This is a genomic window from Collimonas sp. OK242 (assembly GCF_900107095.1).
Lineage (GTDB): Bacteria > Pseudomonadota > Gammaproteobacteria > Burkholderiales > Burkholderiaceae_D > Collimonas.
Genome location: NZ_FNOR01000011.1, coordinates 57,329 through 114,999 on the forward strand (window position 1 = coordinate 57,329; position 57,671 = coordinate 114,999).

General features: G+C 57.8%; 44 protein-coding genes and 2 pseudogenes (2 of these 46 running past the window's edge). 6 read left to right on the plus strand and 40 right to left on the minus strand.

What is annotated here, in order from left to right; all coding sequences use genetic code 11:
• Positions 1–680: the 5' portion of a lipoprotein-releasing ABC transporter permease subunit gene (locus BLV81_RS13675; protein WP_092357144.1), read on the minus strand. 586 nt of this gene lie to the left of the window's left edge; the window shows 680 of its 1,266 coding nt (coding positions 1–680); the start codon lies at positions 678–680; the stop codon falls past the left edge of the window.
• Positions 681–925: 245 nt separating this feature from the next.
• Between BLV81_RS13675 and BLV81_RS13680 the strand changes: the two genes are divergently transcribed.
• A complete protein-coding gene (locus tag BLV81_RS13680; RefSeq protein ID WP_255365208.1) occupies positions 926–1,417 on the plus strand; it encodes a thioredoxin family protein in 492 nt (163 codons plus the stop codon).
• A gap of 49 nt (positions 1,418–1,466) precedes the next feature.
• Here the strand turns inward: BLV81_RS13680 and BLV81_RS13685 are convergent, their stop codons facing one another.
• Together BLV81_RS13685 and BLV81_RS13690 are read right to left on the minus strand one after the other, a co-directional pair.
• Positions 1,467–2,234 carry an SDR family NAD(P)-dependent oxidoreductase gene (locus BLV81_RS13685; protein WP_092357147.1) on the minus strand — a complete coding sequence of 256 codons (768 nt, stop codon included), beginning with the start codon at positions 2,232–2,234 and terminating at the stop codon, positions 1,467–1,469.
• Positions 2,235–2,247: 13 nt separating this feature from the next.
• Positions 2,248–3,939 (minus strand): AMP-binding protein, encoded by a 1,692-nt coding sequence (locus tag BLV81_RS13690; RefSeq protein ID WP_092357150.1) that lies wholly within the window; start codon positions 3,937–3,939, stop codon positions 2,248–2,250.
• A gap of 160 nt (positions 3,940–4,099) precedes the next feature.
• On the opposite strand from BLV81_RS13690, the gene BLV81_RS13695 reads away from it, so the two are divergent.
• On the plus strand, positions 4,100–5,113 hold the full coding sequence (locus tag BLV81_RS13695; protein ID WP_176992837.1) for an AraC family transcriptional regulator: 1,014 nt from the start codon (positions 4,100–4,102) through the stop codon (positions 5,111–5,113).
• Between the two features lie 100 nt (positions 5,114–5,213).
• Here the strand turns inward: BLV81_RS13695 and BLV81_RS13700 are convergent, their stop codons facing one another.
• From BLV81_RS13700 to BLV81_RS13745, 10 genes and pseudogenes are all read right to left on the minus strand, one after another.
• Entirely contained in the window at positions 5,214–8,390 is a 3,177-nt protein-coding gene (locus BLV81_RS13700; protein WP_092357156.1) for a hypothetical protein, read from the minus strand.
• A 14-nt stretch (positions 8,391–8,404) separates the two neighbouring features.
• On the minus strand, positions 8,405–9,220 hold the full coding sequence (locus tag BLV81_RS13705) for a glycosyltransferase family 2 protein (RefSeq protein WP_092357159.1): 816 nt from the start codon (positions 9,218–9,220) through the stop codon (positions 8,405–8,407).
• Positions 9,221–9,242: 22 nt separating this feature from the next.
• Positions 9,243–9,599 carry an EamA family transporter gene (locus tag BLV81_RS13710; protein WP_092357161.1) on the minus strand — a complete coding sequence of 119 codons (357 nt, stop codon included), beginning with the start codon at positions 9,597–9,599 and terminating at the stop codon, positions 9,243–9,245.
• Complete coding sequence (locus BLV81_RS13715; RefSeq protein WP_092357164.1) at positions 9,596–10,432, minus strand: sugar phosphate isomerase/epimerase family protein; 837 nt, start codon at positions 10,430–10,432, stop codon at positions 9,596–9,598. Before BLV81_RS13715 ends, BLV81_RS13710 begins: the two co-directional genes overlap by 4 nt.
• Positions 10,429–11,223, minus strand: a complete 795-nt coding sequence (locus BLV81_RS13720) for an NAD-dependent epimerase/dehydratase family protein (protein ID WP_092357167.1) — start codon at positions 11,221–11,223, stop codon at positions 10,429–10,431. The genes BLV81_RS13715 and BLV81_RS13720 overlap by 4 nt, the downstream gene beginning before the upstream one ends.
• A complete protein-coding gene (locus BLV81_RS13725; protein ID WP_092357170.1) occupies positions 11,216–12,388 on the minus strand; it encodes an FAD-dependent oxidoreductase in 1,173 nt (390 codons plus the stop codon). The genes BLV81_RS13720 and BLV81_RS13725 overlap by 8 nt, the downstream gene beginning before the upstream one ends.
• Positions 12,388–13,413, minus strand: a complete 1,026-nt coding sequence (locus tag BLV81_RS13730) for a glycosyltransferase (protein WP_092357173.1) — start codon at positions 13,411–13,413, stop codon at positions 12,388–12,390. The genes BLV81_RS13725 and BLV81_RS13730 overlap by 1 nt, the downstream gene beginning before the upstream one ends.
• A gap of 162 nt (positions 13,414–13,575) precedes the next feature.
• Positions 13,576–13,848 (minus strand): annotated as a pseudogene (locus BLV81_RS13735) (hypothetical protein); the annotation flags it as partial.
• 1 nt (position 13,849) lies between these two features.
• Positions 13,850–16,126: an ATP-dependent DNA helicase gene (locus BLV81_RS13740; protein ID WP_255365209.1), complete on the minus strand. Its 2,277-nt coding sequence runs from the start codon at positions 16,124–16,126 to the stop codon at positions 13,850–13,852.
• Positions 16,126–17,808 (minus strand): VRR-NUC domain-containing protein, encoded by a 1,683-nt coding sequence (locus BLV81_RS13745; protein WP_092357179.1) that lies wholly within the window; start codon positions 17,806–17,808, stop codon positions 16,126–16,128. Before BLV81_RS13745 ends, BLV81_RS13740 begins: the two co-directional genes overlap by 1 nt.
• A 167-nt stretch (positions 17,809–17,975) precedes the next feature.
• On the opposite strand from BLV81_RS13745, the gene BLV81_RS13750 reads away from it, so the two are divergent.
• Complete coding sequence (locus BLV81_RS13750; RefSeq protein ID WP_092357181.1) at positions 17,976–18,533, plus strand: YfbU family protein; 558 nt, start codon at positions 17,976–17,978, stop codon at positions 18,531–18,533.
• Positions 18,534–18,538: 5 nt separating this feature from the next.
• On the opposite strand, the gene BLV81_RS13755 is transcribed toward BLV81_RS13750, so the two are convergent.
• The 8 genes from BLV81_RS13755 to BLV81_RS13790 all read right to left on the minus strand — a co-directional run bounded on the left by BLV81_RS13755 (position 18,539) and on the right by BLV81_RS13790 (position 29,901).
• Positions 18,539–19,864 (minus strand): alpha-amylase family protein, encoded by a 1,326-nt coding sequence (locus BLV81_RS13755; RefSeq protein ID WP_092357183.1) that lies wholly within the window; start codon positions 19,862–19,864, stop codon positions 18,539–18,541.
• Between the two features lie 284 nt (positions 19,865–20,148).
• Positions 20,149–22,458, minus strand: coding sequence for an NADP-dependent malic enzyme (locus BLV81_RS13760; protein WP_092357185.1), 2,310 nt, complete (start codon positions 22,456–22,458; stop codon positions 20,149–20,151).
• 360 nt (positions 22,459–22,818) lie between these two features.
• Positions 22,819–23,259 carry a dihydroneopterin aldolase gene (locus BLV81_RS13765; RefSeq protein WP_255365210.1) on the minus strand — a complete coding sequence of 147 codons (441 nt, stop codon included), beginning with the start codon at positions 23,257–23,259 and terminating at the stop codon, positions 22,819–22,821.
• Complete coding sequence (locus BLV81_RS13770; protein ID WP_255365211.1) at positions 23,259–23,864, minus strand: sarcosine oxidase subunit gamma; 606 nt, start codon at positions 23,862–23,864, stop codon at positions 23,259–23,261. The genes BLV81_RS13765 and BLV81_RS13770 overlap by 1 nt, the downstream gene beginning before the upstream one ends.
• A complete protein-coding gene (locus BLV81_RS13775; protein ID WP_092357377.1) occupies positions 23,854–26,862 on the minus strand; it encodes a sarcosine oxidase subunit alpha family protein in 3,009 nt (1,002 codons plus the stop codon). The genes BLV81_RS13770 and BLV81_RS13775 overlap by 11 nt, the downstream gene beginning before the upstream one ends.
• A gap of 2 nt (positions 26,863–26,864) precedes the next feature.
• Positions 26,865–27,149: a sarcosine oxidase subunit delta gene (locus BLV81_RS13780; RefSeq protein WP_092357191.1), complete on the minus strand. Its 285-nt coding sequence runs from the start codon at positions 27,147–27,149 to the stop codon at positions 26,865–26,867.
• Positions 27,150–27,176: 27 nt separating this feature from the next.
• The gene (locus BLV81_RS13785) at positions 27,177–28,421 is read right to left on the minus strand and encodes a sarcosine oxidase subunit beta family protein (RefSeq protein WP_092357193.1); all 1,245 of its coding nucleotides are present in this window, start codon (positions 28,419–28,421) and stop codon (positions 27,177–27,179) included.
• 88 nt (positions 28,422–28,509) lie between these two features.
• Positions 28,510–29,901 carry an L-serine ammonia-lyase gene (locus tag BLV81_RS13790; protein WP_092357195.1) on the minus strand — a complete coding sequence of 464 codons (1,392 nt, stop codon included), beginning with the start codon at positions 29,899–29,901 and terminating at the stop codon, positions 28,510–28,512.
• 484 nt (positions 29,902–30,385) lie between these two features.
• On the opposite strand from BLV81_RS13790, the gene BLV81_RS13795 reads away from it, so the two are divergent.
• Positions 30,386–31,474 carry a threonine aldolase family protein gene (locus BLV81_RS13795; protein WP_092357379.1) on the plus strand — a complete coding sequence of 363 codons (1,089 nt, stop codon included), beginning with the start codon at positions 30,386–30,388 and terminating at the stop codon, positions 31,472–31,474.
• 56 nt (positions 31,475–31,530) lie between these two features.
• Here BLV81_RS13795 and fdhA read toward each other — a convergent pair whose 3' ends face one another.
• The 9 genes from fdhA to BLV81_RS13840 all read right to left on the minus strand — a co-directional run bounded on the left by fdhA (position 31,531) and on the right by BLV81_RS13840 (position 44,583).
• Positions 31,531–32,733, minus strand: coding sequence for a formaldehyde dehydrogenase, glutathione-independent (fdhA, locus tag BLV81_RS13800; protein WP_092357197.1), 1,203 nt, complete (start codon positions 32,731–32,733; stop codon positions 31,531–31,533).
• Positions 32,734–32,805: 72 nt separating this feature from the next.
• Entirely contained in the window at positions 32,806–33,753 is a 948-nt protein-coding gene (locus BLV81_RS13805; protein WP_092357199.1) for a choline ABC transporter substrate-binding protein, read from the minus strand.
• Positions 33,754–33,920: 167 nt separating this feature from the next.
• Positions 33,921–35,024, minus strand: coding sequence for a GlxA family transcriptional regulator (locus BLV81_RS13810; protein ID WP_092357201.1), 1,104 nt, complete (start codon positions 35,022–35,024; stop codon positions 33,921–33,923).
• 86 nt (positions 35,025–35,110) lie between these two features.
• Positions 35,111–36,007, minus strand: a complete 897-nt coding sequence (choW, locus tag BLV81_RS13815) for a choline ABC transporter permease subunit (protein ID WP_092357203.1) — start codon at positions 36,005–36,007, stop codon at positions 35,111–35,113.
• Positions 36,000–37,190 carry a quaternary amine ABC transporter ATP-binding protein gene (locus tag BLV81_RS13820; protein WP_092357205.1) on the minus strand — a complete coding sequence of 397 codons (1,191 nt, stop codon included), beginning with the start codon at positions 37,188–37,190 and terminating at the stop codon, positions 36,000–36,002. Before BLV81_RS13820 ends, choW begins: the two co-directional genes overlap by 8 nt.
• A gap of 631 nt (positions 37,191–37,821) precedes the next feature.
• A complete protein-coding gene (locus tag BLV81_RS13825; RefSeq protein ID WP_218134278.1) occupies positions 37,822–38,811 on the minus strand; it encodes a WD40/YVTN/BNR-like repeat-containing protein in 990 nt (329 codons plus the stop codon).
• Between the two features lie 10 nt (positions 38,812–38,821).
• On the minus strand, positions 38,822–41,182 hold the full coding sequence (locus BLV81_RS13830; protein WP_176992838.1) for an efflux RND transporter permease subunit: 2,361 nt from the start codon (positions 41,180–41,182) through the stop codon (positions 38,822–38,824).
• 95 nt (positions 41,183–41,277) lie between these two features.
• Positions 41,278–43,086 carry a DUF1302 domain-containing protein gene (locus BLV81_RS13835; RefSeq protein WP_255365212.1) on the minus strand — a complete coding sequence of 603 codons (1,809 nt, stop codon included), beginning with the start codon at positions 43,084–43,086 and terminating at the stop codon, positions 41,278–41,280.
• Positions 43,087–43,200: 114 nt separating this feature from the next.
• Complete coding sequence (locus BLV81_RS13840; protein WP_092357209.1) at positions 43,201–44,583, minus strand: DUF1329 domain-containing protein; 1,383 nt, start codon at positions 44,581–44,583, stop codon at positions 43,201–43,203.
• A gap of 706 nt (positions 44,584–45,289) precedes the next feature.
• On the opposite strand from BLV81_RS13840, the gene BLV81_RS13850 reads away from it, so the two are divergent.
• Positions 45,290–46,117 (plus strand): TorF family putative porin, encoded by an 828-nt coding sequence (locus tag BLV81_RS13850; protein ID WP_092357213.1) that lies wholly within the window; start codon positions 45,290–45,292, stop codon positions 46,115–46,117.
• Between the two features lie 95 nt (positions 46,118–46,212).
• On the opposite strand, the gene BLV81_RS13855 is transcribed toward BLV81_RS13850, so the two are convergent.
• The gene (locus BLV81_RS13855) at positions 46,213–46,458 is read right to left on the minus strand and encodes a hypothetical protein (protein WP_092357215.1); all 246 of its coding nucleotides are present in this window, start codon (positions 46,456–46,458) and stop codon (positions 46,213–46,215) included.
• 144 nt (positions 46,459–46,602) lie between these two features.
• Here BLV81_RS13855 and BLV81_RS13860 point away from each other — a divergent pair, with 144 nt between their 5' ends.
• Complete coding sequence (locus BLV81_RS13860) at positions 46,603–47,490, plus strand: transcriptional regulator GcvA (protein ID WP_092357217.1); 888 nt, start codon at positions 46,603–46,605, stop codon at positions 47,488–47,490.
• A 32-nt stretch (positions 47,491–47,522) separates the two neighbouring features.
• On the opposite strand, the gene BLV81_RS13865 is transcribed toward BLV81_RS13860, so the two are convergent.
• From BLV81_RS13865 to BLV81_RS13905, 9 genes and pseudogenes are all read right to left on the minus strand, one after another.
• Positions 47,523–48,380: a glycine betaine ABC transporter substrate-binding protein gene (locus tag BLV81_RS13865; protein WP_092357219.1), complete on the minus strand. Its 858-nt coding sequence runs from the start codon at positions 48,378–48,380 to the stop codon at positions 47,523–47,525.
• 110 nt (positions 48,381–48,490) lie between these two features.
• A pseudogene (locus BLV81_RS13870) lies at positions 48,491–49,540 on the minus strand (2Fe-2S iron-sulfur cluster-binding protein); the annotation flags it as partial.
• Positions 49,541–49,621: 81 nt separating this feature from the next.
• The gene (locus tag BLV81_RS13875; RefSeq protein ID WP_092357221.1) at positions 49,622–50,914 is read right to left on the minus strand and encodes an aromatic ring-hydroxylating oxygenase subunit alpha; all 1,293 of its coding nucleotides are present in this window, start codon (positions 50,912–50,914) and stop codon (positions 49,622–49,624) included.
• A 34-nt stretch (positions 50,915–50,948) separates the two neighbouring features.
• Positions 50,949–51,743, minus strand: a complete 795-nt coding sequence (locus BLV81_RS13880) for an adenine nucleotide alpha hydrolase family protein (protein WP_092357223.1) — start codon at positions 51,741–51,743, stop codon at positions 50,949–50,951.
• Positions 51,740–52,918, minus strand: coding sequence for an electron transfer flavoprotein subunit alpha/FixB family protein (locus BLV81_RS13885; protein ID WP_092357225.1), 1,179 nt, complete (start codon positions 52,916–52,918; stop codon positions 51,740–51,742). The genes BLV81_RS13880 and BLV81_RS13885 overlap by 4 nt, the downstream gene beginning before the upstream one ends.
• Positions 52,919–52,920: 2 nt before the next feature.
• Positions 52,921–54,825, minus strand: coding sequence for a (Fe-S)-binding protein (locus BLV81_RS13890; RefSeq protein WP_092357227.1), 1,905 nt, complete (start codon positions 54,823–54,825; stop codon positions 52,921–52,923).
• Between the two features lie 2 nt (positions 54,826–54,827).
• Positions 54,828–56,891 (minus strand): NADH:flavin oxidoreductase, encoded by a 2,064-nt coding sequence (locus BLV81_RS13895; RefSeq protein ID WP_092357229.1) that lies wholly within the window; start codon positions 56,889–56,891, stop codon positions 54,828–54,830.
• 15 nt (positions 56,892–56,906) lie between these two features.
• Entirely contained in the window at positions 56,907–57,431 is a 525-nt protein-coding gene (locus BLV81_RS13900) for a DUF5943 domain-containing protein (protein ID WP_092357231.1), read from the minus strand.
• Positions 57,432–57,472: 41 nt separating this feature from the next.
• A protein-coding gene (locus BLV81_RS13905) for a dipeptidase (RefSeq protein ID WP_092357233.1) crosses the window boundary here: on the minus strand, positions 57,473–57,671 show its 3' end. The gene runs 773 nt beyond the window's last position; only the last 199 of its 972 coding nucleotides appear in the window; its start codon lies beyond the right edge, outside the window — the gene reads right to left on this strand; the stop codon is at positions 57,473–57,475.

The window sequence follows — 57,671 nt, forward strand, 5'->3', positions numbered from 1 at the left end:
GCATCCTGGCGGAACATCTTTTCCGCGTCCTCAAGGTGGATGAAAGCCAGGGTCGAATCGTATTCAAAATGGCCAGCCTCGAAAATCCCGGCCACGGTGAATTGCCGCAGGCGAGGAATCACGCCTGCCGGCGTCACCTGCCCCTGCGCCGCCATCAACGTCACCTTGTCGCCGACGCCGACGCTCAAGGCATGCGCCAGCTCTATCCCCAGCACGATATTGAATTCGCCCGGCTTCAGGTCATTGAAGCTGCCTTGCCTGACCTTGCTGGCCACATCCGACACCTTCGGTTCCTCGGCCGGCAATACGCCGCGTATCGCCACGCCGCGCAGCACGCCTTCACGCACCAGCATGGCCTGTGCATCGACATAGGGCGCGGCGCCTATCACTTCCTGGTTCCTGAACGCCTGCTTTGCGACGTCTTCCCAGTTGGTCATGGAACCGGAAGCGTCGAACACCTCGATATGCGCCAGCACCGATAACATGCGGTCGCGCACGTCTTTTTGGAAGCCGTTCATCACAGACAGCACCACGATCAGCGCCGCCACGCCCAAGGCGATGCCAGCCATCGATATCAGCGAAATGAAGGAAATAAAGCTGTTGCGGCCGCTGCGCTTACCCGCACGGGTATAACGAATGCCGACCAGCCACTCAAACGGTAAATTTTTTAAGATGCTCAACACGAGGCTCCCGAAATCAGCCCGCAGTTTGCCATAATTTGGCGAACTTACGGAGCTTTACAACTTAATGCGCTTGCTAATGCGCTTACTCTGATCGAAAGCGGGCACTATCGTTCAATCTCAAAACAGCACGAAAACTGCGTCATCACGCGATCAGCCGGGACGACCCACCTATTACCAAAACGAAATATACTATTCGGCGCACGACTGAATTCGCAATACATCCGGCATCGGGCAAATGCCGGATGAGTGCCCAACCTGAACAGGATTGCATGATGAAAAAATTCTTCGCCCTATGCCTGGGGCTGTTATTGGCGCAAGCGGCAGCCGCTGCCCCGCTTCCCTATGATGAAAAGGCCGACGCCAAAGCCGACCTGAGCCAGGCATTAAGCCAGGCCCAGAGCAGCCACAAGCAGGTGATACTGGTATTCGGCGCCAACTGGTGTACCGATTGCCGCGAACTGGACAAGGCGCTACATGGCAAAAGCGCGGCGCTGATCGATGGCAAATTCATCCTGGTGAAAGTCGACGTCGGCAATTTCGACAAGAATCTCGATGTCGCCCAGTCTTACGGCAACCCGATCAAAAAGGGTATTCCCGCTGCTGTGCTGCTCAGCCCCGGCAACCAGATCCTGTATTCGACCAAGGCCGGCGAACTGGCGGATGCCCGCCGCATGGGCGAGAACGGCATCTATGATTTCTTCCATAAAGAGCTCGTAAAACGACAAGGCGGCTAAACCTGCGTTCAGCCGCCCTGATTTTCAACAACTACTGCTCTAGCCGCTGTTACTTGGGCGCCAGCCGGATCCCGCCGTCGAGACGTATCACTTCGCCGTTCAGGTAAACCGTCTCGAAGATGGTTTTCACCAAGGCCGCGAATTCAGCCGGCTTGCCCAGCCGCGGCGGGAACGGCACCATTTTCCCTAGCGCGTCCTGGACTTCTTCCGGCATGCCCAGCAACATCGGCGTTTCCATGATGCCGGGTGCAATCGTCATCACGCGGATACCGTGGCGCGCCAGTTCACGCGCTGCCGGCAAGGTCAAGGCCACCACCCCGCCCTTGGACGAGGCGTAGGCGGCCTGGCCGATCTGGCCATCGAATGCGGCAACCGAAGCGGTGTTGATGATCACGCCGCGCTCGCCATCGGCATTCGGCTCGCCCTTGCTCATCGCATCGGCGGCCAGGCGCATCATGTTGAAAGTGCCGATCAGATTGATCTGGACCACGCGGCTGAAGTCTTCCAGCGCATGCGGCCCTTCCTTGCCGACGATGCGCTTGGCCGGCGCCACCCCTGCGCAGCTGACCAATCCGTGCAAACCGCCAAACACGGTGAGAGCGGTGTTGACCGCTGCCATCGCGCTGGCTTCGCTGCAGACATCGGTGGCCACAAAGCGGGCGTTGGCGCCCAGCTGCGCCGCCAATGCGGCGCCGGCTTCCTGGTTGATATCGGCGATCACCACCTTGGCGCCGCCTTGCACCAGCATGGCGGCGGTGGCCGCACCCAGGCCGGAACCGCCGCCGCTGATCAGGAATACATTATTTTCGATTTGCATGTTTTTCTCTTCTTTACATTTTAGACTTGGCGACTTCCTGATTGCGCAAGATGAAGCGCTGCAGTTTGCCGCTTGGGGTTTTGGGGAGTTCTGTTAAAAATTCGATTTCGCGCGGATAGGAATGCGCAGCCAGGCGGCGCTTGACGTATTGTTGCAGCTCGGCGATCAGTTCCGCACTGGCTTGATAGTCCTTGCTTAAGACGACAAAAGCCTTGACCAGTTCAGTGCGTTCAGGATCCGGCTTGCCGACCACGGCTGCTTCCACCACCGCCGGATGCTCCAGCAATGCGCTTTCGACGTCGAAAGGTCCGATGCGGTAACCGGACGAAGTAATGATATCGTCGCCGCGTCCGATAAAGCTGATGCTGCCATCCTGGTTGTTCTCGACTGTATCGCCGGTAATGTAATAGTCGCCGTTGTCGGCGCCGGCGTCCTGCTGCCAATAGCCCTGGAACCAGTACACCGGCGACTGGCGGCGATCCACCGCCAGCACGCCCGGCTCGCCAACTCCCAGCTCATGTTGGTCGTCGTCCAGCACCGCCAGCCGATAACCTGGCATGGCGAGGCCGGCCGAACCCATATGTACCTGGTGTTTCAAACCATGATGATTACACAACACCATACCCGTTTCGGTCTGGCCGTAGTGATCGTTGATAAGACAAGCGAGATGTTCGCGGAACCAGCGGATCACTTCGGGATTCAAGGGCTCGCCGGCGCTGCTGACAGCGCGCAGACGTCCCTTGACCGGCGCGGCTGCCGCTGCGCCGCCGGCAATCAGCATCCGGTACGCGGTGGGTGAACCTGCCAGGTTGGTGATCTTGTATTTATCGATGATCCGGTAGGTGCTTTCCACCGTGAACGAACCCTCGTAGAGGGTGATGGCGTGCCCCATCAGCAAGGGCCCGGTTACACAGTAGTACAAACCATAGGCCCAGCCGGGATCGGCGATATTCCAGAAAGCGTCTTCCGGCCGCACGTCCATCGCATAGCGCGTGTAGACATAGAACGCCAGCATCGCCCGCAACGGCACCGCGACGCCTTTGGCCGGCCCGGTCGTGCCTGAAGTAAACAACATGATGAAAGCGTCGTCAGCCTTGCGCATCACCGGCGCGAACTCGGCCGACTGGCGTTCCAGCTCGGCCCAGAAATTGAAGTCAGAGCCGAAGTCGCCCGCTTGCGCTTGATTCTTGTCGGCGACGGTCATGATGGGCGGACACTCCGGCACTTCCTCCAGCTTGCGGCGGTTGTCGGCGTCGGTAACGATCAGCCTGGCCTCGCTGGCAGCTACCCGATATTCGATCGATTTCGAACCGAAGGCCGTGAACAAGGGCTGGTACACCGCGCCGGCGCGCCAGCTGCCGAGAATCGCGATCAGCAGTTCCGGCGTACGCGGCAACAATCCCGCTACGCGGTCGCCGGGCTGGACGCCCTGCGTTTTCAGGAAATTGGCAAAACGGCCTGATAACTCCTTGAGCTGGGCAAAGGTATAAGTGGCGCTACGGCCATCCTTGCCCTCCCAAAATAGCGCAATGCGGCCGGGCGTGGCGTGGCGATCGCAGCATTCAACACAGGCATTGATTCCGGTTTGCAGGTTCCCGGACAGCTCGGCGGCAATGCTGTCGGCGCTGAAATCCGCATAAAACTGGGCATAATCCGGAATGCCAGCAGCCGTAGTTGCAGCATCGGCGGGCAAAGCAGATGACATGAGTGTTCTCCTCTAACCTAAAATGGCAGGCTTAATCAGCTCTTTTTGTTATCAGAAATGGAACTGCTGCCGTTAAGTCTAGAATATTTAGCGACTGACGGCCATGTTAAAAGCGATCAACCGGATTGATCGAAATTGCAATAAGCAGGTAAATGGATTTATGGAAGACTGGGAAAAAGGGACGATTGCGATCAGTTTTGTCGACGAAGCGCTGCACAGCATGCGCCGGCGCGGCATGGATACCGAATCGCTGCTGCTCCAGGCCGGCATTTCTCCGCGCTGGCTGAGCACGCCGCACGCGCGGGTCGCTGCCGCCAATTACGGCCGGTTGTGGTACCTGATCGCGCACGCCATGGATGACGAATTTTTCGGCATGGATAGCCATCCGATGCGCGTTGGCAGCTTCAACATGTTATGCCGCAGCGCGCTCCACAGCGCCACTCTCAGCAAGGGCCTGGCGCGCATGCTGGATTTCCTGCGGCTGGTGCTGGACGACATGTCGGCAACGCTCTCGCAGCAAGACGGCCTGGCTCGCATCGTCATCAATGAAAGCGGCAGTTCGCGCCGCATGTTTGCCTACGCTACCTTCCTGATGATCGTGCATGGCGTCGGCAGCTGGCTGATCGGACGCCGCATCCAGTTGCTGTCGGCCGACTTTCGTTGCGAAGAACCGCTCGCCAGCCTGGATTACAAGATCCGCTTTTGCGACCAGGCACGCTTCGGCCAGGCGCAGACCAGCATCACTTTCGATGCTGCTTGCCTGGCTTTGCCGATAGTGCAAAACCAGCGTTCGCTGCAATCTTTCCTGCGCGGAGCACCGGGCAACCTGTTGGAGAAATACAGCAATCACGACAGCCTGGCGGCCACCATCCGCCGCCGTTTGCGCCGGCTGCCGCTGGCCGAGTGGTCGGACTTCGACAGCATGTCGCAACACCTGCGCACGCCGGCGTCGACCCTGCGCCGCAAACTTGGCCAGGAAGGACAATCGTATCAGGCGATCAAGGATAATCTGCGGCGCGACCTGGCGATCAACTATTTAAGCGGCTCGGCCAAGAGCATTGAAGAGATCGCAATCAGTCTTGGCTTTGCCGATTCCAGTGCTTTCCATCGGGCGTTCAAGAAATGGACCGGGAGCAGTCCGGGCGAACATCGGCGCGCTTTGTCGGCGACGTAAAAATCGCCTAACAATGGCACAGGCACGCCATATATTGAAAGCAATCAAAGCTACCACTTCCTGTCTGAGAAAGTGATAGCCGATGCAAAAAAAAGCGCCGTTATAACTGCCGCTGAAATAGCTTTATATCCCCAACACTAAACGCACCACAGGCAGCCGCGTTATCGAGGTCGATACGAATTCCTTTAACATGTTTCGTGGCCAACCAGCGAGGGGATGCATCAAGGGGAACAATAAGCGCTCCGTCGTCTGCAGTAAATCGTATGCTGGAGATTTCGAAAGGCCCTTCATGATTATCTCCCCACCAAAACACCTGTATCCTTGGTTCCACGCCCCTGTTTATGCAAGAAAAATTGAACCGTAAGAGGCCGGCGTCGCGTCCAGAAAGATTAAAACTCGAAATATCGAAACGCAGGAAAGGATCAATGCCAAGGACCTTATAGTTCCCATTTTCAGAAACTAGATCATGAATACTAGGAGCCAGCCTGCCAAACTCCTTGATCAAAGTCATTTTCCTCTCTAATGATTTCTCCGATCTGCCCCAGGCAACTGGAATTTTTTTAAAGTCTGACTGTGCGAATGCCTTCTCAAATAGCGATACCTTGTATTCAGCTTCTATTTCTGTAGCAACTGAAATCTGAATTCGATGCGGGTAGCCAGCGACCGATGGATCAATAGTTAAGCCATCAAGCCATATCGCGTTTCCTTCGTTCGATATTCTATTGATTCTGCGAATCTCACCTGCGCCAATACGAACTTGGTTACCTACGGTGAGAAGCGGTAATAACACGGCATTGTCTACGATTACCGCCGGCTCTCGGCGGTTGACGCCACGATCCCAATTGACATCCGTTATATTTTTGATTGCAACATCAATTGTCGGTTCGTGATAATCAATACCGCCAGTTTTCTTGTATCCAAAAATGAAACCGTTTTCAAATTTTGGAGCATAGCTATCAAGAATAAAGCGATATAAATAGGGATCGCGTAACGCCAGACCGCCGCCGTCATGGATAATATTAATTCCTTCTAGAAGCGCTACGCGCGGCAGATTTTTTGAAAGCTGCTCTATTGCGCGTTTTTGCTGAGAGGGGGGAGCCATGTTGTATGGAGCGGTCACAGCCGTCATCGGCCGATGATTCAGGTAGAAATACTGCGCATTTCGAGAAGTCAGGTCGAGATAACTCTCACCCGGTGCAAGCTTGCTATTTAATAACTCGTCCAGCTTGGTTAGTTGATTCCAGTGTCCATCCTGAACTGCAGCCATACCAATATTGGGTAGGCCCGCACTTGCTCCATCTTTCAATGAGCCGGCCATAACCTGAGCAGATGCAGCTGAAACCAAATGAAAAACACGGGGTGGCGTGAAATTCATGGAGGCACTCATACCTGCAATCAAGAGAATCAATGGCGCTCTATTAACCGGCTTCAACATCCCCCACACAATAATGGGAAGTAAAATTGTCCAACCTAAAATCGCAACGATACCTGGTCTTGATATGCTATCCGAATCAATTCGTCCCATGGAGTATGGGATGAGCAACAAGACGAACAGGAAAACGACGACTGCAGGGAGAAGAAATTCCTTTCGATTGGCATAATTTTTCATGTTCGCGTAAATTATCGCCAAGCACATGATAGGGATCACCACCCACGACGTGCGAACGATCTCAAACACAAAACCGGCCTTCCGCGTCTCATTCCAGCTGTTTGCCCAAGGTATGCCATAAGCTACCTGATTGATCGGGCCATTCTCCAGTACATACCGTATAGCGCCAAATAGCATTGGCATCAATGGTGTGCCAAACGCTACGGCGATGAGCAACGCCACTGATATTCCGATGTCCCTCCATAATCTTTTTTCCGGATTGCGCCAAAAATTCCACATGATGTAGGCCGCCATGACACCTGATGCGGCAACAAGCAACAGACCTTGGCCGGGAACACCCAGAATAACAATCGGGATCGTCAGCATCCAGATACTCAACCATCTTGCTGGGCTATCAGTTAGCGAGCGACTAAACCACAGACAAAGAAAGGGGGTAAAGAAAAGCCAAGCTGAAATCCCCCCGACAAAATAGGTGGATGCAAAAGCAAGTCCTATGCTTCCGGAAAAGCGGTAAATAGATATGAAAGCAGCGGATCCGAGCAAAGCATAGCTTAGGCGGCTCGCATCAACAAAACTACCAGCCGTTCCATCATAAAAAACAAACGAAAGAAATGATGGTAAGTCGTCTGGTATCACTCCATGAGCTGGTACGTAACCGACGTAAGGTATTACCCCATGCAAATATGACCACCAGCCGAGTACCATTTCACCGAAATGGTAATCATCAGGACTAATAAAAGGAGGAACCGTATTGCCAACCCGGAGCGCGATCAAAAGCGCAAACAATGCTATAGGCGAAAGTAAAGACGCCCAGTTATCGTGAGCAGTCACCGAAAACCTTCGATAACGGCGTATTACGTCACATACTCCCCATATAACCAAGCCAGCGATAAGCAGCTTGAAACCCAATGTGGTTTGATATTTCGTAACCACTCCATTGGATTGCAATAGTCGAGCGGGATAAAGTGTCAGAAATAGTGCAGGTAAACCAATTTGGCCTACCAGAATGAGTTTCGGCAAAAACCGAGACAATTTTTCTGGGTAGCGCATCCCGTAGAACAATCCCACAACTAGCCCAAGACTGCCCACGATATATGTAGTTACTTCGTAATTGGCAAGATTGACAGCACCAACCAACATCGCTGGCGCTCGTCCAAGCACGAGAGCAATTTCTAGCGGGATAAGTCCTATCAAAATTATCGAAAAGGCCGCGAAGCCAATCATTTCTGGGCTGACGTCTTTCTTGTTCGATACATTATAGGCAGACGTAATCCCAAGGAAAGCAATGCCGGCAGTCGAAATAATGAAAAATCCCTCATCGATTGCGGGACCTAAGACAAAGCCAAAGATGGCTGCAATAGAGGGTGCGGACCACCACATCAATTGATTGGACAATTTAACGGCATGGTCACTGCCAAACTGCTGTTTTTGCTTGATCAACTGAAGCGAGAAAAAAAGCGCTCCAAAAAACAAAACAATAATAAAGACCGGCACAGCAATAAGATCTTGCAATTTTGTGCCGGCCTGCCAAGCAAGATTCCCGACAATAAAATCGGCATAGCTCGGGGCAAGTGTGAGTTTAAGGCCGTACAACAGCGCTAATGCTGCGACGACGCATGATGAAACAGCTACCGCAAATTTTTCGGTAGCCGAAAGTTGATTAAACATCAGAGTAGTCGCTATCAGTTATTTTTAGGGTTGTAAGTGCCGAAGCAAGCTCGAAAAAGCACCGTCAGCACAGATAGGTTTCCCTTAAAGGCACTAATTTTGGTCGGCACCACTCCTTTTGGATATCTCCGAATTGTCGGCAGCTCAAGACAACGATGACCGAGCTTAGGTCCCCGGTATGAAAGATAGGCAAGTAATTCATACGTTATGAAAACGTTGCGGAACGGGGCTATCCTGGCGTCCAACAATATTTTTCGGCTATAGGCGCGGAATCCCTGGGTTGTATCGGTCCATTGGTAGCCCGAAAACAGACCCAACATCGGCGCATGAATGAAACGAATGGCGAAATCTCGCGATTTGGGTGTGTTCTCTGCTACTCCCCCTACTATAAAGCGGGATGCCTGCACAAAATCCACGCCTTGTTTCAGCGCTTCAATGAAACGTGGTATTGCTTCCGGATCATCCTTGTCGTTACCGTCAATGGTGACGATTCCTTTATAGCCTTGGTCGAGTGCAAAAGCGTAGGCGCAGCGAAGCTGTGCGCTCAATTTGCCCGGACCTGTCTTGACCTGCAGTCCGCGCACACCGTTCTGTTGCAGTGACTCCAGCTCCAGCGAGCCATCGGTACTGCCACCATCCACGATGATAATGTCGGCTATCCCGTCGATCTTGAGAGCTGCCATTCTGGAAAGCAGGCTTTTGATTCTTTCGCCTTCATTAATGACCGGAATCACGACGCACCACGGGTGCTGTCGCCCAAGCCATAGGCGCGTCTCAAAGGTGGGTATTTGCCAACTGGCGCGAACTTCAGGGGTAATATCAGGAGTCATTGTTGTTTTCTACTTTTAACCATCAGGCCACTCGAACTGTAATCAGCCCTACACCAGCGATCACAAGTACGATTCCGGCTCCCGTCGTCCAGTGGAAGGGCTCTCGGAAAATCAACACCGAAAACAGGGCAACAGTCGCCACTGCTCCGGCGGTCAGGACCGGATGCGCTACATTCAGCGGTAAGCGTGCCAAGGCAGCGGCGTAGAGCAGGAATGCGCCACCATAAAGACCTAGACCCAACCAGAACGGCCAATTACTAAGCGCCGCCATGGGGTCATTGAGAGAAGGAAATTTTCGAGGTGACATCATGGCCATCTTGACCAAGACGCTGGCTGAGGCGTTGGAGGTAATACCGAGAATCAGAATGAGCCACTTCATACGTTGACCCCAACTCTGTTATTGCGGTAGTGCTGAATCGCCACGCTCAGCGCGCGCTCAATCGACACTTCGTGCGGTTCATTTTTGGTCGCCAGCATCTCAATGGAAACTACGTGATTCGGCAGATGCTGCTCCAGGGTTGCAACAACCTTCGCGTGGTCAGTTCCACCGTCACCCAGAGGCAGCAGTTCCGGCTCACTGGCGTGAACGTGCCCAATGAGACGTGCAGAGTCGTGCAGCACGGTGGCAGGGTCTTCGCCGTTGATGGTGAGCGCACCTGTGTCCAACTGCATCCGAACCGCCGGGTGGGCAATCTGCTCCACCACCTGTGCAGTGTCAGCACTGGTGGTCATGAAGTTGGCGCCATAGCAAGTCGGGTTGGGCTCGAGGCAGATCACAACACCGTAGGATTGAGCGGCGTCTCCAAGACGTCGAAAAAAAGGGACAGCCACATCCAGGGCTTCCTGATCGCTCAATCCGGTGCGATCTCGATTCTTTGGCGAGCCAAACACCAGTCGATTTGCCCCCAGACCTGCGCCAATGCGGCACACTGCGGTGAGATGTTGCAGCATCGCGTCTTGCACCTCCGGTGGGCCAAAGACGTTCAAGCCCGTTGTGCCAAACAACAGCGCCTGCATGCCCGTGATTTCAATACCACGTTCCGACCACCAGTTCTTGACGCGAGCGATGTCCTCGTCTGTTGCCTTGGCTGGCTCAGGGAAATACTTGCCAGGTGCGACATCAATCGCATCGACACCAAAGCGAGGAAGCAGCATGGCTATTGCCTCATCTTCAGCGGTATCCCACGCAATGTTTGAAATAGCCAGCCTCATGAGTTCGCTCCCGGGTTGGATTTAATTGTAAGTGGTTCAGACTGTGCATACGACCTAATGGCCTGAATGGTTTCACGCGCACTGTACTGGTAATGCCCTGGGGCGCCAAAAATTTGAGCGTGACGGGTCTGCATGTCGTAGGTGGCCGGAGTGTTAGCCAAGGCATGGTCGAAGGATTTGCCAAAGCCTTTCTTTGACACATCCGCCACGCTGATCGGTTCTGCTGTGAGATGCACCAACTTCAAACTGGCGCTGAGTGCGGTTTGGATGTCATGCCAGAGGTTGACCATCGGGTAGAACTGGAAAGCCCCTCGGCTATCAATCGTGTGGAGATTATTGTCATTTAAGAAGTCAAAGATGACGTTCTTGCGCAGTCCAGGACCGACCAATCCGGGGAGCCGAACGATCAGATGGTTTGCGAAATGGCGTTCGACAAATTTTTCGAGCAGGCGGCGATGCAGGCCATAAGAGTGAAGTCCTGACTCGTCGACGGGCGTGTCTTCATTAGTCCCTATCGGGCTTTTGAACACATCGACAGTGCTAATCAGAATAAACGTTTTGCACTGGATGGTTTTCAGGTGCGCGATCAGGCCATCAATCTTTTGACGATCCGCCTCGGGTTCCCTGTTAGCAATCCATTTCTGCGCAGGCGCGCCGGCGCACACGACGGTATTGAACGATTGACCCTCGATATTGCTGATATTTGTTGAGCGATAAAGCGACTCGAAGGGAGCCTGCTTAAGCAGCGTACTTCCTACGAAACCAGAAAATCCAATCAGTGCATTAGCCATTCATTACTCCAGATCTAGCGTGTTCTTGAACTGCAATGCCTACAAACTGTTCTGCATCCAGTTTTTCAAGAACATCGTATATGTTATCGATTTTTCCACCCAACACGGAGTAGCAACCTGGCAACTCCGGGTGTTTCTCAAACAGAATAGGCCTTCCGTCGTCACCCTCATTTTTTACCAGAACGGTTTTGACCTCGAATAGCGAGTCGACATATTTGGCATCGAGCATGGCAGGTAGATAACGCCCCACATCTCTGATCATGCGATCTACGCGAGTGGCGCGCTCATAATCATTCAGCTTCCGATAAGGGTCGATACCTTGTTGGTCATTCCAGTGCAAGTGTGGGGTATAACGTACGTGAGACAGTGTGTGAAGTCCACGCGCGGGGAATGGCATCATCGAGAAAAAAGGGCCATCCATCACCGTAATGCCCAACCCTTGGAGTACAGGTGGCACCTGCATCAGCGCCATTTCAGTGATTTCCTGTTTTAGACCGGTTCGGATCCCGGGAAATTCTCCCTTGAACTGATTGAGTCCGCTATAGGTACAATTGAAAACGTAGCGGCAGGAAATCAACTCCTCGGTCCTGCAATTGGGCTGTAAGGCAACACTCAGCATGCCATTCGGTCCCTTCGAGATTTTGGTCGCACGTGTCTCAAAGCGGATATGTACGCCACATTCTTTCAGCTCGCGTTCAGCCCAACTTGCCAGCTTGGTGGTGTCGAAAGCATATTCCTCAACCAGAAACACATCTTCGATTAGGCGCGGTTCAAATAATGCTCGTAGCGCTGGGGCCGCAGGTCGAATCCTGGCGCCAATCTCCCGACAGAAGCGTTCAAATTGCTTGGCCGTGACTTTGGAGTTACGGCGTGCAATGGCGTACAGCTTGGTGAAATCTTGCTTTACCGCATCTGGCCAGTCATGCACGAACTTGGGTACATTGACCCGACTTCGATACGCTGTAGTAAAGCTGCGTGGATAATGATAGCCATTATGTACGCGAGCCTGATTGCTATAGGAGGCACGTGTGAGAAGCGCCGACTCGCGCTCCGCCAGGACTATGCGCTTCAGCCCACGCTGCTTGGCCAGGTAAATGGCAATAGCGGCGCCGTAAAATCCACCCCCGATAATGACTGCGTCTTGGCTTATGTCTGTGGCCGGCATTAGGCAACTCGTTCCGGGTAAGAGCCTGGCGTATGCGTCGGCTTTGACGCCATTTCCTCAATATTTAGCTTCTCACGGCGGGTCATCCGGGCACTGGTGAATTCTTGCCCTACGTGATAAAGAGGGCCTTCATTCGACAAGCTGGTCATGTGCAGGATGTATTCGCCAAGTACAAGAAGGACGAGCGAAATCAAGAAAAACATGCCGGATTGCTGGAGGGACAAGCTGATCCAGCCGGGCGCAACATCTGTCTTCAGGAAAGCAATGGCGACGACATAGATGGAGTACACAAGGTTGGCAACAGCCCCAAACAACGAGAGCGAGGTGACGAGACGCATTGGCGCGCGAGTTGTCGAGACTAGCAGTCGCATTCCTCGGTCGATGCTTTCGCCCAAACGTTTAGGCTGCGAAATCTTTGGTGTTGCACTGTAGTTGAGATTGACGCGTGCGAATCCCCCTGTCGCTGGTAGATGGCGATAGGTCATCGCAGGCTGAGAATGCTGAAGAATGAAGTTGACCACTCTCTTACTCAGGACACGGTACTGCGGGGCCTCCTTGCCCAGATGGATGCCGTTGAACCACTTGTAGAGTCTGTCAAAAATAGAGTAAGCAACCCGATAGGCAAAGCTCTGAGCAGTTTTTTGCTGATTGCTGGCGAACACCACATCAGCGCCGCTGACCGCCTTGTCGAGCATTTCCGGTAGAAAGTCGATATCGTCCGCCAAAGGGTCGATGACGACGACGAAGTCACCCAATGCATTTTCCAAACCGACCCACGATGCAGTGTCAGCATCCACTTCTTTAGTTAGTGCATAAACCTGCAAATTGGGCTGTCCATTCTCCCCCGCTAGATTTTTGAGGACAGAAATGCTGTCGTCATCCGATGCGTTGTCTACGATAATTAATTCATAATCGCTGACTAGGGAAGAAATGCCGGTGGCGGCGTCTGATAGTATTCTTTCGATGTACTCAGACTGGTTGCGCACAACAAAAACTACCGACAAAAAAACAGGAAAGAATGCCACTCGAAACCCCCTCTAAACGTTAACGTCGGCGTCCTATGTAGAGAACAAATCGCGCCATTTTAGGCTACAAACTGAAATGTTTCAATTTGTAACTACTTATTATTTTTGTCATAGTTCACATTCAGCGCCCTCTAGATACTCAACGACTCCTATCACAGCTGCTCAGCCGACTGATCGCCGATGTTCATTTACGCCTGGCCTGTATAAAACCCTGCCATGTATCGCAGATAAAATCGCTTCCACTGCCGGATGCTTGACCTTGCGTTCATTGGACATGGCATAAAATTGCTCATGCACCTGATCCAGCTCGCCGATCAGCAGCGCATTGTCATCGAATTCTCTCACCACGTCCGATCGCAGATCGCGCGACTCGAACCAGCCGTCGATGCGCCCGCGAATCACGTTATTGCGTGTAGGCAGCAACAAGGGAGCGCCGTCATGCAACTTGCCACCACGCTGGCAGCAATTGCCTGATTTCCGGCCGCGCAAAACGATCGTCGATCAGATACACCACGCCACGGTCCTGCTGCGTGCGGATCACCCTGCCGGCGGCCTGCACCACTTTCTGCATGCCGGGATAAAGATAGGTGTAGTCATAGCCGTTGCCGAAAGTCTCGTCCATGCGCCGCATGATCTGTTCATTCACCGGATTGATCTGCGGCAGCCCTAGCGTTGCGATGAAAGCGCCGATCAGGCGCGCGCCGGGAAGATCGATGCCTTCGGCGAATGAACCGCCCAGCACGGCAAAGCCGACCCCTTGCGAAGTGTCGGTAAAGCGCGCCAGGAAATCTTCCCTTTCCCGCTCATCCATGCGGCGCGCCTGCAGCCATAGCGGAATCTCTGGATAACGCTCGGCAAACAGCGCGGCGACCTGTTGCAGGTAATCGTAACTGCTGAAAAACATCAGGTAATTACCGGATTGCTGCCGATACTGGCGCGCAATCAGATCGACGATGGGCGACAGCGAACGCTGCCGATGCAGGAAACGGGTCGAGATACCGGTCACCAATTGCACCGTCAACTGATCCGCGGTGAAAGGCGACGGCACGTCGATCCAGGCCGTGTCGGCCGGCATGCCCAGCGTGTCGCTGTAAAAATGCCAGGGACTCAATGTCGCCGAAAACAGCACCGTGCAACGGGCGGCGGCAAAGCGCGGCGTCAGAAAAGGCGCCGGCACGATATTGCGGATGCATAAGGTATTGCCGTGCGCACCCTGCCGGGTGATATCGAATAGCGAATGCGGGCCAAACAGCTCGGCCATGCGCGTGAAGTGCAAGGCGTCAAAATAGAATTGCTGCAAATTGCCGTCCATGGCGGCCGGATGTTCCTCCATATAGTCGCTGATATCGGCCACCGCCCTCAGCAGCGCCTCGACAAACGCCTCCGGTATTTCCGCATAATGCTGGTACTCGCCATCCTGCTCCTTGCCCAAGGCGTTCCATTGGCGGCTGACCCGGTCCAGTCCGCGCTTGAGCGCCGGCGCTGCGGTTTTGCGCAAGGTTTTCAGGTGGACGTATTCCATTTCCGCGGAATACATCTTGCGCGCACGGTCGATCATGTTGTGCGCCTCGTCCACCAGCACGCCTACCCGCCACTGGCTGGCGTTGGCCATGCCGTACAACATGGCGTTCAGGTCGAAATAGTAGTTGTAGTCGCCCACGATCACATCCGACCAGTTGGCCATTTCCTGGCTCAGATAATAGGGGCAGACCCGATGCGCGGCGGCGACCTGGCGCAGGCTTTCCCGGTCCAGCGCGCCGGCTTCGATCGCCGCACTGCGCGCTTGCGGCAAACGGTCATAGAATCCTTGCGCCAGAGGACAGGATTCGCCGTGGCAAGCTTTGTCAGAATGTTCGCAGGCCTTGTCGCGCGCTACCAGTTCCAGTACCCGCAACGGTAGCGCCGGCGCGCTGTGCCTGATCCGCTTCACGGCGTCCAGCGCCAGCGCCCGGCCCGAGGTCTTGGCTGCGAGGAAAAAAATCTTGTCCAGCGCCTGGCCCGGACTCGCCTTGAGCATCGGGAACAGGCTGCCGATGGTCTTGCCGATACCGGTGGGAGCCTGCGCCAGCAGGCAGCGGCCGCTGATGGCGCTTTTGTAGACCGCTTCAGCCATCACGCGCTGGCCCGGGCGGAAATCCGCGTGCGGAAACTGCAGGGCCGTCAGTTGCATATCGCGCTCGGCACGATGCGCCATTTCCTGTTCGGCCCATGCCAGGAAGCGCTGGCAGTGATCGTCGAAGAATTGCTTCAACAGTGCGGCAGTCAGATGTTCAGTCAGCAAGGTTTCCTTCTGGCTGCCGATATCGTAGTAGACCAGCGCCAGTTGCAGTTCATCCAGTTGCCGGCTCTGGCACAGCAGGTGGCCATAGATCCGCACCTGCGCCCAGTGCAGATGACGATGGTTGTCCGGCATGCGGCTGAGGTCGCCGCGATAAGTCTTGACCTCCTCCAGCCGGTTCAGCTGCGCATCGTAGCCGTCGGCGCGGCCGCGCACCAGCAACGGCCCGAAGCTGCCGCTCAGGCTGACTTCCGGCTCGTAAGAAGCGGAGCGGCGCGACGCCACCACGGCATGGCCGGCAATGCCTTCCTGCGCAGTCGGCGACGGCGTGAAGCGCAGGTCGAGATCGCCCTGCTTGGCAGTGAATTCGCACAGGGTGCGCACCGCGACGACATAGCGGGAAGGGGACGGCGAAGGAGCAGCGTTTGACGCCATCACGCGTTTTCCCCTGTCCATTGCACGTAATACACGGCGACCGGGATTGCATGGCTGGCGAAGTAATCCAGCCAGCGGATCTGGTTGTCTTGCAAGCGGTCGCCCGGCCCTTTGACTTCAATCATCTGATAGCGTTTTTCTGCCGGCCAGAACTGGATCAGGTCAGGCAAGCCGGAACGGTTGCTCTTGATGTCCTGCAGGATCCGTTCGAAACATTTTTCCAGGTGCAGCGGCGGCAGGCAATCCAGCGCCATGGCTAGCAAATCATCGTCGATCGCGTCCCAGAACACGAACGGCGACTGGATATTTTCCTTGATCCGGAAATTCCGCAGGATGGTCTCTCGATAGCCGCCGTCGTGAAGCAAGGCAAAACCGTCTTCAAACTGGCGCGCCCGGCGCATTCGGAAATCGGCGCTGTGCAGGTCGGCCGGAGCGCTCTGGAACGGATGAAAAAAAGCACCCGGCACCGGCGCGAACACGGCATCCCAGAACAACAGGCCGAACAACGAATTGATCAATGCATTTTCGACATAGAGGGCGGGTGCGTCTGCATGGGCCAGGTGCTGGCTGAGCGCGGTCTCGACCGACATGCCGGGGCCAGGCCGCGGCAAGGCGATCTCGTGCTGGACGACGCTTACCGCAGACGGTTTCGGCAGTTTGGGATAGCCTAGCGCGCGCCGCAGACGCGGCATGACGCGCAGCAGCTGTTGTTGTTCGGCTTCGCTTTCGGCCTGCAGTTCAGCCTGCTGCGCCAACTCAAACGCGACTGCAAGCTGGCCGCAACGCTCCAGCACCCGGATCGCCCGCAAGCGCGCTCCGGGCCGGCTGCTGGCGGCATACAGGCGCAGCGCCTGCGCTAACTCGCCATTGCGCTCATGGTGCCTGGCAATCTGGAACAACAGCTTGCTGCGGCGCTCTTCCAGCCAGGCGTTCGGATAAGGATAGTCGGCGATATCGGCCACCACCGCGTGTGGCGCCTCGCCGCCCAGAAACCGTTCGCGGCAGGCATGCAGATGCAGGTAATCGTCAAGATCCTGACGGCGGCTGAAAGCTTGCGTGGCGGGAGATAAGTCTAGCTGTTCATATTTGAAGATGCCCAGCTCGGAAAGCACGAACTCCGACCAGTCCTGATATAAATTACCGAAGAACATCAGGCGCAGACGATCGCATAGCGCGGCAATCGGCCCGGACAACTGCAACAGGCTATCGCCGGCGTCGGGCCACCAGTCCGCCAGGCTGCGCATGCGCGCATTATCATCCCCAACGTCCCGCGCCGCCCCTGCCTCGCGCAGGAAGGCCAGCTGTTCGCTCTTGCGGGTTGCTTTGCTATGTCGCAACAGCGGGAAAGCCGCAGCAATTTCGACTTTGGTGAGCACGCTGAAAAGCTGTTCGATATCGACCAGCGGCTGCTGGCTTATCCAGCCAGCCTGCACCAGCGGCGCCGCCGCACTTTCCGTGCAGCCGATTTCGTCGTAACGCAGCTTGCCAAGCCGAAACAGTTCGCCTTTGCGCATCACCATCCGCACCAGCAATGCCGCGGAGGATTGCGGCAAAGCGCCGAAGCCATCGACGAATGCCTGTTCCTCGCTGTTCAGCAAATGGCGATAACGGGCGCGTATCGACTCGACAACGGTGACGAAGTTGTCCAGATAGTAGAAACGGTTTTCCAGCGTTCTGTTCATGGTCGGGGTATGGCGGCACAACGCCGCCGGAATAACTGGCAGCCGCCTCTATTGACGCCCTTATTCATTTTCTGATTGATGATTTTATTTATTTTAACACTGTATAAACGTACAGTTATTCTGTAGTATATACGAATACGAATGCAAGAGTCTGAACGGGAATTGCAATGGAATTGAGCGATGCTGAAAAATTGATATTGACCATGCTATGCGAAGCGCATCAGCACTTGGACATTGCCGGCGAGCTTGATCCGAAGTTTGTCCAGTCCGCGCTGCATAGCGGCAATACCTGGGGCTTGCGCTGGAAATACGGCGCGCTGTATGACGGCAATTCCATGTCGGATCCGCCTATCGTGAAAGAAGTCGTCCGGATTCTTGACATGTGGTCGGTAATCGAAGACGGCTACGATGCACTGCGGGCGCTGGACCAGGATCGGGTAGCCGCCAGCATTTCTCCGCATCAGGGAGAAGTGAAATTCATGGGATTCGATAGCGATACCGAGTTTGAACACGCCAACATAGCTTCATTCCTGATCAAGGATATGCAGCGCTTTCCCAAGTTCGCGGGACGCGACATCCATTCGCACCTGCCGTCGATTTCCATCTATCGGCGCATGGTGCGTGCCTACGAGTCGCTGCAAAAACTGATCGGCAAGGGCCGCCTGAACGCCGATCAGCTGATTGCGCTTCTCAACGAAAATAGCGGCCGCGGCGCGGCTGCCTGAATCCCTTATGCCGCTTGCCGATTTTCGCCACCATCGACATTAGCAACGCTCGACGGTGCTGCCCGCGCCAGCCATAGCTTGATCTCGGCCGCCTCAAGCAACAACGGACCTTGCGGCAAGGGGAACGCTGCAGCCCTGCTCTCGTTCCAGTCCGACAAATCGGCCTGGGCGACACTGCCGTCGACATGCTTAAAAATATCCTCGACCTTGCCTTGCCAGGCTTGATACAGATCTTGATTCACCACGATCAGCAAGGACAAGCGCGCATTGTCGCCGCGCTGGCCGCCAAGGCCCATGCGTGTACTACGCTGTAGCAAGGCCAGCCCACCGCCCGGACTGCGCAGCAATGCAACCGGTGCGCCTAAAAAATAACGCCCGGTGTCGACAATGAAGCGATTCGCTTGTTGAATTTCATCGCATAAATCGATCTCTGCCTCCCCGCACAGGCTGGCGTATTGTGCCGGCGTGAGCACGGTGTCGAACGGCACGGTCAGCCCGAGTTCGAAGCCCATCGGTATCAGGATGCCGTTGCCGCTGGCGGCCGCAAAGCGCAGTGCGCGCAGGCTGGCGCGCCGGCGCGACGGGACGTCGGTCAGGCTAAGCTGACCCGCCAGGCGCGGACCGAAAGGCGTTTCCGGAAAAGCGATGATGGTGGCGTCGCCGATCAGATTGTCTTGTTCGCGCACATAACGCGTAGCTTGATAATCCCACCATGCTCCCGGGCAGAATACGGCATCGAAACCGGCATCGGTCAGAGGATCGAGTTGCGGCGCCGAACTGCCTGGAGTCCAGGCGAGGAAACTCACCGAATTGCGGTAGCCGCGTGTGGCTGCCATCAAATCCCGCCACAGTGCGACGGGCACCGCAGCAGGCGCACTGCAGACAAACCCGGCAACGCCGACGTCGAGCCAGTCTCGCAAGCGCTCGCACCAGAGCGCATATACGCCGCGCCGTATGGCGGAATCAGCCATGCGCAGATGGGCGACGCTGTCGCTCGCTACGGACGGACCATCGGCAAGCGACTTGCTTTCGGGTGAAGATTTGTTTTCGAACCAGCCTGGACATGCATCGATCAGCGGGTCCTCAGACGAGACTCTGTCGAGCACGATATCAAGCAACAGGCACAGACCGCGATCAGAACAGGCTGCCGTCAACTCCGCCAATGCAGGCCTGTCGTCAATGCCAGGGGACTGGCCCAGATTGAGCGCATTGGCCAGCAACACGTGATCAAAGCCCAGTGCGACGCAATGGTCGAGCAAAGCGGGCCAGCCTTGGTGCGCGACCAGCGCCGGATTGATGCAATAAATGCGGGGTGCAGTTGCGAAGCTCATGTCAGCAATCCTTGATAACGTTGCGGGCGCTCGCCATCCGCCAGAGCGGCGATTGGCAGGCGCAGCCTGGGACTCAGGCGAGAGCGCCGATTTGCACATTTTCAAACTCTATCGCGCCGCACCGCGGAAACATATCGGCGCCCACCGCAAAGGATTGTAGGAATCCACCTACATCGATAGCTAGCCAGGTTCACATCGGATAAAAAATGATGGCATCCATATAAAAATCCCCGTCGCTGCCGATGCAGATACGGGGATTTTTTACAGGCCTTTTTTTTGACCGATCAGACTTTCTGTTTTGCGGAGATCGCGTTTGCCACCACCAGCGCAGTCATGTTGACCACCCGCCGCACAGTCGCGGACGGGTTCAGGATATGCACCGGAGCCGCAGCGCCCAGCAATACCGGTCCGACCGTGACACCCTGGCCACCGGTCATTTTCAACACGTTGAACAGGATATTGGCGGCATCCAGATTCGGCGTCACCAATACATTGGCGTCGCCGCTCAGGGTCGATTTCGGCAAGTACTTCGCCCTCAGCTCTGCGCTCAGGGCGGCATCGCCATGCATCTCGCCATCGGCTTCGACATCCGGCATGCGCTTGACGAACAAATCGCGTGCGGCGCGCATCTTCTTGGCCGAAGGCCGGGTGCTGGAACCGAACATCGAATGCGACAGGAACGCCACTTTGGGCGGCACGCCGAAGCGCCTGACTTCTTCCACCGCCATGGCGGCGATGTCGGACAACTGCTCCGCATCCGGATCATCGTTGACGAAGGTATCGGCGATGAACAAGGTGTGCTTGTCGAGTACCAGGCCGTTCATGGTGGCGAAACACTTGGCGCCGTCGCGCAGGCCGATGATGTCGCTCACATGTTCCAGATGGTTATCGAAACGCCCGACCAGGCCGCACAGCATGCCATCGGCGTCGCCCAGCTTGACCAGCAGCGCAGCGATGGTGGTGTTGGAACGGCGCAATGTGGATTTCGCCATCTCGGGAGTGACGCCGTCGCGCGCCTTGATCTCGTGATAGGTCTCCCAGTATTGGCGGAAACGCACGTCGTCTTCCGGGTTGACCAGCTCGAAATCACGTCCGGCCTGCAAGCGCAGGCCGGCGCGCTTGATGCGCGCCTCGATCACCGCCGGGCGGCCGATCAGGATAGGCCGCACCAGTTTTTCTTCGAGCGCGATCTGCACCGCACGCAATACCCGTTCGTCCTCGCCCTCGGCGTAGACGATACGTTGCGGTTCGCCGCGCGCCGCCAGGAAAACCGGGCGCATGAACATGCCGGTGTGGCTGACAAAACGCATCAGCGACTGGCGATACGCATCCATGTCCTTGATCGGACGTGTCGCCACGCCGGACTCTTCGGCAGCACGGGCGACCGCAGGGGCAATGCGCAAGATCAGGCGCGAATCGAAAGGTTTCGGAATGAGGTATTCCGGACCGAAATGCAGTTCCTGGCCGGCGTAGGCGGATGCCACTTCTTCGCTGATCTCAGCCTTGGTCAAGTCGGCAATCTCGCGCACGCAAGCGACCTTCATCGCTTCCGTGATGCTGGTGGCGCCGCAATCCAGCGCGCCGCGGAAAATGTAAGGGAAGCACAGCACATTGTTAACCTGGTTCGGATAATCCGAACGGCCGGTGGCGATAATGCAGTCCGGCCGCGCCTCCAGCGCCAGCTCGGGACGGATTTCCGGTTCCGGATTGGCCAGAGCCAGGATGATAGGCTGCGCGCCCATGGTCTTGACCATATCCTGCGTCAGCACGCCGGGCGCCGAGCAGCCGAGGAACACATCGGCGCCGACAATTGCATCTGCCAGGGTGCGCGCATCGGTAGTCTGCTGGTAGCGCTGCTTGGAGACATCCAGCTTGTCTTCTCGCTTATCGTGAATCACGCCGCGCGAATCGCAGACGAAGATGTTGTCACGCTTGACGCCCAGCTCGACCATCAGGTCGAGACAGGCAATCGCCGCGGCGCCGGCGCCGGAGGCTACCAGCTTGACTTCGCCGATCTTCTTGTCGACCAGCTCCAGGCCGTTCAGCAAGGCTGCCGAAGAAATGATGGCGGTGCCGTGCTGGTCGTCGTGAAAGACCGGGATTTTCATGCGCTCGCGCAGCTTCTTTTCGATATAGAAACATTCCGGCGCCTTGATGTCTTCCAGGTTGATGCCGCCCAGCGTCGGCTCCAGCGCGGCGATGATCTCGACCAGCTTGTCCGGATCGCGCTCAGCCAATTCGATATCGAATACATCGATGCCGGCAAAATTATGGAACAGACAGCCCTTGCCTTCCATCACCGGCTTGCCTGCCAGCGGACCGATATCGCCCAGGCCAAGCACTGCGGTGCCGTTGGTGACCACACCCACCAGATTGGCGCGCGAGGTGTATTCCACCGCCATCTCCGGATCTTCATGGATCGCCAGGCAGGCATAGGCGACGCCGGGCGAATAAGCCAGCGACAGGTCGCGCTGGTTCGACAAAGGCTTGGTAGGCACCACGGCGATCTTGCCGCGCGTCGGGCTGCGATGATATTCGAGCGCAGCGTCGCGCAGGGCCTGCTCGGCCGCAGAAAGAGTGGTTGGGGTGCTCATTGATGGTCTCCTGGATACGCTAGTGAAAATTGGATGGCAGCGACATTATCACAATGTCTATCGATTCGGTTTCTCGCTGACCGATATCTCTGTTGTTGAAGATGCTCTGGGGAAAGGGAAATTGTTCTTCGGTGTCGTGGTTTGAATAATGCGGCTCATGGCAAATGGTAGACGAATCTGCTGGAACTTGCAGCGTTGCCGTTAAAAAACACCAACGAAATTACCAATGACATACATCCCGGGTGCCGCATAAAACGAAAAGCCCGCGCATGCGGGCTTTTCTCAACAGATAGCTCTTAAATATTGAATATTGAATATTGAGTCATATCAACACCAAATCGAATTTTCCTGATCGCAGCTTCAAACCACGACGCCGCTCTCCAACGGCTGTTGCAGCAGCAGGGTCTCATAGCTCCAGCGCGTCCAGCTCGAAGCCACGCCAAGGCGTCCGGTATTGTGACGGATCTTGGGCTTATGGATTGCGACCCGGATTTCATCCAGCATGGAGAACTCGCGAAACGACAGGTTCGCGACTTCGGACGCCAGCGTCTCCAGCAATCGGGTATGCGGCTTGGCTTGCAGGAAAGCCGTGACCACGCCGCAGTAATGATCGTAGTCGATCACCGAAGAAGCATCATCATCGTGCTGGCCGCCACCGGTGCGGTAAGACAGTTCGATGTCCAGCTCGACCGCCTGCGGCTTTTCATGTTCGTGCGGATGCAAGCCGATGCGTGTGGTCACCGCCAGCGCTTCGACGAAGATTTGCCAGCGTACGCCGCTGGCGATATTTTCATTCTTCATCAGAAATACTCCTGACAAGCGTCCAGCAGTATGCGGCCGAAATAATCGGCAAAGCTGCGTCGGATGACCAGTTCATACGCGTTCTCAGCCAGCGGCCGCAACAAGACGCCAGTCTTGAAATAATGGCTCTGGGCGCATTGGCCAACCGTGAACACCCCAGGATGGAAATCCAGCGGACAGCCTTTTTGCAATACTTCGCGTGCCTTCGCCCCTCTGAGAACCAGGCTGGTGTTGCCGCTGCTGACATCCACCACGGAGGCGAACTGCCCCGCCAGTGCGCTGCTCAGATCGGCGCAAAGCGCAGGCAAGCGCGGCTGCCTGGACTGGATCAGCCATTCATTGGGCGCCAGCCAGTAGATAGTGAACTGCTCGCTTTCCGCTACCGTATTGGGCTGCAGCGGCAAGGTCGCGCCGGTGAGGCTCTTGACCGCCGACAGGAACACCGCGGAATCCGCTTGGCCTTTGATATTGATCAATTCAAGGAAAGGCCTTTCCTCCATGCTGACAGCTTGCCTGGCGCCCACGGCAAGCGGCGCCAGCAACTGCGTCAGTTCGGTGAACGGCGATTCTTGCTGCACCTGGAAAAGCTGGGTTTCATTCAACATGTTGACGGACTCCTTCTGCATCGTAAAACACCAGGCTGTTGATCTTGGCCGCGAGATTGCGCCCATTCGCCAGCGAAATACTAACCTCCTGCCCCATCTTGTCCTGACCGCCCTTGATCAGCGCGAAAGCAATCGAACGCTGCAAGATCGGACTGAAATAACTGGAAGTCACGTGACCTATCATGCTGGCGATAGCTTCGTTGCTTGGCTCGGCCAGGATCTGGCTGCCTTCCGGCAGGACAAAATCCTTGTCTTCGCTCAACAGTCCGACCAGCTGCTTGCGGTCGCTACGCGCCGTATCGGAACGTGCCAGCGAACGCTTGCCGAGGAAATCCTTGGATTTGGCGACCAGGCCGCCCATGCCCAGATCGAATGGCGTGACCGAACCGTCGGTATCCTGGCCGACGATGATATAGCCCTTCTCCGCCCGCAGCACGTGCATGGTCTCGGTGCCGTACGGCGTGATGTCGAACTCCTTGCCGGCCTCGATGATCGCATCCCAGATGGCGCGCCCCATATTGGCCGGCACGTTCACTTCATACGACAGTTCACCGGAAAAGCTGATCCGCATGATGCGGGTAAACACGCTGTTGATGCTGCCTTCGCGGAACGACATGAAGGGAAATTTCTCATTCGAAAAATCGATGTCCTTGCACACTTTCTGCAAAACGCGCCGGGCATTCGGGCCGACCACGGCAAAGGTCGCGAAGTGATCGGTGACCGAAGTCAGGTTGACTTTCAAATGCGGCCACTCGGTCTGCAGCCAACGCTCCATCCAGTCCAGCACGCGTGCCGCGCCGCCGGTGGTGGTGCTCATCAGGAAATGCTGTTCGCCCAGGCGCACCGTGACGCCATCGTCGAACACCATGCCGTTTTCATCCAGCATCAAACCGTAGCGGCACTTGCCGACTTCGAGCTTGTTCCATGGATTGGTGTAGATCCAGTTCAACAAGGTCACGGCGTCCGGCCCTTGTACATCGATCTTGCCCAGGGTCGATGCATCCAGGATACCGACGCTGTTACGCGCCGCCAGGCATTCGCGCGCTACCGCCGCGTGCAGGTCCTCCTTGCCGCGCGGGTAATACCACGGACGTTTCCAGTTGCCCACATCCTCGAACAAGGCGCCCTGTTCCTGGTGCCACGAATGGATGCAGGTCTTGCGTATCGGCGTCAGGAACTCGCCCAGTTCGCGCCCTGCTACCGTACCGAAAGTCACCGGCGTGTAATTCGGACGGAAGGTGGTGGTGCCGGTTTCCGGAATGGTCTTGCCCAGCACCTCGGCCAGGATCGCCATGCCGTTGATATTGCCGAGCTTGCCCTGGTCGGTGCCAAAGCCGAGCGCGGTATAGCGCTTGACATGTTCCACCGAGTGATAACCCTCGCGCGCCGCCAGATAGATATCGGCCGCCGAGACATCGTTCTGATAATCGACGAACTGCTTGGGGCCGCGCCCCACCTGCTTGCGATCGCCCACTAGCCACAAGGGCATGATGGCGGCCTCGGACAGTTCGGCGACCTTCCAGTTAGGCAGCGTCACCGGCTTCAAACCCGCGGCAACAATCGCCTGCTGTGCTGCCAGGGCGCCGTCGCGCAAGGCGCCGCTCAGGCTGAAGTCGCCATTGGCGGCGCCGGCGCTGGTTTCCTTCTGCATCGCCGAGCCCGGCACAAAGCAGGCTTTGTCATTGTTCCAGTGCGCCTTGCCGCCGGATTGGGCGAACAGATGAATCACCGGATTCCAGCCGCCGGACACGCCCAGCAAATCGCAGGCAATGGCAGTGATGAACTGCCCCGGCACGCCATCCCGATGACGGGCGACCTCCACCCTCTTCACATGGCGGCTGCCGCTGGCGGTCACCACCACGGCATCGTTGATGATGTCGATGCCCAGTCGCCTGGCAGCGGCCGGCAGGCTGCTGGTGCTGCCATTACCGGCGGCGCGCGGATCGACTACGGTCACCTCGGCGCCATTGCTCTTCAGATCCAGCGCGGTTTGATAGGCATCGTCATTATTGGTGAAAATCACCGCCTTGCGCCCCGGCAGCACACCGTAGCGATGAATATAGGTCGACACCGCCGACGCCAGCATGATGCCGGGCAGATCGTTATTGCCGAACACGATAGGCCGTTCATGCGCGCCGGTGGCCAGTATCACGTGCTTGGCGCGCACCTTCCACAGCCGTTCGCGCAGCGAGCCACGCGCCGCCAGCGGCAAATGCTCGCTCAGGCGCTGGGTCACGGTAAGCAGATTGTGATCCTGGTAGCCGAACACGGTGCTGCGCGATAAAATCGTCACCTCCGGCGATCGCCGTAAATCCGCGGTTATTTTTGTCACCCACGCGGCTGCCGGTAAACCGTCGATCACGGCCGGGCCTGACAACAGGCTGCCGCCCAGCTCCGACTGATCGTCTACCAGCACCACCCGCGCGCCGGAAGCGGCGGCCACCCAGGCTGCCGCCAGGCCGGCCGGACCGGCGCCCGCAACCAGCACATCGCAATGGGCGTAGGTTTTTTCGTAGCGGTCGGGATCGCGCTCGGTCGGCGCCTTGCCGAAGCCGGCCGCTTCGCGTATGACTTCTTCGTACTTGCCCCACCAGCTGCGCGGCCATTTGAATGTCTTGTAATAGAAACCGGCCGGGATGAACCGGGCAAACAACTGCGTCACCGCCATCCGGTCGTTCTCGATGCTGGGGCTGGCGTTGACGCTGGTCGCGCTCAAACCCTGATACAGCTCGATTTCAGTGGCGCGCGCGTTGGGCACCGTATACGCCCCGCTTTCCAGCTGCACCAGCGCATTCGGTTCTTCCACGCCGGCCGTCACAATGCCGCGCGGACGATGATATTTCCAGCTGCGCGCCACAAAATGCACGCCGTTCGCCAGCAAGGCCGAAGCCAGCGTGTCGCCCTGGTAACCCTGGTAGCTCTTGCCGTTAAAAGTAAAGCTGAGCTGCGCGCCGCGGTCTATCCGGCCGCCGCTCTGCAGGCGGTGCGTTTGACTGATGCTCATGTGGCACTCCCTTTTTCAATCTTCTCGCCGAACTTGCTGTAGCCGAGGAATTCATAAGTGACGGTATCGCGCTCGGCCATGAACCAGCGCCGGCAGCCATGGCTGTGCAGCCATTGTTCGCGATGCGCGCCGCGCGGATTCTTGCGCATGAACAGGTAGTCGCCCCAGGCTTCGTCGCTGATATTCTCGGTTTCCAGCGGACGCGCGATATCGGCTTCGCCGCCGCAATGGAATTCACTCTCGGCGCGCGGCCCGCACCAAGGGCAGGTAATCAATAACATGGTGGATCTCCAGGCAGGTGGCAGGTTTTAGTGAGCGACGGCGGCAGCGCCGTGTTCGTCGATCAGGTGGCCGTTGTAGAAACGGTCCAGCGCAAACGGCGCATTAAGAGGATGTGGATGGTCATTGGCGATGGTGTGGGCGAACACCCAGCCCGAGCCCGGCGTAGCCTTGAAGCCGCCGGTGCCCCAGCCGCAATTGAAATACAGGCCCTTTACCGGGGTCTTGGAAATGATCGGGCAGGCATCCGGCGAGACATCGACAATCCCGCCCCATTGGCGGTTCATGCGGACCCGGCTAAATACCGGGAACATCTCGACAATCGCCTGCAAAGTCCCTTCGATCACGTGATAACTGCCGCGCTGGCCGTAACCGGTGTATTGATCGACGCCGGCGCCGATCACCAGGTCGCCCTTGTCGGATTGGCTGATGTAAGCGTGCACTGCATTCGACATCACCACGGTATCGATGATCGGCTTGATCGGCTCCGACACCAGTGCCTGCAAAGGATGGCTTTCCAGCGGCAGGCGGATGCCGGCCATGGCGGCCAGCACGCTTGAGTGGCCGGCTGCGACTACCGCCACCTTCTTGGCCTTGATGAAACCCTTCACGGTATCGACCCCGGTCACCGCCCCGTTCTCGCGCCGGATTCCGGTCACGCCGCAATTCTGCAGTATGTCGACGCCGCGCTCATCGGCGCCACGGGCGAAACCCCAGGCCACCGCATCATGCCGGGCGACGCCGCCGCGCCGCTGGAACGAAGCGCCCAGCACCGGATAGTGGCTGTTGAGGTTAATGATAGGCACGATTTCCTTGACCTGCGCCGGCGTCAGCCACTCGGCGTCGACGCCGTTGAGCCGGTTGGCGTTGATGCGGCGGTCGGTGTCGCGCACGTCCTGCAAGGTATGCGCCAGGTTCATCACGCCGCGCTGGCTGAACATGACGTTGTAGTTCAAATCTTGCGACAGCCCCTCCCATAGCTGCATGGCTTTTTCATACAGCATGGCCGATTCGTCCCACAGGTAATTCGAGCGCACGATGGTGGTGTTGCGGGCGGTGTTGCCGCCGCCTATCCAGCCCTTTTCGATCACGGCGATATTGCGCAAGCCGTGCACCTTGGCCAGATAATAGGCAGTCGCCAGGCCGTGGCCGCCGCCGCCGACGATGACGATGTCGTACTCTTTTTTCGGTTCCGGACTTTTCCAGGCGCGCTGCCAGTTCTCATGATAGGAGAGCCCGTTGCGGATCAAGCTGAATATCGAATAATTGCTCATATTTCCCTCAAAAAAACCGGAACCGTTACGGATGGCTCGGCAGCCTGCTGCGCGGCTTGAGCGCCATCCTTGTATTGATAAAGACTACTCAGCACTCAATGACATTGACCGCCAAACCGCCACGCGATGTTTCCTTGTATTTGGTCTTCATGTCGGCTCCGGTTTGCATCATGGTCTTGATCACTTTATCGAGCGACACATAATGCTTGCCGTTGCCGCGCAATGCCATGCGGGCGGCGTTGATCGCCTTCACCGCGCCCATCGCATTGCGTTCTATGCAAGGAATCTGCACCAAGCCGCCGACCGGATCGCAGGTCATGCCGAGGTTGTGCTCCATGCCGATTTCAGCAGCGTTCTCGATCTGCTCCGTGCTGCCGCCCAAGACCGCAGCCAGTGCTCCCGCCGCCATCGAGCAGGCGACGCCGACCTCGCCCTGGCAGCCGACTTCAGCGCCGGAGATCGACGCGTTTTCCTTGTAGATCAGACCGATCGCCGCTGCCGTCAGCATGAAGGTCATGACGCCATCCAGATTGGCGCCGGGGATGAACTTGGTGTAATAATGCAGCACCGCCGGCAACACCCCCGCCGCACCGTTGGTCGGCGCAGTAACTATCCGTCCGCCCGCAGCATTTTCTTCATTCACCGCCATCGCATACAGGTTGACCCAGTCGAGCATGGACAAGGGATCCACCAGTGATTCTTCGGAACGGTCCTTCAGTTGCCGATACAACTCGGCAGCACGGCGCTTGACCCGCATCGGCCCCGGCAATTCACCACCTATCGAGCAGCCGCGCTTTACCGCTGCCGCCATCACATCCCAGATTCCCAGCAGTTTGGTGCGCACCTCTTCCGCCGAGCGCCAATGCTTTTCGTTTTCCATCATCAGCGCCGCGATGGTCAGGCCGCTTTCGGCGCACATCCGCAACAGATCGTCGCCGGAATGGAAGGGGTATGGAAGATCGCCCTCCGCCTGCACGCTGCCCGCCTGCACCAGGTTGACGCGCTGCCCTTCCTTGCTGACCACAAACCCGCCGCCGACCGAGTAGTATTCTTTTTCCGCAATCACGCTGCCGCTCGCATCCAGGGCGACAAAGCGCATGCCGTTCGGATGTTGCGGCAATGCTTCGCGGCGGAAAAACAGCACATGTTCTTTTTCCACGCAGCAGATCGAATGCGTGCCGTTCAACTGCAGTTTTCTTGAACTGCGGATTTCCGCCAGGCGCGGCTCGACATGATCCGGATCGATGTCGTCCGGCAGATTGCCTTCCAGGCCCAGCAGTACCGCCTTGTCGCTGCCGTGGCCCTTACCGGTTGCGCCGAGCGAGCCGTACAACTCGACGCGGACAGCGTGCACCGCATCCAGCAGATTAGCGTCATGCAAATGAACAGCGAATCGATTGGCGGCAATCATCGGACCCACCGTGTGCGAACTGGATGGACCGATGCCGACCTTGAATAAATCGAATGTGCTGATGTTCATAGAAAACCCGCTTGGATACTCTGGTAAAACAAGGGTGAACCGTTCATGGCAACTCCTGGGTGGGTTGAAGTATTTTTCCCGGCAAACAGCAGCAAACGCACGAGACACGACAACGCCAGAATACAGCGCAACGCTGCTGATTAACGCAGCCATCAGCGATAAATTGCAGTGCTATTCCCTGGCATCATTTTGTCCTTGCGCAGACTGGTCTATTTTCCGTAGCTGACAAGTGTTTGTCCTTTTCCGACAAGCGCGACATTTTTTGATTTTACGGCTAAGTCGGCGCCGGAACGCGATGACATTTTCTTGTAGGCCATAAGTCAAACGCTAAAATATTATCAATTGAATATTTTAAATTGGATGACAAACTCGCCTGAAACGCACACCTTGACGTCAGGATTTTTGCCGAAAAAGAGAGATGGCTGGGGCGATGGGAATAGGGGTAGGATGGCAAGCTCCTGTTCTTGAAATGAAACCGAAAAATATGCCCAACGCCAATCTACGCAGTCAATGCCATACCTTCTTTTCCGCAGCCCCGCCACGCTCTGCCGCTCAGGATTTTTCCGAGATGGCGGCCTGGTGCCAGGCGCATGATATCCAGCATGACAGCTACGGCGAAGGCGCACTGATTCAAGATTTCGAAAACAAGGTAGCCGGACTGCTGGGCTTCGAGGCTGGCCGCTTCGTGATTACCGGCACGCTGGCCCAGGCGGTGGCGCTCCGGCTCGCCTGTCAGGACAGGGGCAATCCGCTGGCGGCTCTCCATCCGAGCGCGCATGTGCTGCTGCACGAAAGCAGCAATTACCAGCTGCTTGGCCACTTCACCTCGCTCAGCCTGGGAAATCCTTACCGGCCATGGACCGTGGATGAGCTCAAAGCTCTGCCGGACCGTGCGGGAGCTGCGCTGTATGAGCTGCCTATGCGTGAAATCGGCGGCCAGCTGCCGGCGTGGGAAGAGTTGAATACGGTCAAGGAATATTGTCATGAACAGAATATTCATCTTCATCTGGATGGCGCACGTGTGTGGGAGGCAGCGGCCGGCTATGGCAAGCCGCTCGACAGCGTGGCAGCTGGCTTTGATAGTGCGTATGTCTCGTTTTACAAGGGCATCGGCGGCCTGGGCGGCGCAATGCTGCTGGGCAGGCACGATTTCATCGCCCGCGCATCGGAATGGATGAAGCGCATGGGCGGCAATGTCTATCAGCGCTCGCCCTACGTCGTGGCAGCAGCAATGCAGCTGGATCAGAAACTCGCACGCATGCCGGCATACCTGCAACGCACCCGGGATTTATATCGCTTACTGGCGCGCTACCCGCTCTGGCAAACCAATCCGCGCCAGCCGCATTGCAATATGCTGCATCTCTACCTGCCGGTTGGCCGTGACATTGCGAACGCCGCGCGTGATCAAATGGCCGAGGAGCACGGCATCTGGCTGTTTGGCGAGGCTCGGCACGCGGCGCTGCCGCAGCAGAGCTACATCGAGTGGTATGTGGGAGAAGCGCTGCTGTCCTTGTCCGACGACCGGATTGCCACGATTCTGCAGCAGTTCCAGGCCTTGCTTGCGCCAGCATGATACGACCTCTGACGGCGCCGGAATCCGCCGTCAGCAGGTCGTCATGCAGGCTTTGCCTAGGCAGCCTTTTTCAGCAAATGATGCGGATCGATGACAAATTTCTTTGGAGCCCCGGCATCGAACTGCTGATAGCCGGCCGGCGCCTGATCCAGGGTGATCACTTCGACGCCGACAATATCGGCGATCTTGATGCGGTCCCACAGGATCGCCTGCATCAGTTGCCGGTTGTATTTCATCACCGGCGTCTGGCCGGTATGAAAGCTGTGCGACTTGGCCCAGCCCAGGCCGAGGCGGATACTCAGGCTGCCGCGCTTGGCGGCGCCGTCGACGGCGCCCGGATCGTCGGTCACGTACAAACCGGGGATGCCGATCTTGCCCGCGACACGGGTAACTTCCATCAGCGAATTGAGTACGGTTGCCGGTGCTTCCAACTGCGCTCCGGCATGGCCATGGCCGCGCGCCTCGAAGCCTACGCAATCAATCGCGCAATCGACTTCGGGCACACCCAGGATCTGGGCGATCTGGTCGCTCAGCGAAGTATCGGTGGACAGGTCCACGGTTTCAAAACCGACGCTGCGCGCATGGATCAGACGCAAAGGATTGACATCGCCGACGATCACCACCGCGGCGCCGAGCAAACGGGCCGAAGCAGCGGCAGCCAGGCCGACCGGACCGGCGCCTGCGACATACACAGTGGCGCCGGGACCGACGCCGGCCGTCACCGCACCGTGGTAGCCGGTCGGCAGGATATCCGACAGACAAGTCAGGTCGCGGATCTTGGCCATCGCCTGCTCTTTATCGGGGAAACGCAGCAGGTTGAAATCGGCATAAGGCACCATCACGTACTCGGCCTGGCCGCCGATCCAGCCACCCATGTCGACATAACCGTAGGCGCCGCCGGCGCGCGCCGGGTTGACGGTTTCACAGACGCCGGTATGTTGTTCCTTGCACGTGCGGCAACGGCCGCAGGCGACGTTGAACGGTACCGACACCAGATCGCCCTTCCTGATGGTTTCCACATCCGAGCCGATCTCTATCACTTCACCGGTAATCTCATGGCCAAGCACCAGCCCGGCCTGCGCCGTGGTGCGGCCGCGCACCATGTGCTGGTCGGAGCCGCAAATATTGGTTGAAACCACTTTCAGGATCACGCCGTGCTCGATCTTCTTGCCCTGCGGATTATCGAGTTTCGGAAATGGGATTGACTGTATCTCGACTTTGCCCTGCTCGATGTATACCACGCCACGATTTTCAAACATTGTGTCTCCTCCTGTCAGGATGTTATGAAGATATTAAAGCGGGAATTAAAGCAAGAAACAAACGCCACGGCGTCACAGTCCCAGTGAAGCCTTGACTGCCGGCAAGCCGTCCTTGCCGTCAAAGGTCTTGACTCCGGCCAGCAGCTTGTCCAGAATCTCCGGATTCTTTTTCAGCCACTCTTTCGCTGCAGTCTTGGGATCGGATTTATCCATGATGCGTCCCATCAGCTGGTTCTCCAGATCGGTGGAAAATTTCAGGTTAGTCGCCAGCTTGTCGGCGTTCGGGCAGCGTGTCGCATAGTCGGTTGCCGCCACGGTGTAGACCTTGGCCTCGCCATAATTGGGGCCGAACACATCGTCGCCTCCGCTCAGATAACTGATTTTTTGCTGCACATTCATCGGATGCGGTTCCCAGCCCAGTATCACTATCCATCTCTTTTGCTTGACCGCGCGTCCCAGCTCGATCAGCATGCCTGCCTCGCTGGATTCCACCATCTTGAAATTCTTCAGGTTGAACTGGTTCTTGCTGATCATGCCCTGGATCAAGGCATTGCCGTCATTGCCAGGTTCGATGCCGTAAATCTTGCCATCCAGTTCTTTTGAATATTTGGCGATGTCGGCGAAAGTCTTGAGGCCGGCGTCGTAGACATAGGTCGGCACTGCCAGCGTATATTTGGCGCCGACCAGATTCGGCGTGCTCAATACCTTGACCGAATTGTCCTTGACGAAGGGAGCAATGATGGGATCCATGGTCGGCGCCCAATAACCGAGGAACAGATCGATCTGTTTATTTTTCACTCCGGCAAAGGCTATCGGCACCGAAGCGATGGTTTTGGTGGGGCGATAACCCAGCCCCTCAAACACGGCTGAAGCAAGGCCGGTGGTGGCTGCAATATCGGTCCAGCCGACATCTGCGAAGCGCACGTTCTGGCACGATTTCGGCTCTTGCGCCTGGACCGGCGCCGCCAGCAAGCTGCACGCCATGCCAACGCCGGCAACCAATAAGCTAAATGAACGCATTGCTTTTCTCTCCTGTGGCAAAGACGAAATTCCGATGCTTGCATCGGCATAAGATGAATGAAAAGAGCCTACCCGCCGACGCCATGTTCGCGGTAGCAAACCACGCGTACCGGTACAACAAGAAATTACATCGCATCCGGCATGTCGCCTGGACCGATTGCGACATGCTATTGCCTGCCGGCGTCAAGCAGCTCATCCGCCGCCAGCGGCAAGCCCGGCAAGGACGGCAACTCGTCGACGGCAGCCAGGTAAGGATGACGCAGATGCCGTTCGCTGCTGGGAGAACAACCGAACTGGTTGCGGTAGGCTTTGCTGAAATGACAGGACGACTGGAAACCGCAAGCCACTGTCACGCTCATGATCGACATGGTGGTCTGCAATAGCAGTTCGCGCGCGCGCCGCAAGCGCAGCTGCAAATAATAATGGGTAGGCGTGACGTCCAGGTAATACTTGAACATGCGCTGCAGCTGGCGTTGCGACAAGCCGACCAGCCTCGCGATTTCTTCGAAAGACAGGGTTTCTTCGATATGGGTTTCCATCAGCCTGGCCACTTCGATCAGTTCCTTGCGGCTGAATCCGAGCCGGGCTGCAATCGGAATGTGCTGCTGATAGGCGCCGTCGCGTATGCGCTCCAGGATGAACTGCTCGGAAATTTCCGCCGCCAGCGTTTTGCCGTAGCGGTTGGCGGTCAGGTTCAGCATCAGGTCGATCGGCGCGGTACCGCCGGAACAGGTGAGGCGGTCGCGGTCCACCGCAAACAAACCCTCGGTAAACAACACGCGCGGAAACTCTTCGCGCAGGGCCGAAATATTTTCCCAGTGGATGGCGCATTGGTAGCCATTCATCAAACCGGCTTTGACCAAGGCATAGCTGCCGGTGCAGATACCGCCCAGCATCACGTTACGTCGTGCCAACTGGGTCAGCATGGCGCTCATATTGTCATCGACAGCGTCATGGATCTTGACGCCGCCGCACACAAACAGGATATCGGGCGTGCCGGCCTGCTCCAGGGTCAGTGTCGGCGTAATCGGCAAACCGTTGCTGGCCAATGCCGGCGATCCGTCGGCGCTGATGACAGACCAGCGGTACAAAGTCTGGCGACTGATGTAGTTCGCCATACGCAAGACTTCGATCGCGCTGGCGAACGCGATCATCGAAAAATTCGGCAGAGTCAGGAAACCGAAATGCACTACCGGCGCCGATGCGGAAGTTTGCGGCAGCACGGGTGTTGACTGCGGCGCTGGTTTCGAAGCGGCTTGTTGCGAAGACATACTGCCTCCATCAATGGCTACCGGCGCCGGAGCTCCAGCGCGCGGATCACGTTGCTGACTCTTTTGTTGCGCTTTTTATTTCACTGTTAGCCGGTCGCCAGCGCAGGACTCTTGCGAAACCACTTGCGCAGCCGGAAAAAGCGCTGCACCTTGCCGGCTTCCGGCGTGCGGCCGAAACTCTCGGTGATGCGGTCGAGGATGATCGCCAGCAGCACCACGCTCAGGCCGCTCTCGAAACCGAGGCCGATGTCCAGCCGCTGGATGCTGGCCAGCACGTCATTGCCGAGGCCGCCGGCGCCGACCATGGAGGCGATGATCACCATCGACAGCGCCATCATGATGGTCTGGTTGATGCCGGCCATGATCGACGGCAAGGCATTCGGAAACTGCACCTTGTACAGCAGCTGCCAGCTGGTGCAGCCGAAAGCTTGTCCGGCCTCGACGATTTCATTGTTGACCTGGCGTATGCCAAGCGCGGTCAAACGCACCGCCGGCGGCATCGCGAAAATCACAGTAGAAAGTATGCCCGGCACCCGGCCCAGGCCGAACATCATGGCTGCCGGGATCAGGTAGACGAAGGCAGGCATGGTCTGCATCAGATCCAGGATAGGCCGCACGATCATCGCCACCCGCTTGCTCTTGGCAGCCCAGACGCCGACCGGAATCCCCAGCGCCAGGCTGATCAGGGTTGAGGAAATGGTCAGCCCCAGGGTGACGATGGTCTGGTCCCAGAAACCGGTGTTGTAGATCACAAAAAATGACGCCACGGTAAACAGCGCGAATTTGAAGCCGACGCGCCAGATGCCGAGGGCGATGAAAAAGCCCATCAGCAGCCACAAAGGCAGGGCTTGCAAGCCATGTTCTATGGTTTCGGCAAACCAGCTGATGGCGTTGCCAAAGCTGTCGAAGCTGTTGCCGTGCTTATCGAGTACGTAATGGACGAACTGGTCTACCCAGCGCCCCAGCGGAAGATGTTCAGACATGCGAACCTCGCGATTTTGACAAAGCTTGGAGAACCATGGACTGGCTGATTGCGCCGCAATAGCAGCCGTCGCCATCCACCACCGGCAATGGACAACGGCTGCCGATCAGCTTGTCCATGACGTCTTCCAGATTGCTGCGGTGGTGGACCGCCTCCACCCGATCGACGCCGTTCACCTGGAGATTGCCGCTGGCGTCGGCATGGCGACGGGTTGCAACTATGCCTTGCACCTTGCGCCCGGCATCGACCACGAAGGCATAGTCGGAGCGGCTGCTGCGGTACAAATCGCCATTGGCGTGCACTTCGCCGACAGACGCCACCAAGGGCACGGCATCGGTTTGCATCAGGTCGCCGGCGGTAAGGTAACGATTGGTGTCGACGCCGTCGAAAAAGGCGCGCACATATTCTTCGGCGGGATGATCGATGATTTCCTGGGCGGTGCCGACCTGCACCAGGCGGCCGCCTTCCATGATGGCGATCCGGCTGCCGATGCGCAGCGCCTCTTCCAGGTCGTGCGATACGAAAATGATGGTGCGCCGTTGCTCCTTTTGCAAATCCAGCAGCACGTCCTGCATCTCCTTGCGCTTGAGCGGGTCGAGCGCCGAGAAGGCTTCATCCATGATCATCAGCGACGGATTCACCGACAACGCCCTGGCCAGGCCGACCCGCTGCTGCATGCCGCCGGAAAGTTCGCACGGCAGCTTGTTGGCAAAAGCTGCCAGGCCAACCTGTTCGAGTACCGTCATGGTGCACCGCTCGCGCTCTTTTTTGGCGACGCCGGCCACTTCCAGGCCGAAGGCGGCGTTCGACAGGACAGTACGGTGCGGCATCAGCGCAAACGACTGGAACACCATGCTCATGTCGCGCCGGCGCAGCTTGATCAATTGCGAATTCGTCATCTGCGCCACATTCTGGCCATCGACCAGGACATTGCCGGCGCTGGGATCGACCAGACGGTTGATCAGGCGGATCAATGTCGATTTGCCCGAACCGGACAGGCCCATCAACACGAATATCTCGCCTTCCTGGACTTCGAACGAGACATTCTGTACGCCGACCACCTGCCCGGTCTCGGCGAATATCCTATCCTTGGAATGCCCTTTTTCGAGCATGCTTAACGCCAACTGCGGATTATTGCCGAAGACCTTGTACAAACGGTCAACTACCACTTTTGCTGACTTCATCACCTGTCTCCTGATTTAGCATTCGACGATATCGCAGCACGCAGGTCGTTCCGTGCTGCAACATATCGCTAGCGTGCGGGTCTTAAGTAAATGGCATGGCCCGCTTGTTTGATAAACGCCGCTGCAGAGTTTATGTGCAGTATGGCGAAGAACACAAGCAGCAGGCACGATGCGACGCAGCACGATCGCGGAAAATTCACGGGAAATCATTGCCCTAAGTTAGTCATATAGTCGCGACAAAGGTTTTTTACCGGATGACGATTTACGACAAGCACTTAGTCAAAAACGACGAAGCACTTGTCGTGCCATGACGGCTCCCCCGTTTGGATAGGCACGACAGGCCCGGCAGATCATGGGAATGTCGCAATACAGTCAATTGGCGTCGCCAGGAATTTAAATCCGGCAACGCGATAGCCGGCGCAAGACAAACCGCGGCGGTCGAGCTAATGCAGGAAATTGTTGAAGCCGCAATCGCATGCCGCCAGCATCGGACGGCAGCCCTGCTCGCATTTGCAGAACACGATGTGATACCGGAAGCAATATTGCCCAATATCACCTCATATCATGTTACCAACTTGCGTACTGACGAGCGCTGCTTCCCGCCATATCTCTGTCGCCGCGCTGCCGGCGGCTATTGGGCAAGCGGCCCGTTGCTCGAAAAAAGCATGGCCGCACCCGCCTGTGTATCTACCACCGCCGTCAGCGCGGCCCGATCCGTACGCTGCTTGCCGGTGAAGCTGAGGCCGTCGTCAACACTGTGCAGTGTCACGCCGTCGAGACCGACCGCTACCACGGACTTGTCTGGCTGTTGCAGCATGGCCGTAACCGAACTTTTGAAAGACGTCTTCGACGCCTGCCAACTGTCGCCGCCGTCGGCACTGCGATAAATCGTCCCGCGCAGTCCGCCGACCAGCAATGCCCCGTCCTGCAACGCGACGCCGCTCCAGAACGAACCTGCATAACCGGTTTCGACATAGTTCCAGGTGTTGCCGCCATCGGCCGAACGGATTACCCGGCCTTGCTCGCAAGCGACGAACAAGGCGCCTTTGGCGTCGGCAAAGACCGCATATAAATTACGATCGGCTTTTTTTGCGCCCGGCGGCGGCGGCAGGCGTATGCTAGACCAGGTCGCACCGCCGTCGCTGGTGTGCAGCATCAGCGACCACAAACCGACCGCCCAGCCTTCTTGCGGATTCTTGAAATACAGTGAAAACAATGGCTGATCGACTTTGTCGTCGCTGCGTTGCAGCTGCCATGATTCGCCGCCGTCGCCGGTTTTCAGGATCGCGCCCCAATGGCCGACCGCCCAGCCGGTGCTGGCGTCGACAAACGATACCGCGGTCAGGGTTGAACTGACCGGCACTGAGCGCGCTTGCCGGTAGCTCTTGCCGTCGTCGTCTGACAGCAGCACGACGCCATGGTCGCCGACTGCCACGATGCGCTTACCCGCCCGCGTCGCCGCCAGGATCTGCGTGCTGCCGGCGGCACTGGAATGTTCGGCCGGCAGGATCTGCAACTGCGGCTTCGGCGCAGGCGCCTGATCGGCCGCCTGCGAGATGCAGCACAGGGCCAGCAGGCCGAGCATCGCGCTGCGCCTTAAGCTTGCGTTGATTTTTTCCATTTTTAGCTTCCTAATGACTGAACACGCCCGGCGCACGCACCGCTTTGCGGCGTGGAAAAATCCGTTCCAGCACGACTGCCAACGCAGGCAAGGCAGTCATCGCCATGACCAGATTCACAATGAACATGAAGGCCAGCAACTTGCCCATGTCGGCCTGGAACTTGAGTGCCGAAAAACTCCAGGTGGCAACCCCGACGGCCAGCGTGATCGCCGTGAAAATGGTGGCCATGCCGACTTCGAGAATCGATTGCTCAATCGCCTTGACGATAGGCTGGCCGGCGGCAAGATGGCCCTGCAGGCGGTTGTATATATAGAATGCGTAATCGACGCCGATCCCCACCGCCAGCACCATCACCGGCAAGGTCGCCACGGTCAGCCCGATCTCAAACTCTTTCATGAACCAGTAACCGATGAAGGTGCCGACCGTCAGCGGCAGGCAGCAGGCGAGCACCGCGCGCAAATCCCGGTAGACAACAAACACCAGCAACATGATCGCAGCGTAGACATAGAGCATCATCGGCAGTTCGCTTTTCGCCACTTCGTCGTTGATCGCGGCCAGCACCCCGGCATTGCCCGCGGCAAGCCTGACCGTGATCCCCGGCGTCGGGTGAGTATCGCGGAACGCCTTGATCGCATGAATGACGCGGTTGATGGTGGTCGCCTTGTGGTCCGACAGGTACAGGTGGACCGCGGTCATGCTGCAATCCTTGTTCAGGTAACCGCGCACCCGCCCGATCTCGGTCGACAAGCCGGCATAGTTGCCGGTATCGATAGGAATCACGTTCATCTTCGGATTACCTTCGTTATAACCCTGGTTGTAGCTGCGCAGGTTGTCTGCATACGAGCTGATGGAGACGATGCCCGGCAGATTTTTCAGCGAATAGGCCAGCTTGTCGTCGAACACTCCGACTGCCGGACTTTCGCAGGACTCCGGCGGCGCCTGGATCACCACCGACAACCAGTCCAGGCCGACGTCGAAACTGTTGGCAATGGATTCGGCGTCGCGGTTAAAGCGCGCTTCCGGCCGCAACTCCGGCGCTCCGGGCTGCAAAGTGCCGACCACGCGGTCGCGGCTCTGCCACACCGCGGTGGCGAATACGCCGCTCACCAGCACCAGCGTAATCACCGCGTTGCGCGGCTCGGCGACACGCGCCAGGGTGCGCAGCCAGCGCGCGCGTTGTTCACGCTTGAGCATGGCCTTGTCGGCATAGGCCTTGGTGAAATTGAAACAGGACGCGGCGACCGGCAGCATGACCAGATTGGTGATGATCTTGTAGCCGACCCCGAGCGAGGCGGTGATCGCCAGTTCGCGTATCATCGGGATCGGAATCAGCAGCAGCGTGATGAACGATACCAAAGCCGTCACCAGCGCCAGCGTGCCGGGTATCAGCAGCCCGGTAAAACTATGCCGCGCCGCATCCATCGACGACTTGCCGTGCGCCAGTTCGCGGGTGATGAAATTGATCTGCTGCACGCCGTGCGAGACGCCGATGGCGAACACCAGGAACGGCACCAGCACTCCGAGCGGGTCAAGGCCAAAGCCCAGCAGGCGCAGCGTGCCGAATTGCCACACCAGCGAGGTCAGCGAACAGGCGATAGGCAGCACCGTGAAGCGCAACGAGTGGCAGTACCAATACACCGAGAGCGCGGTCAGCAGCAAGGCGATCGCGCAGAATACCAGCACCGATTTGGCGCCGTCGGCGATGTCGCCGATCTGCTTGGCGAAGCCGATGATCTGGATCTCGAAACCGGCGTCCTCATAGGGCTTGCGCAGCTTTTCTTCGAGCAGCTGGTTGTACTGGATATAATCGATTTTCTTGCCGTCGGCGCCGGTCTCGCCGATTTCCGCCGTGATCATGGCGCTGCTCTGGTCGCGCGACACCAGCGAGCCGACGAAACCGCCTTCCGCCGTCGACTGCTTGATGCGGGCGATGTCCTCCGCGCTCAGGCTGTCGGGCGTGACCGTACCCGGGATGATCGGCTGCGAGCGAAATCCTTCCTCGGTGATCTCGTTGATGAAGCTGTTCGGGGTCCACAAGGACTGCACGCCGAGCCGGTCGACGTTGGGCAGATAAGCTGCCGCCTGCGTCACATTGTAGAGCCGCGTGAGCCCTTCCTTGGTCCAGATCGTGCCATTCCTGGCCTTGACCACGACCGTCAGCCGGTTGGCGCCGAACAGGTCGGCGCGATATTGCTGGAAGGTCCGCACATATTCGTGGCCGATCGGAATCTGTTTCTCGAAACCGGCGTCCATCCGCAGCTGCAAGGCAAAAAAAGCCATCACCGCGGTGAGCGCGGCAAGTACGCCCAGCACCAGCGCGCGGCGGGAAAAGAGCCAATGCTCCAGGCTTTGAATCGTTCTGTTTAACACGTGCGTTCCTCGTTCTCTATGTAACATTGTTCACGCTTCTGAACACGCTGGCCGGATGAGCGGATTGCCGAATTCATCCAGGCCAGCGCACAGAGTTAAAAATTACGTGTCAAGAATGCGCCGATGAAATTGCGGTCGGAGTATGGCTGAGACACTGCATTGCCGCCGAAAAACGCGGTGAAGTTGAGCCCCGCCTGCCACACCTGCGGATTCTGGTTGAACAGCAGGTAGAAGTTGACCGATTTGGCGCCAGCCTCGTAGTTGGCGGAGAAGGTCGGCGTGTATCCCTTGACCGCGTCATAGAAGGTAATGCCGGGCGTCACCTGCCACCCCGGAATCAAGGTGCCGTCGTAGGTCCAGTTGAAGTCGATCGTAGCGCCAAGCGCAGTCGAGCTGCCCTGCCCTGCGGCAATCGGGTAGCCGAGCCCGGAGTTGTTGTTCAGCCAGGTGCCGTATGCTGCATCGGCCATCTGATACACCTGTTGTCCGTTCACGGTGCTGGCATACTTGGTGTTGGCATTGACGCCGGGATATTTGATCATCGTCAGTTCCGCCGTGAACACCGCCAGGTCGGCGTTGATCAGTTTCAGCAGGGGCTGGGTGGTCTTGGTCATGTTCAGCTGGGCGTTGATGTCGAACTGCACCTTCTTCATGTCCTTCCAGGCCCGGCAGTCGGCTCCGCTCAGCAGGTTGGTATTGGCATCGGCTGGTCCTCCCGCCAGGTAGCATCCCGACATCGCCACGGCATCGTGCGGCCGGTACGACAGCTCGGAACCGATGGCCCATTCGCCCAATGCAAAATTGGTGCTGACGCCGAGCAGACTGCGGTTCTGCAGATAAGACCATTGCGAAGAACCGTTAGCCAGATAGGACAGTACCGGCGCCTTGTCGGTGTAGTTCTCGTAGTAGAAACCGAAATTGATATCGGCGCCATCCGGCTTATAGCCGAGGCGCAGACCGAACTGCGGCTTATTGCCCGGCAGTACCGTGTTGTACTGGGCGCCGGTGGCATTGTACGGTGCGCCGGCATAGACGCCATTGAGCAGATTCTGGTTGACGCCGCTCAGGAACTGGCTGTTCTTGCTATTCGGTCCGGCGATGGTGCCGGCATCGACGCCGGCGACGTTGAAGTTCTGCGAATTGAATGATGCAGGTCCCGCGCCGCGCCCGAAGACGTCGGACGCCGACCAGAAAGTGCCGACCGGCGGGTATTTGTTGCTGTTCCATTGGAATTGATAGTAAGCCTCGGTCGACAAGCCGGACGGCAGGCTGCTCGCAAAACTGAGCATCGGCGCCGGCAGCAGGGCCTGTTTGAGCTGGGTGCCGGGAATCAGCAATTTCTGGATGTCGACCGAATTGGTGGCATTGATCCCGCCCGCGGCGAAGTAACTTTCGCCCCAGTTGATTACCTGGTTGCCCAGTCGCACATGAGCGCGCTGCTCGCCGATATTAAAGTCCTTCTGTCCCCAGAAATCGAGCAGTTGAATACTCTGCACGGCTTGGCTCTTGACGTCCGACGCCAGCGGGGTGCGCTCCGTGCGGTCAGCGGCAAAATCGTACATTCCGGTGCCGCGCACCAGGAACTTGTAACCCTCTTTCGGCATCGTCAGCAGCAATTCGCTGGTGAAGCTGGTGTAGCCGGTGTACGCCTGCCCTTTTTTGTAATTCAGATTACCGTCGTCACCGTTGGCCCACACGCCGGTATTCGCCGCGCTGCCGCAGCCGTGTGCATTGGGATCCCCTGTCAGGCTGCAACTCGGGTTCTTGGTGCGGACCCCGAGCCCGCCCGTGATGTTCGAGACCCACGTCGCCTGCATGTCGCCAACTCCGGTATCGAAAGTATAGGCACGCGCATGTCCGTAGGCCAGAGCCCCGCACACAGTCACGCCAACCAATCGAGTCATTGATTTTTTCATGTCTACCATCCCCAAATTCGTAAAAAATCAGATAGGCCGATTTCTTGAAGAGTATCGGCCGGGCCGGCGTCGCGCCCTACCCGCAACGCCAGCTGATTTGCATCAACGGTCGCTGATCGCTCCCAGGTTCTCGCCGGTGAAAAAGTTATCGGTCAAACGCGGATCGCTCGCCTCTGGCGGATAAAATTTCAAATCCTTGCCGGTGCCGACAATCGTTTCATCAAACACATAGCGGCCGCTGATCAAATCGTTGTAGACCGAAGCCACCGGCACGCAGGCGCCGATTTCGGATTGCGAGGTGATGTAGTTTTCCTTGGCCTTCCAGATTTTTCCCTGAGCGTCGTAATCGTCGCCGACGGTAACCAGCCAGCTGTCTTCATCCACATACAAGGTTTTCTTGGGTGTAGAGTGACGCACGCCAGCCTTCACCGTCCCTTCGATCTCCCACACGCGATGCAGCTCATAGCGGCGCAGCGCAGGCTTGACGAAATTCGGCCCCAGCGCGTCGTCCATCTTGGTATTGAAGCGCTGCATCGCAAAGTTGTTATACGGTACGTAGACTTCCTTCTTGCCGACGATCTTCCAGTCGAATCGATCCGGGTTGCCATAGAAGCCGAAGGAAATGTCCGCCGGATACTGATTCTCGTAACCGATCAGCGGCGCATCGTAGGCATAACTCGGCAGACGGCGCACCCGGCGCTGTCCGGTGAAGTAGTAGTAGGTATCCGTGTCCTTGTTGAAGTAATAACGCTGCACCGTGCCCTGGCCGGCAAGTGCGGCAGGCTCGGAGTACAGATAATAGAAGCCATTTTGCAAACCCTTGGCATCCTGCGGCGAATGCTGGCCTTTCTTCGCCCACGGATAATAGGACAATTGATTCCAGCGCGTGACGATGGGGTTGGTGGTTCCCGGGCGCGGCGATACGACGGTATAGCCATCCGGCCACTCTGCCGCGACGCCCTGATAACGCATGAGCCAGTTCCACATCACTTCAATTCCCTTTTGCGGCACGGGAAAAGGCACACCCGGCATCGTGGCATTCTCCAGCGACCAGCCGTCCTTGGCGATAGCCGCTTTCAGCGCGCCGTCCTTGGTGTTCTTCTCGACGGCATCAGGCAAGCCGCATTCGCGGTGGCTGGCGTAGACCGGCATGGTGTAACCCTTGACCTGCTTAAGCATCTGGATCTGACCCGGGGTCAGCTTGTCAGCGTATTTGTCGACGTTGGACGCATCGATGACAAAGAGAGGCTTTTCTGCCTTGTGCTTCCAGTAATCTTCACGCAGCTTGCCGTACGACCAACCCGGCAGCGGACTTTGCGTACCTGAAAATTCCGGGATCGAACTATCCTTGTTGGCAGCCTTTTCGGCGCCGACCGCAGTCAGATCCTGCCCCAGCCGCGTCACATCCGCCGCTGTCACCGCCCACGCATTTCCGGCAATCAGACCCAGCGCCGCCAATGCCCTCACAACCTGTTTTGCTTTCATGATCCAAGCTCCTCGCCAAACTTTCAGATGATGTTTCTTATAAAATCCCTCGACCCGATTCAGGATCTTGAGTTTCTGTTGCGTCTTTTAGGCCGATATTTCGGACTGAAACCTCGGACTGAAACAGCCTTGTGCGAATCAAGCCAACGTAAAAGGTGCCATGTTTTCATGCCGGATTGAGAAGGTACGTTACACCGCTGTACAGGCTAGAAATTACACGCTAAGTCCGGCTCAACTTGGATATATTGCGACATACAGTTGTCTGCCTGCGTCACGTCCGCAATAGCGTGGCAACGACGACAACTACGGCGGCTGGTCTGCCACCGCCGCTTCAATCCGCCTTATCCGGAAATATGGCATGCGCTACGACAGCGATGCCGTTTTCTCCTTATTTCCAGTCGCATCCGGCTAATTGGCCAGTTCCGTCCCGGGTCAGGATAGCGGACCGGTTTCAAACAAAAAGCGAGGAGAAGCGACGTCCGGAATGCTGCCGGCATGTGCCATCGTCGTCGGCGTCAGGCTGATGGCTGGTAGCTGCGATACGCAAGCCGGACAGTCATTATTTCCGGGACGGATATCGTCCGACGCAACAACCCCAGACAACCCCGGTTATTGCTCGCATGGATTTGATCGCGGCGGCGGCATCGACAAAATGTGCGATTGATATCAAAATGCAAATACATTAAAAGATGGGGGAATTGTCCACATGCTTCAGAAATTCGGTAAAGCTAGCGCTTATACATGCTGTGCTGCAGCCTTCACGCTCGCTTATCAGTTGCCGGCGCTGGCGCAGAGTGCGGATATCGGGGCCGCCGCTCCGGCTCTCACCGCAAATGTGACGATCGCCTCGCAATATGTGTCGCGCGGTTTTCGCCAGACCTGGGGCAAACCGGCGCTACAGGGCGGCTTTGACTATGCCCATCCAAGCGGTTTGTTTGCCGGCACCTGGATGTCCAGCGTCAGCGATCATTTCATCGAGGGCGGTTCGGTCGAGTGGGATTTGTACGGCGGCTATACAGGCACGGCGGGCGATTTTACCTACACGGGGCAGATCTACTACTACCTCTACCCTGGCGCAGAGGTATCTTTTGCAAAAACCAAATACAACTACGGCGAAGCGCTTGCCTCGCTCACCTACAAATGGTTTAACGTCAAATACTGGCTGACTTACACGCCCGATTATTTCGGCTATAACAGCGCTACGCTGGGTATCGGCAACGGCCGGCACAGCCGCGGCTCCGGCTACCTGGATCTGAACGGCACGTTCGACCTGGGCAGCGGCTACAGTTTGCTGCTGCACTACGGGAATGAAAGGGTGAGGAATTTTTCCGCCTACAGTTTCCAGGATGGAAAAATCGCCTTGTCCAAGGTATTGGACGGCGGCTGGACTGTCACCGGCGCAGTCACCAAAGGCTGGGGGAAAAACGGCGTCTACGATCGTTACACCACAGGCGTGCTCAACTCTGCCGGGGTTGCCGAGGTCTCCAATCCGCTTGCCGCTACCCTGGTGCTGTCTCTTACCAAGACATTCTGACCATGCCCTTCTCCCTCTGACGCGAAGCATCCCGCCACCCGCTGCGTTGTTGGCCTGGCTTCGGCCCTTTCTCTACCGCCCGCATCTCATGCCATTCAGTAAAATCTGTCCCTGCGCTCGTCATCGCGCGGCCCGCGCACATCGATAAAACCGATATCGCGCAATACATGATCGCTCAGCTCGCGTGCAGTCCGTGGATGCAGTGTTGCCGGCGGACGCGGCGGCACCGGGCGCTGGCGCCACCATCCGGCTACGCGCCTGGCGGCTCGCAACAACCAGGCCAACGGCCGCCGGGAGCGCAATAATGCGAACGGTGAAGGTTGGGAGGATGCGGCGGTCATTTGACAACATGTCGATGCGCAGTTCATATCGGGCTCTTGAATTAAATTGGAAAACCTTGTTTGCTGGAGCAAATTAAACCGCACTTACCGATCTCGACAAAACGAAGTATTCTCATGCCTTCGATAAGAAAAATTGATTGAGCCATGCGCCGACTCCCTCCTCTTACCTCCTTGAAAGCCTTCGAAGCCGCCGCACGCCATCAAAATTTCACGCGTGCTGCGACTGAACTCCACGTCACGCAGGCGGCAATCAGCCATCAGGTCAAGCAATTGGAAGAATGGCTGGGAATGAAATTGTTTGAGCGCCGTGGCCACGCATTAACGTTAACCCCGGATGGCAGAGCCTATTTGCCGGATGTGGCCGAGGCTCTGGATCGCCTGACTGCCGCCACAGAACGCTTGACGAGCCGCACGCTGGCCGGCCCTTTACGCATTACGGTGCTACCTTCTTTTGCGGCGAAATGGCTCATGCCTCGGCTCAGCCGATTTCATGCTGCGCATCCGGAGATAGAATTGGATCTAGTCAGCACCGAAGAGAGTTGGGATTTTTCGAGCAAGCATTTCGATCTGGGCATCCGCCTGGGCCATGGCCGCTGGAGCGGCCTGCAAGCGGATCTCATAGCCCAGGAATGGCTGACGCCGATGTGCAGTCCGGCGTTGAATGCGCGCAAGCCGCTGCAAATGCCGTCCGACTTGCGCCAGCACCCTTTGCTGCACGATACGCCGCGCGATGGCTGGTCGAGATGGCTGGAGCTGGTCGAAACTCCTGCGGTGGACGCCCGCAAAGGCTCAGGCTTTACCGATAGCAGCCTGGCGCTGCAGGCAGCTATCGACGGCCATGGCGTGCTGTTGGGGCGCCTGTTTTTGGCGGCCGACGACATTGCCGCAGGCCGGCTGTTAACGCCCTATCGGCAACGCTTGAAAAATGATTTTTCCTATTGGCAGGTATATCCCAAAGCATCGGCGCTGAAACCCAGGATCATGGCTTTTCGTTCCTGGCTATTGGCAGAGGCGGCAACCTGCCAGAGCTGATCCGCCTGCACGCTAAACGCTCCTCAATGCACTTACTTCTGCAGCCACTGGCTGACGCGTTGCGGATGAGCATCTACCCATTCTTTTGCGGCCGCCTCAGGCTTTGCGCCATTTTCTACGGCCAGCATGACGCTATCGATCTCACCCGGCAGCCACGAGAAATGCTTGAGCAAATCATTGACAGGCTTAGCCTTGGCTTCCAGGCCGGGATTGGCGATATTGTCGACGTGCTCGGCTTCGCCATAGACCTTTTTCGGATCGTCCAGGAATTTCAGCTTCCATTTTGCGAACATCCAGTGCGGCACCCAGCCGGTCACCGCAATCGCCTTGTTATTGCGGATAGCCCGCTCCAGCTCAGCCATCATGCCGCTGCCCGAGCTGGGCATCAGCTTGTAGTCCAGGCCGTACTCCTTGATCGCCAGTTCAGTCTTGGTCATGACGCCGGCGCCGGCGTCGATGCCGACGATGCGGCCATCGAACGCAGCCTTTTGTGCAGGCAGATCGGAGATGCTGCCGGCGTTGACGTAAGCCGGCACGATCAAGCCTATCCTGGCGCCAGGATAATTGACGCCCAGGTTCACCACCTTATCCTTGAGTTTTTCGTAGTACGCGCCCTGCGTCACCGGCAGCCAGGCTGACATAGTGGCGTCCAGGTCGCCGCGCGCCACGCCCTGCCACATGAGTCCGGCGGAGACCGGTATCAGTTTCACCTCATAACCCAGATTCTGGCGGATGACCTGCGCTGCGACATAAGTGGTCGCGACACTGTCCGACCAGCCTTCGACATAGCCGATCTTGATGCCCGGCCTGGCATCGGCTGCGGCGATTCCCGAGCTCGCCACGCACGCCAGCGCAACGATCAGATAACACAATTTTCGTATCGAATTCATGGTCGACCTCTTTCAGTATGCTGCGATTTATACTGCCTGATTTAATTGGGGTCAGAGTCGAATTAATCTTCGAAATAATTCGACTCTGACCCCGATTATTCTGACCCCGATTATTTGTCCACGACCAGATTGCTTAGCGGTTTGCTGCAACATAAAAGCACCATGCCCTGGTCGATTTCCCGTTGCCGGATGCCTCCCTTGTGCTGCATGTCGACGGTTCCGGAAATCAGTTTGACCTTGCAGGTGCCGCACATTCCCTGCGCACACGAGGACGCCAGCCTGACCCCCGCGCTGCGGGCGGCTTCCAGCACATGCTGCTGCGGGCCGCACACGATCTGGCGCATGCTCTTCTGAAAATTGATTTCGAAGCCGGCCGTCGCCGCAGTGTTGCTAACCGATGTCTGCGGTCCACTATCCTGCTGCAAAGTCTCGAAGGAAAAACTTTCCTCGTGATAGCGCGCATGGTCAAAACCGGCCTCATCCAACATGCTGCGCACCGCCTTCATGTAGGGCGCCGGGCCGCATACGAAAATCTCGCGCTCCATGAAATCGGGCGCCATCAATTTCAACGCCGCCAGCGACAGCATGCCGATCAGGCCAGACCACTCGCGCCGCTGGCCTGGCCGCTCGCAGATGAAACGTGTCCTGAAATTCTGCTGATTGGCGGCGATCAGGCTCAATTCCCGTTCAAAGATGATGTCATCCGGAGTACGCGCACTGTGAATGAAGACGATATCCCTGTCATCGCACAAATCGTGATGAGCGCGCGACATCGACATCAGCGGCGTAATCCCCGAACCCGCCGACAAAAACAGATATTTCTCCGCGGGATGGATAGCGCAGGTGAATTCACCGGCTGCGCGCAATACCTTGACCTTGTCGCCGGCTTTGAGATTGTCGTGCAGCCAGTTCGATACCGGGCCGCCCGGCACACGCTTGACCGTAATCGAGATCGTATGCGGCCGCGCCGGCGACGACGAAATCGTGTAGCAGCGGTTGATGAGCTCGCCGTTGATTTCCAGCTCCAGCGTGATGAACTGGCCCGGCTGAAATGCAAATGCAGCGCCGTCGGCAGCGGCAAAGAAAAAACTCTTTACATCGTGCGTTTCGGCGCGCACCTGACAACAGACCAGCGTTTCCTCGCTGTCGCTGTTCCACAGCGGCGGGATGCTGTCCCAGAAATGCCGGCGATTCAGTTTATAGGATTCCATGACCGGTCCTGGCAATATTTCGGCTTTCAATTAATTCTCCACAGCGATCGCTATAGTAGTAGCCGATGCGGCCGATGAGTCCGCTAACAAGCCAGCCGACAAGCGGCCGATATACCAGGTGCAGAATTTTTCAACGAGACCTTCGGTATACGGCGAATAAGGACCGGGCTGATAGGCTGTACTGCGCGCCCCTTGCTGCGACAGTTCGACCAGCCGCTTGTCCTGCTCATTGGTGGCGTTCCACACCGCGGTCAGATTATCGAGTTGATAATCGATGCCCTCGCGCGCATCCTTGTGCACCAGCCATTTGGTGCGCACCAGGGTACGCTCCGCCGATAACGGCAAGACTGAAAAAGTGACGATGTGATCGCTCATGAAGTGATGCCAGGAATTCGGCTGGGTCCAGAACGAAAGGCCGCCCAGGTCGGCGCGTTCGAAATGTCCCAGCAGCTTGCCAGAGGCGACCTTGCCGTCCAGCGTCTGCGATTCGCCGGCGCGGTCCAGCGGCAGGCGCTGGGTGCGAAAGCCGGTCACCAGTTCGTCCAGACGTTCGATCTCTGCCGACGGCAAGCCGGCTCGCTCCCATTCAATGCAACGTTGCGCAGCCAGGCGATTGAATTCAGCGATCTGTTCGGCATTGCCAGGCGCCGACTGATAACCGAAGCCGAATTCAAATAAGGAAACGGTTAGCTCCGGATGATTGGTCGCGCAGTGATAACACTCGCGGTTATTCTCCATGGTCAGCTTCCAGTTGCCCTCTTCGATCAGATCTACCTGCTTGGCGATCTTGCAATCCTGCAGCCGGTGCGGCAGCAGATAGGGCGCCATAGCCTCGCGCATGACGGCAAAATCCTGCGGCGGCTGCTCGGCCAGGCAGATGAATATCAACCCTGCCAGATTTTCCACGTGCACCGCCTTCAGGCTGTGCTTGCAGCGATCGAATTTCTCCCCCATGTGCTCGGCGTAGATCAGTTCGCCACCCAGGTTGTAAGTCCATTGGTGGTAAGGACAGACCAGATTGCCCACCGATCCTTTGTGCTCCGAGCACAGGCGCGCACCGCGATGGCGGCACACATTGTGATAGGCGCGCACCGACAGGTCGTCGTCGCGCACCACCACGATCGAGTTGAGGCCGATCTCGACGGTGACGTAATCGCCGGGTTCAGGAATATCCGGTTCAACCGCGACCTGGATCCAGTGCTTGCCGAAAATCTCCTGGATATCCAGGTCGAAGATTTCCGGGCTTAAATAAAACGGCGCATCCAGGCTATGGCCAGGCAGGCGCTTGGCGATCAGTGATTGAATCTCTTTGGATACTTTCAATTATTTCTCCATGCGTTGCATTTATGGAACCGACTCAATATTCGACCAGGTGATGCTCACGTAAATAGCTAAGAACTACTTTTGCCTTATCGGCAGCGCTGCCGTCCTGAACCACCTTGCCGCCGCGACTTTCAGTCACGGTCGCCGCTTGCATGCGGGCATGCCCGGAGCGCTTCTCCGGCGCCGCCAGCTTGCGCGGCGCAGCTTTGACGGTGTCGACTGTCCACGTCTGGGCACTGTCGCAAACCGCCGCTTCATGCGTTGCAAAGATCTGTTTCCTGATCTGACCGCGGCACAACCTGGCGTAGGCATAGCGTAAACTGTTGGACGCCAGCGGATGCACCGCCAGCAGGGCCGGCAGCTGGAGCGCCACTTCGCGCCGGCGCCCTTTAGGCAGATATTGCTGAGCGACGACCGTCTCCTTGCCCGCCGTCACGGCAATCACACCGGCCAGCAAAGGCAAGTTCAGGCGCGCCGCCAGCAGATAGGGCAACATGCCGCTGCCAGCCCCGCTTTCAGCACGGCTGCCGCACAGCACCAGCTCATACGCTTGCAGCTGCGCTTGCAACGCCGGCAACACATCGTGAGAGACTGTCGTTTCGATCAACGTGACGCTGGCGGCGCCCAGCGCCAGGTATTCGGACAGCGCCGGATTGTCGCTATCAGCCGCATGGATCACATCGATGCTGATCCCGGCTGCGCGCTGCGCCAGCTGGCTTGCCATGCTGAGGGCGGCGGCGTCATTGCGGCTATAGCGCGGCACGCCGCTGACCGGATGGCGGCCGATCGACACCAGTACCGCGATCCGCTTGATGACGGTCTGATTCATGACGCCACCGCCGCATTGCGAGCCTGCCGCACCTGATCCAGCAGCGCCGCCATCAATTCCTGAGCATCGCCGATGATGCCGAGATCGGCGCGCTTGATCATCGGTGCGCTGGCATCAAGGTTGACTGCGATAACATGGCGGCAATCCTTGATGCCTTGCAGATGCTGGACCGCGCCTGAAATGCCGAACGCAAGATAAGCACTGGCGCTGACTGTCTTGCCGGTGGCGCCGATCTGTTTGTCGCGCTTGAATTTGCCGTCATCCACAGCAACCCGGCTCGCGCCCACCGCCGCATCCAGTGCGTTTGCCAACGAATTGAACAGCACGACATCTTCAACCCCGTTGCCGGCCGACACGATGAAATCAGCCTCCTCCAGTTCCATCTGCGACGCCGCCATGGTCTTGCAGCCGAGATCCAGAAATGCCTTGGCCGACGCTGCCGCGCCAGCCGCCACAGCCAGAGCGGCGCTCAACTTATCGGCCACTTGGCCACGGCCGAGAAAAGGCAGCCGCGCATCCACCGCGTCGATTTCCAGCAGAATGATGTTCGCCAAGCTGCGTCTAGCCAGAAACTGGCCCTGCTGACGATAAGCCGCCAATCCTGTCTTGTCGATCTCGACCACGCAGGTAGCGATGCTGGCGTCAGCTGCCGCCGCCCCGAGACGGCGCCCCAGATCGCTGCCGGCAATACCGTTGTCAGGGATAAAGACATGGGCCGGCTGCAATTGTTCGATCAAGCTGCTTAACGCCGCCAGTTCGGCTTCCGGCGCAAACACGTGATTGCCGTATTGCGGAAGTACGATGCAGCGGTCTGCACCGAGCGCGGCAATATCGTCATTCAGATCGCCGAACACCAGCAACACCACTTCGGTCACATCATCCGCCAGTAATGCTGCGGCAGCCACGGCCTGGCGCGCATGTTCATCCAGCGTGCCACGATCGCTGTGCGCGACTGCCAGCAGGCACTTTACCGGCGCGACATCGGCAGCGAGACGCACAGGTTTGGCGGTCTGATGCGACTGGCTTTGGATCAGTAGCCGGCGGCGGCCGTCATCGCCGGCGCCGACCTCGCCCAGCACAATACGCTTGAGTCCACCCGCATTGACGGTAAATGGACGGCGCGGATCGATGCGTCTGATGCCCTTGTTTTTTCCTATGCCCATTGCCACGTCCATCTTCAATTCTCCAATGCCGCGGCCAGCAATTCGGCGATGTCGCGTACCTCGGGACGCGGTCCCACCACGCCTTCCAGCATCGCGCTGCAATTCGGACAAGCCACTACCACCGTATCGGCGCGCACGGCGCGGGCGTCGTGGATGCGAATATCGGGGATGCGCTGTTTGCCGGGGATGTCGGTCAGTGGCGCGCCGCCGCCGCCGCCGCAACACCGGCCGCGCATGCCGTTGCGCTCCATTTCATGCAACGGCAGGCCAAGCAGCTTGAGCAATTCGCGCGGCGCTCCTGTCTCACCGTTGTAGCGCCCCAGGTAGCAGGGATCGTGATAGGTAAAACGCTGGCCGCTGTCGGCAGCCGCGCGCGGCTTGATTTTTCCGGTATTTACCAGCGCCGCCATGAAGCTGGTGTGATGCAAGACTTCATACCGGCCGCCGAATGCGGGATACTCATTACGCAGGCAATGCATGACATGCGGGTCGGCTGTGACTATCCGTTTGAAAGTGAAGGCCGACAGCTGTGCAATCATATGCTTGGCCATGTCCTGGAACGTCGCTTCGTCGCCCAGGCGGCGGGCGACATCGCCGGTATCCGTTTCCAGCGAGCCAAGCACGGCGAAATCCACATCCGCAGCCTGCAATACCTTGACCAGTGCGCGCAGAGTGCGTTGATAGCGCATGTCGAAGCCGCCCTCGCCCACCATCAGCAACACATCAACCGCCTGCCCAGGAGCGATCTGCCGGACGCCAAGATCGACCGCCCAGTTGTAGCGCACGCCCAGGTCAAAGCCGCCGGCGCTGCCGGTCTCGCGCAAGTTCGCCAGTATTTCCGGACCTTTTCCCGGCACTTCGCCATATTGCAATACCTGATGGCGGCGCATGTCGACAATGGCGTCGACGTGCTCGATCAGCATCGGGCATTCCTGCACGCAGGCACGACAGGTGGTGCAAGACCACAAGGTGTCGCTGGAAATCAGTCCCGGCACGATCGCATCGCGTGGCCGGCCCTGATGCCTGCCGAGCGGAATGCCAGGATAAGGGCTGCCGGCAAAGTTGGCGTCGCTGCCGCCAGCCATGCCGATTACCATGTCTTGTATCAGCTTCTTCGGATTCAAAGGCTGGCCGGCGGCGAATGCCGGACAAGCCGCTTCACACTTGCCGCATTGGACACAGGCATCGAAACCCAGCAATTGATTCCAGCGAAATTCGACCGGCTTGCCGACGCCGAGCTCGCCCTGATCCAGCTTTAAGGGCTTAAGCGCGGTGGGCGGCGTGCCATCGCCATCTTGCCTGAAGCGTTCCTGGCGCGGATGAAACGCCAGGTGCAGCAAACCGGCCAGCGCATGCTTCATCGGCCCGCCGCGGGTAGCGCCAACGGTCAGGGTCCAGGCGCCCAGTCCCAGCAGCAGTACTGTCGCCAACCCGCTCAGCCCCGACACCAATTGCAAGGGAATCAAACCCAGCGCCAGCAAACCTACTGCAAATGCCGCCAGCATCCAGGGCAAACGCATCCAGGCGCCACGCGACAAACGTGGCGGCGGCGTACGCCGCCGATGCCAGACGAACAGCACGCCGACCAGCATGAGCAATGCAAACAGCGCAATCGCCGTATTGAGGAATGATGCGTACAACATCAAACCGTAGTTGACGGCCACCAGCGCCATCGCCGCGATCGCACCACCGGCGGTAGCCACGTGGGTACGGGCGATATACGGATCGCGCGCCACCACATGATGCAGGTCGACGAAATAGCGTTTGGGGATGGCCAGCAATCCCAGCCAGGACACCGCAGCATCGCGGCCGGCGCGCCACAACGCCGCCCTGCGCATCATGCCGACCGCCAGCCCCGCCACCGAAAGCCAGAACAAGACGGTGATGACGTGATTGAGAGGAGAAGCCGAGCTGTCCATGGTCAGAAATCCTTGCACAGGCGCAGCGCATCATAGATTGCCGCGTGGATGTTATGCATGGAGATGCAATCGCCGACCCGGAACAGCAGGAAGCGACCGTCGCCCAAGGTTTCCGCCAATGCCGGCTGCGGCTCGGCGGCAAACAGTTTGCCGACATCGATCTGGCCGCGATTGAGCGATTGCGGTTTGAGCGACCAGTACAAATGATCGTTAGGCAAGATGCCGTTTTCAATCACGACCTGATCGACCACCCGCTCTTCCTGCACTTCGGTATATTCGTTGCGCAGCACCGCTACTTTCTTGTCGCCCTCTGCATAGACCCGGTCCAGCCAGTAGTTAGGCGTCGGGATCACGCCTTGCGCATACAGGCGGCGATAGAAAATCGGGAAAGTGGTGCCGCCGGTATCGTCGGCAATCTTGACGTCGGGCGTGACGATTTCAACCATGCTGCCGCGGCTTGCCAGGAAATCCGCCACGCCAAACCCGGCATGGGTGCTGATGCCGTCATATACCAGCACGTTCTTTCCAGGCGCAATGCGTCCCTGCAGAATATCCCAGGAACTGACCGACAAACCTTCGGCAATGCCCCAGGCCGCCACTTGGCTGGTGTGGTTGCTGCCGCCGGTGGCCAACACCACGATATCGGGCTGTTCAGCCAGAATCATTGCCTCGTCGGCATCGACGCCCAGCCGGCGGTCGACACCGAGGCGCCTGGTTTCCATATCGAACCAACGCACGATGCCGGCCATTTGCTCGCGTTGCGGCGCCTTGGCCGCCAGGTTGATCTGGCCACCCACCACGTCGCTGCGCTCGAACAGCACCACGTCGTGGCCGCGTTCGCGCGCAACCCGCGCTGCTTCCAGGCCCGCCGGACCGGCGCCTACCACCACCACCTTGCGTTTCGGGCCACGGCTTTTGGCGATCTGGTGCGGCATGCTTTGCTCGCGTGAGGTTGCGGCGTTTTGCACGCACAGCACGTCGAGGCCGTTGTACTGCCTGTCGATGCAATAGTTGGCGCCCACGCATTGCTTGATTTCATCTTCGCGGCCGTCTCGAATCTTGATCACCATATGCGGATCGGCGATCTGCGCCCGTGTCATCCCTACCAGATCGACCATGCCGGAAGACAGTATCCGTTCTGCCTGGCCGGCATCGCGTATGCTTTGCGCATGCATCACCGGCACTTTTGACACCGCCTTGATGCCGGCAGCCAGATGGACGAACGGTTCCGGCGGCAAGGCCATGGGCGGCATGCAATTGGCGAGCGTATTGTGCGTATCGGCGCCGGAGCCAACCACGCTCAGGAAATCGATCAGGCCGCTGGCCGACATCGCCTGTGCGATTTCCTTGGCGGTTTCATGGTCGATCCCATCTTCATGGAACTCATCGCCGCACATGCGCAGGCCGACGCAAAAATCGCTGCCGACCGCATCCCGCACCGCCGTCAGCACCTCGATGCCGAAGCGCATGCGGTTTTCCAGGCTGCCGCCGTATTCGTCGGTCCGCTGGTTGACGCGCGGGCTCCAGAACTGGTCTATCAATTGCTGATGGGCGGCGGAAATCTCGATGCCATCCATGCCGGCCTGCTTGACCCGTTTGGCCGCGGCGGCAAAATCGGCGACGATGCGGCGTATTTCTTCAATCTCGATGATCTTGGCGTTACCGCGATGGACCGGCTCGCGTATCCCTGAAGGACTCACCAGATGCGGCCAGTTCTCGCCATGCCATGCTGTGCGGCGGCCCATGTGGGTAGCCTGGATCATGATTTTTGCGCCATGCCGGTGCATGGCTTCCGCCAGCCGCGACAGCGGTTCTATCACCTTGTCGGTAGTCAGGTTGACCGATTTCCACCAGCCTTGCGGACTATCCATGGACACCGTGCTGGAACCGCCGCAAATCGCCAGGCCGAGACCGCCCTTGGCCTTTTCTTCGTAATACCGTATATAGCGCTCACCCGGCAAGCCGCCTGCCTCCGCGTACACCTCTGCATGGGCGGTGCTGACCACCCGGTTGCGCAGGGTTACCTGGTTCAAGGTCAACGGTGAAAACAAGGTCGGATAACGCATGATCTGTATCTATCCCTAAGCGGCGACTGCCGTGACGGTGAACACGCAATGATCGTGGCCTTCGCCGCCGCATTGGGTTTCGCTGCAGACCGAACGCAGCGGATTGCCGCCGGTGTCGGAGACCCAGTCCATGGCGCCGGCAAACCAGCCGGCGAACATGTAGCACAGCTTGCCGTGCGCTTCCGGTTGCTGCAGCACGAACGACGAATTGAGCAGCTTGATGCTGGCGCTGGCGTTGGCTGCGTCCACCTCGGAGAAAGAGAACAAACCCCAGCCACGTTGCGACAAACGTTTCAGATAATGTTTGTAGACGTCCAGGCCGGACATGCCATGTTGCTTGGCTTCCTTGTCGCACCAGTAATAGGCCGATTTGTGGCCGGCCTGGTACAAGATCTGTGCATACTTTTCGCGCCCCAGCGCAGCCTCTACCGCAGTATGGTTGTTGGTGAAAAAATGGCGCGGCACATACAGCATGGGCAGCTTGTCGGTAGTCCAGACGCCGGTCTCGGCATCGACTTCAATCGGCAATTGGGGTTGCATTGCTACTCCTTAGTATTGCTCAGTGTTGTTTTATATGGCGTTCAAGCGTTCCAGACTTCACCGAAAACCCGCAGCCAGTTCTCGCCCAGCACCTTGCGTATGCGGCTCTCTTTCCAGCCGGCGCGTTCCATGGCCGTGGTCAGGTTGGGGAAATCGCCTATGGTGCGGAAGCCCTCCGGATTGATCACCGTGCCGAAATCGGTGAGGCGGCGATGGCGGCCCTTGTCGTGCGTCAGCCAC

What these genes read in the sequence shown, in the direction of transcription:
- BLV81_RS13680 (WP_255365208.1), top strand. Translation starts at nt 926, where the DNA reads ATGAGTGCCCAACCTGAACAGGATTGCATGATGAAAAAATTCTTCGCC.
- BLV81_RS13685 (WP_092357147.1), bottom strand. Translation starts at nt 2,234, where the DNA reads ATGCAAATCGAAAATAATGTATTCCTGATCAGCGGCGGCGGTTCCGGC.
- BLV81_RS13690 (WP_092357150.1), bottom strand. Translation starts at nt 3,939, where the DNA reads ATGTCATCTGCTTTGCCCGCCGATGCTGCAACTACGGCTGCTGGCATT.
- BLV81_RS13695 (WP_176992837.1), top strand. Translation starts at nt 4,100, where the DNA reads ATGGAAGACTGGGAAAAAGGGACGATTGCGATCAGTTTTGTCGACGAA.
- BLV81_RS13700 (WP_092357156.1), bottom strand. Translation starts at nt 8,390, where the DNA reads ATGTTTAATCAACTTTCGGCTACCGAAAAATTTGCGGTAGCTGTTTCA.
- BLV81_RS13705 (WP_092357159.1), bottom strand. Translation starts at nt 9,220, where the DNA reads ATGACTCCTGATATTACCCCTGAAGTTCGCGCCAGTTGGCAAATACCC.
- BLV81_RS13710 (WP_092357161.1), bottom strand. Translation starts at nt 9,599, where the DNA reads ATGAAGTGGCTCATTCTGATTCTCGGTATTACCTCCAACGCCTCAGCC.
- BLV81_RS13715 (WP_092357164.1), bottom strand. Translation starts at nt 10,432, where the DNA reads ATGAGGCTGGCTATTTCAAACATTGCGTGGGATACCGCTGAAGATGAG.
- BLV81_RS13720 (WP_092357167.1), bottom strand. Translation starts at nt 11,223, where the DNA reads ATGGCTAATGCACTGATTGGATTTTCTGGTTTCGTAGGAAGTACGCTG.
- BLV81_RS13725 (WP_092357170.1), bottom strand. Translation starts at nt 12,388, where the DNA reads ATGCCGGCCACAGACATAAGCCAAGACGCAGTCATTATCGGGGGTGGA.
- BLV81_RS13740 (WP_255365209.1), bottom strand. Translation starts at nt 16,126, where the DNA reads ATGGCGTCAAACGCTGCTCCTTCGCCGTCCCCTTCCCGCTATGTCGTC.
- BLV81_RS13745 (WP_092357179.1), bottom strand. Translation starts at nt 17,808, where the DNA reads ATGAACAGAACGCTGGAAAACCGTTTCTACTATCTGGACAACTTCGTC.
- BLV81_RS13750 (WP_092357181.1), top strand. Translation starts at nt 17,976, where the DNA reads ATGGAATTGAGCGATGCTGAAAAATTGATATTGACCATGCTATGCGAA.
- BLV81_RS13755 (WP_092357183.1), bottom strand. Translation starts at nt 19,864, where the DNA reads ATGAGCTTCGCAACTGCACCCCGCATTTATTGCATCAATCCGGCGCTG.
- BLV81_RS13760 (WP_092357185.1), bottom strand. Translation starts at nt 22,458, where the DNA reads ATGAGCACCCCAACCACTCTTTCTGCGGCCGAGCAGGCCCTGCGCGAC.
- BLV81_RS13765 (WP_255365210.1), bottom strand. Translation starts at nt 23,259, where the DNA reads ATGAAGAATGAAAATATCGCCAGCGGCGTACGCTGGCAAATCTTCGTC.
- BLV81_RS13770 (WP_255365211.1), bottom strand. Translation starts at nt 23,864, where the DNA reads ATGTTGAATGAAACCCAGCTTTTCCAGGTGCAGCAAGAATCGCCGTTC.
- BLV81_RS13780 (WP_092357191.1), bottom strand. Translation starts at nt 27,149, where the DNA reads ATGTTATTGATTACCTGCCCTTGGTGCGGGCCGCGCGCCGAGAGTGAA.
- BLV81_RS13785 (WP_092357193.1), bottom strand. Translation starts at nt 28,421, where the DNA reads ATGAGCAATTATTCGATATTCAGCTTGATCCGCAACGGGCTCTCCTAT.
- BLV81_RS13790 (WP_092357195.1), bottom strand. Translation starts at nt 29,901, where the DNA reads ATGAACATCAGCACATTCGATTTATTCAAGGTCGGCATCGGTCCATCC.
- BLV81_RS13795 (WP_092357379.1), top strand. Translation starts at nt 30,386, where the DNA reads ATGCCCAACGCCAATCTACGCAGTCAATGCCATACCTTCTTTTCCGCA.
- fdhA (WP_092357197.1), bottom strand. Translation starts at nt 32,733, where the DNA reads ATGTTTGAAAATCGTGGCGTGGTATACATCGAGCAGGGCAAAGTCGAG.
- BLV81_RS13805 (WP_092357199.1), bottom strand. Translation starts at nt 33,753, where the DNA reads ATGCGTTCATTTAGCTTATTGGTTGCCGGCGTTGGCATGGCGTGCAGC.
- BLV81_RS13810 (WP_092357201.1), bottom strand. Translation starts at nt 35,024, where the DNA reads ATGTCTTCGCAACAAGCCGCTTCGAAACCAGCGCCGCAGTCAACACCC.
- choW (WP_092357203.1), bottom strand. Translation starts at nt 36,007, where the DNA reads ATGTCTGAACATCTTCCGCTGGGGCGCTGGGTAGACCAGTTCGTCCAT.
- BLV81_RS13820 (WP_092357205.1), bottom strand. Translation starts at nt 37,190, where the DNA reads ATGAAGTCAGCAAAAGTGGTAGTTGACCGTTTGTACAAGGTCTTCGGC.
- BLV81_RS13825 (WP_218134278.1), bottom strand. Translation starts at nt 38,811, where the DNA reads ATGGAAAAAATCAACGCAAGCTTAAGGCGCAGCGCGATGCTCGGCCTG.
- BLV81_RS13835 (WP_255365212.1), bottom strand. Translation starts at nt 43,086, where the DNA reads ATGACTCGATTGGTTGGCGTGACTGTGTGCGGGGCTCTGGCCTACGGA.
- BLV81_RS13840 (WP_092357209.1), bottom strand. Translation starts at nt 44,583, where the DNA reads ATGAAAGCAAAACAGGTTGTGAGGGCATTGGCGGCGCTGGGTCTGATT.
- BLV81_RS13850 (WP_092357213.1), top strand. Translation starts at nt 45,290, where the DNA reads ATGCTTCAGAAATTCGGTAAAGCTAGCGCTTATACATGCTGTGCTGCA.
- BLV81_RS13855 (WP_092357215.1), bottom strand. Translation starts at nt 46,458, where the DNA reads ATGACCGCCGCATCCTCCCAACCTTCACCGTTCGCATTATTGCGCTCC.
- BLV81_RS13860 (WP_092357217.1), top strand. Translation starts at nt 46,603, where the DNA reads ATGCGCCGACTCCCTCCTCTTACCTCCTTGAAAGCCTTCGAAGCCGCC.
- BLV81_RS13865 (WP_092357219.1), bottom strand. Translation starts at nt 48,380, where the DNA reads ATGAATTCGATACGAAAATTGTGTTATCTGATCGTTGCGCTGGCGTGC.
- BLV81_RS13880 (WP_092357223.1), bottom strand. Translation starts at nt 51,743, where the DNA reads ATGAATCAGACCGTCATCAAGCGGATCGCGGTACTGGTGTCGATCGGC.
- BLV81_RS13885 (WP_092357225.1), bottom strand. Translation starts at nt 52,918, where the DNA reads ATGGACGTGGCAATGGGCATAGGAAAAAACAAGGGCATCAGACGCATC.
- BLV81_RS13890 (WP_092357227.1), bottom strand. Translation starts at nt 54,825, where the DNA reads ATGGACAGCTCGGCTTCTCCTCTCAATCACGTCATCACCGTCTTGTTC.
- BLV81_RS13895 (WP_092357229.1), bottom strand. Translation starts at nt 56,891, where the DNA reads ATGCGTTATCCGACCTTGTTTTCACCGTTGACCTTGAACCAGGTAACC.
- BLV81_RS13900 (WP_092357231.1), bottom strand. Translation starts at nt 57,431, where the DNA reads ATGCAACCCCAATTGCCGATTGAAGTCGATGCCGAGACCGGCGTCTGG.